This window comes from Bailinhaonella thermotolerans (assembly GCF_003594875.1).
GTDB classification, from domain to species: Bacteria; Actinomycetota; Actinomycetes; order Streptosporangiales; family Streptosporangiaceae; genus Bailinhaonella; species Bailinhaonella thermotolerans.
The window spans coordinates 337,374-395,044 of sequence record NZ_QZEY01000004.1; the positions used below are offsets into that span (position 1 = coordinate 337,374).

At 75.0% G+C, this 57,671-nt stretch carries 45 protein-coding genes, 2 tRNA genes and 1 pseudogene (2 of these 48 cut by a window edge); 13 read left to right on the forward strand and 35 right to left on the reverse strand.

Features of this window, described 5'->3' with window-relative positions; translation table 11 throughout:
- Positions 1-80, forward strand: the 3' portion of a protein-coding gene (locus D5H75_RS41520) for a serine/threonine-protein kinase (RefSeq protein WP_202638130.1). It extends 1,408 nt beyond the left edge of the window; only the last 80 of its 1,488 coding nucleotides appear in the window; its start codon lies off the left edge, out of view; its stop codon occupies positions 78-80.
- Positions 73-1,200 carry a hypothetical protein gene (locus D5H75_RS14045; protein ID WP_119926875.1) on the forward strand — a complete coding sequence of 376 codons (1,128 nt, stop codon included), beginning with the start codon at positions 73-75 and terminating at the stop codon, positions 1,198-1,200. The genes D5H75_RS41520 and D5H75_RS14045 overlap by 8 nt, the downstream gene beginning before the upstream one ends.
- Here D5H75_RS14045 and glgC read toward each other — a convergent pair.
- Entirely contained in the window at positions 1,197-2,432 is a 1,236-nt protein-coding gene (gene glgC, locus D5H75_RS14050; protein ID WP_119926876.1) for a glucose-1-phosphate adenylyltransferase, read from the reverse strand. The genes D5H75_RS14045 and glgC overlap by 4 nt on opposite strands.
- A 152-nt stretch (positions 2,433-2,584) precedes the next feature.
- On the opposite strand from glgC, the gene glgA reads away from it, so the two are divergent.
- A complete protein-coding gene (glgA, locus tag D5H75_RS14055; protein ID WP_119926877.1) occupies positions 2,585-3,760 on the forward strand; it encodes a glycogen synthase in 1,176 nt (391 codons plus the stop codon).
- Positions 3,761-3,841: 81 nt separating this feature from the next.
- Here glgA and D5H75_RS44600 read toward each other — a convergent pair.
- Together D5H75_RS44600 and D5H75_RS14065 are read right to left on the reverse strand one after the other, a co-directional pair.
- A pseudogene (locus D5H75_RS44600) lies at positions 3,842-4,324 on the reverse strand (DUF998 domain-containing protein); the annotation flags it as partial.
- Positions 4,325-4,458: 134 nt separating this feature from the next.
- Positions 4,459-5,994 (reverse strand): amidohydrolase, encoded by a 1,536-nt coding sequence (locus D5H75_RS14065; protein ID WP_119926878.1) that lies wholly within the window; start codon positions 5,992-5,994, stop codon positions 4,459-4,461.
- Between the two features lie 161 nt (positions 5,995-6,155).
- On the opposite strand from D5H75_RS14065, the gene D5H75_RS41525 reads away from it, so the two are divergent.
- Positions 6,156-6,311, forward strand: a complete 156-nt coding sequence (locus D5H75_RS41525; RefSeq protein WP_202638131.1) for a hypothetical protein — start codon at positions 6,156-6,158, stop codon at positions 6,309-6,311.
- Positions 6,312-6,548: 237 nt separating this feature from the next.
- On the opposite strand, the gene D5H75_RS14070 is transcribed toward D5H75_RS41525, so the two are convergent.
- Together D5H75_RS14070 and D5H75_RS14075 are read right to left on the reverse strand one after the other, a co-directional pair.
- Complete coding sequence (locus D5H75_RS14070) at positions 6,549-8,228, reverse strand: FAD-dependent oxidoreductase (protein WP_119926879.1); 1,680 nt, start codon at positions 8,226-8,228, stop codon at positions 6,549-6,551.
- Between the two features lie 557 nt (positions 8,229-8,785).
- On the reverse strand, positions 8,786-10,579 hold the full coding sequence (locus D5H75_RS14075; protein ID WP_277949938.1) for a tetratricopeptide repeat protein: 1,794 nt from the start codon (positions 10,577-10,579) through the stop codon (positions 8,786-8,788).
- Between the two features lie 437 nt (positions 10,580-11,016).
- Between D5H75_RS14075 and D5H75_RS14080 the strand changes: the two genes are divergently transcribed.
- Positions 11,017-11,760, forward strand: coding sequence for a DUF2306 domain-containing protein (locus tag D5H75_RS14080; protein WP_119926881.1), 744 nt, complete (start codon positions 11,017-11,019; stop codon positions 11,758-11,760).
- A 22-nt stretch (positions 11,761-11,782) separates the two neighbouring features.
- Here D5H75_RS14080 and D5H75_RS14085 read toward each other — a convergent pair.
- The 6 genes from D5H75_RS14085 to orn all read right to left on the reverse strand — a co-directional run bounded on the left by D5H75_RS14085 (position 11,783) and on the right by orn (position 16,282).
- A tRNA-Lys gene (locus D5H75_RS14085) sits at positions 11,783-11,856 on the reverse strand.
- 41 nt (positions 11,857-11,897) lie between these two features.
- Positions 11,898-12,758, reverse strand: coding sequence for an alpha/beta fold hydrolase (locus D5H75_RS14090; protein ID WP_119926882.1), 861 nt, complete (start codon positions 12,756-12,758; stop codon positions 11,898-11,900).
- A gap of 9 nt (positions 12,759-12,767) precedes the next feature.
- Positions 12,768-14,597 (reverse strand): AMP-binding protein, encoded by a 1,830-nt coding sequence (locus D5H75_RS14095; protein WP_119926883.1) that lies wholly within the window; start codon positions 14,595-14,597, stop codon positions 12,768-12,770.
- Positions 14,598-14,889: 292 nt separating this feature from the next.
- Positions 14,890-15,138 carry a helix-turn-helix domain-containing protein gene (locus D5H75_RS14100; RefSeq protein WP_119926884.1) on the reverse strand — a complete coding sequence of 83 codons (249 nt, stop codon included), beginning with the start codon at positions 15,136-15,138 and terminating at the stop codon, positions 14,890-14,892.
- A gap of 375 nt (positions 15,139-15,513) precedes the next feature.
- Positions 15,514-15,586: transfer RNA gene (locus D5H75_RS14105), tRNA-His, on the reverse strand.
- Positions 15,587-15,667: 81 nt separating this feature from the next.
- The gene (orn, locus tag D5H75_RS14110; protein ID WP_119926885.1) at positions 15,668-16,282 is read right to left on the reverse strand and encodes an oligoribonuclease; all 615 of its coding nucleotides are present in this window, start codon (positions 16,280-16,282) and stop codon (positions 15,668-15,670) included.
- 349 nt (positions 16,283-16,631) lie between these two features.
- Here orn and D5H75_RS14115 point away from each other — a divergent pair, with 349 nt between their 5' ends.
- Positions 16,632-18,620, forward strand: coding sequence for a hypothetical protein (locus D5H75_RS14115; protein ID WP_119926886.1), 1,989 nt, complete (start codon positions 16,632-16,634; stop codon positions 18,618-18,620).
- Positions 18,621-18,728: 108 nt separating this feature from the next.
- Here the strand turns inward: D5H75_RS14115 and D5H75_RS42995 are convergent, their stop codons facing one another.
- The 6 genes from D5H75_RS42995 to D5H75_RS14145 all read right to left on the reverse strand — a co-directional run bounded on the left by D5H75_RS42995 (position 18,729) and on the right by D5H75_RS14145 (position 27,909).
- The gene (locus tag D5H75_RS42995; RefSeq protein ID WP_242454225.1) at positions 18,729-20,009 is read right to left on the reverse strand and encodes a DUF2510 domain-containing protein; all 1,281 of its coding nucleotides are present in this window, start codon (positions 20,007-20,009) and stop codon (positions 18,729-18,731) included.
- A gap of 72 nt (positions 20,010-20,081) precedes the next feature.
- Positions 20,082-21,800, reverse strand: coding sequence for a hypothetical protein (locus D5H75_RS14125; RefSeq protein ID WP_119926887.1), 1,719 nt, complete (start codon positions 21,798-21,800; stop codon positions 20,082-20,084).
- Positions 21,800-23,821 carry a serine/threonine-protein kinase gene (locus tag D5H75_RS14130; RefSeq protein WP_202638132.1) on the reverse strand — a complete coding sequence of 674 codons (2,022 nt, stop codon included), beginning with the start codon at positions 23,819-23,821 and terminating at the stop codon, positions 21,800-21,802. The genes D5H75_RS14125 and D5H75_RS14130 overlap by 1 nt, the downstream gene beginning before the upstream one ends.
- A gap of 337 nt (positions 23,822-24,158) precedes the next feature.
- The gene (locus D5H75_RS14135; protein ID WP_119926889.1) at positions 24,159-25,541 is read right to left on the reverse strand and encodes a hypothetical protein; all 1,383 of its coding nucleotides are present in this window, start codon (positions 25,539-25,541) and stop codon (positions 24,159-24,161) included.
- Positions 25,538-27,058: a serine/threonine-protein kinase gene (locus tag D5H75_RS14140; RefSeq protein WP_119926890.1), complete on the reverse strand. Its 1,521-nt coding sequence runs from the start codon at positions 27,056-27,058 to the stop codon at positions 25,538-25,540. The genes D5H75_RS14135 and D5H75_RS14140 overlap by 4 nt, the downstream gene beginning before the upstream one ends.
- Positions 27,059-27,267: 209 nt before the next feature.
- Positions 27,268-27,909, reverse strand: coding sequence for a pyridoxamine 5'-phosphate oxidase family protein (locus D5H75_RS14145; protein ID WP_119926891.1), 642 nt, complete (start codon positions 27,907-27,909; stop codon positions 27,268-27,270).
- Positions 27,910-27,989: 80 nt separating this feature from the next.
- On the opposite strand from D5H75_RS14145, the gene pdxR reads away from it, so the two are divergent.
- On the forward strand, positions 27,990-29,408 hold the full coding sequence (gene pdxR, locus D5H75_RS14150; protein WP_119927121.1) for a MocR-like pyridoxine biosynthesis transcription factor PdxR: 1,419 nt from the start codon (positions 27,990-27,992) through the stop codon (positions 29,406-29,408).
- On the opposite strand, the gene D5H75_RS14155 is transcribed toward pdxR, so the two are convergent.
- On the reverse strand, positions 29,401-30,546 hold the full coding sequence (locus D5H75_RS14155) for a GNAT family N-acetyltransferase (protein ID WP_119926892.1): 1,146 nt from the start codon (positions 30,544-30,546) through the stop codon (positions 29,401-29,403). The two genes, pdxR and D5H75_RS14155, sit on opposite strands and share 8 nt — an antisense overlap.
- 194 nt (positions 30,547-30,740) lie before the next feature.
- On the opposite strand from D5H75_RS14155, the gene D5H75_RS14160 reads away from it, so the two are divergent.
- Entirely contained in the window at positions 30,741-31,655 is a 915-nt protein-coding gene (locus D5H75_RS14160; RefSeq protein WP_119926893.1) for a glycosyltransferase family 2 protein, read from the forward strand.
- 4 nt (positions 31,656-31,659) lie between these two features.
- On the opposite strand, the gene cydC is transcribed toward D5H75_RS14160, so the two are convergent.
- The 7 genes from cydC to D5H75_RS14200 all read right to left on the reverse strand — a co-directional run bounded on the left by cydC (position 31,660) and on the right by D5H75_RS14200 (position 40,271).
- Complete coding sequence (cydC, locus tag D5H75_RS14165; RefSeq protein WP_119926894.1) at positions 31,660-33,408, reverse strand: thiol reductant ABC exporter subunit CydC; 1,749 nt, start codon at positions 33,406-33,408, stop codon at positions 31,660-31,662.
- On the reverse strand, positions 33,405-34,988 hold the full coding sequence (gene cydD, locus D5H75_RS14170) for a thiol reductant ABC exporter subunit CydD (RefSeq protein WP_119927122.1): 1,584 nt from the start codon (positions 34,986-34,988) through the stop codon (positions 33,405-33,407). The genes cydC and cydD overlap by 4 nt, the downstream gene beginning before the upstream one ends.
- Before the next feature lie 383 nt (positions 34,989-35,371).
- Positions 35,372-36,142, reverse strand: a complete 771-nt coding sequence (locus D5H75_RS14175; RefSeq protein WP_119926895.1) for a cytochrome d ubiquinol oxidase subunit II — start codon at positions 36,140-36,142, stop codon at positions 35,372-35,374.
- Between the two features lie 38 nt (positions 36,143-36,180).
- The gene (locus D5H75_RS14180; protein ID WP_119926896.1) at positions 36,181-37,458 is read right to left on the reverse strand and encodes a cytochrome ubiquinol oxidase subunit I; all 1,278 of its coding nucleotides are present in this window, start codon (positions 37,456-37,458) and stop codon (positions 36,181-36,183) included.
- Positions 37,459-37,618: 160 nt separating this feature from the next.
- Complete coding sequence (locus D5H75_RS14185; protein WP_119927123.1) at positions 37,619-38,287, reverse strand: response regulator transcription factor; 669 nt, start codon at positions 38,285-38,287, stop codon at positions 37,619-37,621.
- A gap of 96 nt (positions 38,288-38,383) precedes the next feature.
- Positions 38,384-39,706, reverse strand: a complete 1,323-nt coding sequence (locus tag D5H75_RS43000) for a sensor histidine kinase (protein ID WP_242454228.1) — start codon at positions 39,704-39,706, stop codon at positions 38,384-38,386.
- A 19-nt stretch (positions 39,707-39,725) separates the two neighbouring features.
- Positions 39,726-40,271 carry a hypothetical protein gene (locus tag D5H75_RS14200; protein WP_202638133.1) on the reverse strand — a complete coding sequence of 182 codons (546 nt, stop codon included), beginning with the start codon at positions 40,269-40,271 and terminating at the stop codon, positions 39,726-39,728.
- 245 nt (positions 40,272-40,516) lie between these two features.
- Here D5H75_RS14200 and D5H75_RS14205 point away from each other — a divergent pair, with 245 nt between their 5' ends.
- From D5H75_RS14205 to D5H75_RS14215, 3 genes are all read left to right on the forward strand, one after another.
- On the forward strand, positions 40,517-41,548 hold the full coding sequence (locus tag D5H75_RS14205; RefSeq protein WP_119926898.1) for a phosphotransferase family protein: 1,032 nt from the start codon (positions 40,517-40,519) through the stop codon (positions 41,546-41,548).
- Complete coding sequence (locus D5H75_RS14210; protein ID WP_119926899.1) at positions 41,545-42,324, forward strand: SDR family oxidoreductase; 780 nt, start codon at positions 41,545-41,547, stop codon at positions 42,322-42,324. The genes D5H75_RS14205 and D5H75_RS14210 overlap by 4 nt, the downstream gene beginning before the upstream one ends.
- 68 nt (positions 42,325-42,392) lie before the next feature.
- Positions 42,393-43,769: a GH39 family glycosyl hydrolase gene (locus tag D5H75_RS14215; RefSeq protein ID WP_202638134.1), complete on the forward strand. Its 1,377-nt coding sequence runs from the start codon at positions 42,393-42,395 to the stop codon at positions 43,767-43,769.
- A 68-nt stretch (positions 43,770-43,837) separates the two neighbouring features.
- Here the strand turns inward: D5H75_RS14215 and D5H75_RS14220 are convergent, their stop codons facing one another.
- From D5H75_RS14220 to D5H75_RS14265, 10 genes are all read right to left on the reverse strand, one after another.
- Complete coding sequence (locus D5H75_RS14220) at positions 43,838-45,946, reverse strand: hypothetical protein (protein ID WP_119926901.1); 2,109 nt, start codon at positions 45,944-45,946, stop codon at positions 43,838-43,840.
- A gap of 8 nt (positions 45,947-45,954) precedes the next feature.
- Positions 45,955-47,259, reverse strand: coding sequence for a lipopolysaccharide biosynthesis protein (locus D5H75_RS14225; protein ID WP_119926902.1), 1,305 nt, complete (start codon positions 47,257-47,259; stop codon positions 45,955-45,957).
- Positions 47,256-48,047: a polysaccharide deacetylase family protein gene (locus D5H75_RS14230; protein WP_242454229.1), complete on the reverse strand. Its 792-nt coding sequence runs from the start codon at positions 48,045-48,047 to the stop codon at positions 47,256-47,258. Before D5H75_RS14230 ends, D5H75_RS14225 begins: the two co-directional genes overlap by 4 nt.
- Positions 48,044-48,967, reverse strand: a complete 924-nt coding sequence (locus D5H75_RS14235) for a glycosyltransferase family 2 protein (RefSeq protein WP_119926903.1) — start codon at positions 48,965-48,967, stop codon at positions 48,044-48,046. The genes D5H75_RS14230 and D5H75_RS14235 overlap by 4 nt, the downstream gene beginning before the upstream one ends.
- The gene (locus tag D5H75_RS14240; protein WP_119926904.1) at positions 48,964-49,824 is read right to left on the reverse strand and encodes a glycosyltransferase family 2 protein; all 861 of its coding nucleotides are present in this window, start codon (positions 49,822-49,824) and stop codon (positions 48,964-48,966) included. Before D5H75_RS14240 ends, D5H75_RS14235 begins: the two co-directional genes overlap by 4 nt.
- Before the next feature lie 126 nt (positions 49,825-49,950).
- The gene (locus tag D5H75_RS14245; RefSeq protein WP_119926905.1) at positions 49,951-51,045 is read right to left on the reverse strand and encodes a GNAT family N-acetyltransferase; all 1,095 of its coding nucleotides are present in this window, start codon (positions 51,043-51,045) and stop codon (positions 49,951-49,953) included.
- A complete protein-coding gene (locus D5H75_RS14250) occupies positions 51,042-51,425 on the reverse strand; it encodes a hypothetical protein (protein WP_147425145.1) in 384 nt (127 codons plus the stop codon). The genes D5H75_RS14245 and D5H75_RS14250 overlap by 4 nt, the downstream gene beginning before the upstream one ends.
- Before the next feature lie 148 nt (positions 51,426-51,573).
- On the reverse strand, positions 51,574-53,064 hold the full coding sequence (locus tag D5H75_RS44080; protein ID WP_119926907.1) for a hypothetical protein: 1,491 nt from the start codon (positions 53,062-53,064) through the stop codon (positions 51,574-51,576).
- A gap of 135 nt (positions 53,065-53,199) precedes the next feature.
- A complete protein-coding gene (locus D5H75_RS14260; RefSeq protein WP_242454230.1) occupies positions 53,200-55,107 on the reverse strand; it encodes a substrate-binding and VWA domain-containing protein in 1,908 nt (635 codons plus the stop codon).
- 187 nt (positions 55,108-55,294) lie between these two features.
- Positions 55,295-55,954 (reverse strand): cation diffusion facilitator family transporter, encoded by a 660-nt coding sequence (locus D5H75_RS14265; RefSeq protein WP_202638135.1) that lies wholly within the window; start codon positions 55,952-55,954, stop codon positions 55,295-55,297.
- Between the two features lie 129 nt (positions 55,955-56,083).
- Between D5H75_RS14265 and D5H75_RS14270 the strand changes: the two genes are divergently transcribed.
- Together D5H75_RS14270 and D5H75_RS14275 are read left to right on the forward strand one after the other, a co-directional pair.
- Positions 56,084-56,896, forward strand: a complete 813-nt coding sequence (locus D5H75_RS14270; RefSeq protein ID WP_202638136.1) for a DUF4184 family protein — start codon at positions 56,084-56,086, stop codon at positions 56,894-56,896.
- Positions 56,893-57,671, forward strand: partial view of a TrmH family RNA methyltransferase gene (locus D5H75_RS14275; protein ID WP_242454231.1) — the 5' portion only. It continues 34 nt past the right edge of the window; the window shows 779 of its 813 coding nt (coding positions 1-779); the start codon lies at positions 56,893-56,895; its stop codon lies off the right edge, out of view. Before D5H75_RS14270 ends, D5H75_RS14275 begins: the two co-directional genes overlap by 4 nt.

Consider the following 57,671-nt stretch of genomic DNA (forward strand, 5'->3'; position numbering starts at 1 on the left):
ACTTCATGAGCGCCGAGGCCCAGGCCCACCGCGCCGAGGAACGGAAGGCCGCGGCGGACGTGAGGAGGGCCTGTGGCTGAGGCCCACGTCGCGCTGCGCCGCGCCCGGCTGATCGCGCTGGCCACGGCGTCGGCGGTCTGCGGCGGGATGCTCCTGCACGCCGTGCTCGTCGGGACGCGCGCTCGTGGCGCCGGGCCGCCGTTCGCGGACGCTCTCGCGTTCCCCCTGCCCGCCCTCGACCGCCTCTCCCCGGCCAGGATTCTCTGGGTCCCGCTGGTGCTCGCCGCCGTCGCGGCGGTCCTGTACGCCGTGATCACCGGGACGCGGCGCGGCGTGCCGCCCCAGGGCGCGGGATACGCCGTCTTCCTGCTCGGCTGGGCCGGGGCGACCTTCGCCGCCGCCGTCGCGGCGCTCCCCTTCCACGCCGCCTCGGCGCCGTACTGGCCCGGCCCGGACCTGGCCGCCAGCGGCCTGGGCCGTCTGTTCTGGGTCCACGTGCCCGTCGCCGTGGCATGGGGCCTGCTCGCGGGGTGGATCGGCGGCCTGGCGGCGGCGATCGCCTACCGTCGTACGGCTCCCGCGCGGGCCCCCGGGCCCGGGACGGCCCGCACGGTGACTCCGGCGGCGGGCCGGGGATCGGTGCCGGGAGCGGGTGCGGGAGCGCCGCGCGGGACCGGGAGGGCGTGGCCGGCGGCCGGGGGCGCGGGCGGGATACTGGGCCTGATCATCCTGGCCGGCGGCCTGTTCGCCTTCGTCGAGCAGTCCCGCGGGGGTCCGGCCATCCTCGAGTTCCTGACCTTCCCCAACCCCCTCAGCGCGAACTGGGGGCTGCCGCCCAGCACCCGCCGCCCGTCCTGGGCGGGCCTGCTGGACCCGCTCGCCCTGGTCCTCCTCGCGGTCACGTCGGCGGGGCTGCTGACCCTGATCCTGTCCCCGGCCCTGCGCCGCCTGCGGAACCGCCGGGGCGCCGTGTTCCTGATCACCTGGGGCTGCGCCGTACTCGTGACCGGGCTGGCCGGGCTGATGCGCGGGCTCGCCATCAGGGTCGCCGAGCGGTTCGGGGAGGAGGTCCTGGTGGTCCCGGGCTTCCCGGACCTCGCCGACGGCGCGGTCCACGGTCTCCTGTACGGCTGGCTCGCGGCGGCGGCCGCGGCATTCCTCTGGACGCGCCGGCGGCCGCCGGGAGCGCACGCCCCCTAGGGCTCGATGGCCTGGTTCTTGCCGATCACCACGATGCCGTTGCGGGTGACGGTGAAGCGGCGTCGGTCGCGTTCGAGGTCCACGCCGATCTGGGCGCCCTCGGGGATGACGACGTTCTTGTCCACGATGGCCCGCCGTACGACCGCGCCCTTGCCCACGCGGACGCAGTCCATGAGGACCGAGTCGTGGACCTGGGAGCGCTCGTCGAGGACCACGTTGGGGCTGAGGACGGAGCGCTCGGACAGCCCGCCGGCCACGATGACGCCCGGCGAGACGAGGGAGTCGCGGGCCAGCCCCATCCGGTCGTCCTCGCTGAACACGAACTTGGCCGGGGGCAGCGGGTCGTGCCCGGTGTAGATGGGCCAGTCGGCGTTGTAGAGGTTGAAGATGGGCTCGACCGCGACCAGGTCCATGTGCGCCTCGTAGTAGGCGTCGAGGGTCCCGACGTCGCGCCAGTAGGCCCGGTCGCGGAACGTCGAGCCGGGCACCTCGTTGCGGGCGAAGTCGTACACCTGCGCCTGGCCGCTCTTGACCAGCATGGGGATGATGTCGCCGCCGAGGTCGTGCTTGCTGGCGGGGTTGCGCGCGTCCTCCCGGACCGCCTCGATCAGCGCACGCGTCTCGAAGACGTAGTTCCCCATCGACGCGTACACCTGGTCGGGGGAGTCCGCCAGCCCCACCGCGTCCTTCGGCTTCTCCCGGAACGCCGCGATCTGCCGCCCGTCCGGCCCCGTCTCCACGATCCCGAACTGGTCCGCCAGCGACAGCGGCTGCCGGATCGCCGCCACGGTCACCGCGGCCCCCGACTCCATGTGCTGCTCCACCATCTGGCGGGGGTCCATCCGGTAGATGTGGTCGGCGCCGAACACGATCACGTGGTCGGGGTCCTCGTCCTGGATCAGGTTGAGGTTCTGGAAGATCGCGTCGGCGGAACCCGCGAACCACCGCGGGCCGAGGCGCTGCTGCGCCGGCACCGGCGTCACGTAGTTCCCCAGCATCGCCGACATCCGCCAGGTCCGCGAGATGTGCCGGTCCAGGCTGTGGTTCTTGTACTGCGTGAGCACGACGATCCGCAGATACCCGCCGTTGGCCAGGTTCGACAGCACGAAGTCGATCAGCCGGTAGATCCCCCCGAACGGCACGGCGGGCTTGGCCCGGTCCGCCGTCAGCGGCATCAGCCGCTTCCCCTCGCCGCCGGCCAGCACCATCGCCAGAACCCGAGCCCTCGCCATACAAGCGACACTAACGCCCCAACCGATACGCAACCACCCACCCCTCCCGTCGAATCCGGCGGAGGAGGCCCGATCGTCCGGATCCGTACGGCCACCGGCGGACGGCCGCCGCGCCGTACGGCCTCCGGCGCGGGTGGTTAGGCTGCGTGGGTATGCGGGTTGATTTGCTGAGCCGGGAGTATCCGCCCGAGGTGTACGGCGGCGCCGGGGTGCACGTGGCGTACCTGGCCCGGGAGCTGCGGCGGCTGTGCGACGTGCGCGTGCGGTGCTTCGGGGCGGAACGGGACGAGGCGTCGGTCGCCGCCTACCGGAGCCCCCGGGAGCTCGCGGAGGCCAACGCGGCCCTGCAGGTGCTCGGCGTCGACCTGGAGATGGCGCAGGACTGCGCCGGGGCCGACGTGGTGCACAGCCACACCTGGTACGCCAACCTCGCCGGCCATCTGGCCTCGCTGCTGCACGGCGTCCCGCACGTCGCGACCGTGCACAGCCTGGAGCCGCTGCGCCCGTGGAAGGCCGAGCAGCTCGGCGGCGGCTACCGCGTCTCGTCGTGGGCGGAGCGCACCGCGCTGCTCGGCGCGGCGCGCGTGATCGCCGTCTCGGACGGGATGCGGCGCGACCTGCTCTCCGCCTACCCGGAGATCGACCCCGAGCGGGTGAGCGTGATCCACAACGGGATCGATCCCGAGGAGTACAAGCCCGCCGCCGAGACCTCGGCGCTGGACCGGCTCGGGGTGGACCCGGAGCGCCCCTCCGTCGTGTTCGTGGGCCGCGTGACCAGGCAGAAGGGCCTGCCGTACCTGCTGCGGGCCGCCCGGGACCTGCTTCCCGAGGCGCAGCTCGTGCTCTGCGCCGGCGCGCCGGACACCGCGGAGATCGCGGCGGAGGTGTCCGAGCTGGTCGCCGAGCTGCGCGCCACCCGCCAGGGCGTGGTGTGGCAGCCGGAGATGCTGCCCCGCGAGGACCTGGTCCAGGTGCTCTCGCACGCCACCGTGTTCGTCTGCCCCTCGGTGTACGAGCCGATGGGCATCGTGAACCTGGAGGCCATGGCGTGCGAGGCGCCCGTGGTGGCCACCGCGACGGGAGGCATCCCCGAGGTGGTGGCCGACGGCGAGACCGGGCTGCTGGTCCCGGTCGAGCAGGCCGCCGACGGCACCCCGCTGGACCCGGGCCGCTTCGCCGCCGACTTCGCCGAACGCGTGAACACGCTGCTGGGGGATCCGGAGCGCGCGCGGGAGATGGGCCGGGCCGGCCGCGTCCGCGCCGTGGAGCGCTTCTCCTGGAGCGAGATCGCCCGCCGCACCCGCGACCTCTACGCCGGCCTCGGCTAGCACCGGGCGCCGCGCCAGACCCGACGCCAGCATCGCCACCATGGCGATCTCGGCGAACAGCACGGCCCGCTGGGACAGTCCCTCGTGCGCCCACAGCAGCACGATCAGGCCGGTCGCCGAGCCGGAGGCGGTCCAGGTGACCCGGCGGGCCGTCTCCGCCCAGCCGGGCAGCGAGCGCAGGATCCGGGCCAGCAGCAGGCCGGCCAGCGGGAGCGCGATGAGCGCCGCCGCCGCGCCGTACCGGTGGATCAGCCCGCTCATCGAGGTCACCCCGGGCGCGTCGTCGGTGGGGTAGACCGCCGCGAGCACGAGCCCCAGCCCCGCGACGCCGAGCAGCAGCCGCGCCGGGCCGCTGCCGCGCACGTGGGCCAGCGCGACGATGAGCCCGGCCAGGCCCGCCGCCAGCGCGGTCATGCTCCCGCCGAGCAGCAGCGCGCCCTGGGGGACGAACGCGTAGGTGCTCATCAACCGGGTGAGCCCGCCGAACGCGGCGTGCAGCCAGCCCATCAGGACGAGCGCGAGAACGATGCCGGCGAGGGAGATCCGGGCCCAGTTGCGTGTCATGGGAGGAAATTACGGAGACATCATGATCCAATTCGTCGGGCTGAGCTCCGATATCTCCCTTGCTCCCAGGGAGGGGGGTCCCCTAGTACCTGAGGATGGGACCGAGACCCGGATGAGCTCCCGGGTACGACCGGTCAGCCCCTCTGGTAGGTCTGGACCCCGGCCAGGAAGGTGGCGTACACGCCGATCTCGGCGATGGAGTCCGGTTCCGCGGTGTACGGGTCCTCCTCCAGGACGACGAGGTCCGCGTACTTCCCGGGGATGAGGGAGCCGATCTCGTGATCGCTGAAGAGCTGCCAGGCCGGGTCGATCGTCTGCGCCCGCACCGCCTCGTCCACGCTCACCCGGTGCTCCGGCCCCAGCACCCGCCCGGATCCCAGCGCGCGCCGCGTGACCGCGGACTGGATGTTCCGCAGCGGCCGCGGCGGCGTCACCGGGGAGTCGTTGTGGAAGGAGATCCGCAGCCCCGCGTCCAGCGCCGACCGGGCGTCGCACCACCCCCCCGCCCGCGGGCCGAACAGCTCGTCCAGCATCACGTCGCCCCGGTAGTAGATCTCCGCGGGGAACAGGCTGCACGTCACGCCCAGCTCCGCCGCGCGGCCGTACTGCCCGGGCGTCATCGCGCCGCAGTGCTCGATCCGCAGCCGGTGGTCCGGGCGCGGGTGCATCCGCAGCGCCCAGTCGTACACGTCGAGCACGAGGTCCACGGCCGCGTCGCCGTACGCGTGGCACGCGACCTGCCATCCGGCGGGGAAGTGGCCGGCGAGCACCTCCCGCAGCTCCCCGGCGGTGGCGCTGGGCGGCGTCCGGCGCTCGAACCGCCGGCCCGCCTCGGAGTCCAGGTAGTCGAAGGTGAACGCCGCGTCCCCCGTCCACGGCCCGCCGTCCGCCCACGCCTTGATCCCGGTACGGCGGAGCATGGCGTCGCCCTCGCCCGGCCGCCCCGGCTCGCCCGGCGGGGCGTACGACCGCATGCGGACGCGCGCGCCGGGGGAGCGGGCCACGTCCTCCGCGACCGCCCACAGGTCCTGCGACAGCCCCAGGTCCGCGACCGTGGTGATGCCCGCCGCCGCCAGCGCCTGGTGCTCGCGCTCCAGCAGCCACGGCAGGTCCGCCGCGCTCTCCCTGATCAGCGGGGTGGTGATCGCGCGCAGCCCGGGCGCGCCGCGCATCACGCCCGGCCCCGGCAGCCCGGCCGCCCGCAGCGCCTCGCTGTTGGCGTACGCCAGCTCGACGGCCGCGTGCAGCACCACCACCGGGTTGTTGGGCGCCAGCTCGTCGAGGAAGTCCCTGGTCGGATCGGGCAGGCCGGGCTGCTGGAGCGGGTCCCAGCCGAAGAACACGCGCGGCGAGTGCGGCTCGGCCCGCTGGAGCACCTCGCGCATGCGCGCCAGCACCGCGTCCCCCGTCGGGTAGTCCATCGCCCGGACGTCGATCACGTCGGGCTGCCGCAGCAGCATGTCGCGCGTCGGATGCCCGTGCGCCTCCACGAACCCCGGCAGCGCCGTGCGGAACCCCAGGTCCACGACCGTGGCGTCCCCGGCGAGCCGCGTCACCTCGTCGTGGTCCCCGACGGCGGCGATGAGCCCCTCGGACGCCAGCAGGGCCTCCGCCCTCGGCCGCGCCGGGTCGTTGGTGACGAACGTCGCGTTGACGAACAGTACGTCCATGAGGGGTGCCTACCGCGAACACCCTGCGTGTAACGCGAGTGACGCCGGGGACGCGGCGTGTCCCCCGGGGCGGCGAATTCCCGGGAGCGCATGCCTGGCGGGGCATGGAATCCGCGCCCGGGGAACACCTAGGAGTACGAAGGAAGCACCGAGGAGGGCCAATGGCTTCCCTTATAGACCGCATTCGGCGATATGTCCGCAGTCCGGAGGGCCGGCGCAACATCGAGAAGGCCAAACGCGCCGCCCGCGACCCCCGCAACCAGGCCAGGCTCCGCGACCTCATGGGACGGCTGCGCGGCGGCCGCCGCCACCGCTGACGGCTCCACCGGCGGTTCTCGCCGGCGGCTCCGGCTCACGGCCGCCGCACGCCCGGAAGCCCCGCGCGCGACCGCGCGGGGCTTCCGGCGTTCCCCGTCGTCCGTGACTCCGCCGTCCTCCGTCGTCCTCCGTCGTCCTGGGTCGTCCTCCGTCGTCCTCGGTCGTTCTCGGTCGTCCTCGTCGTCCCCCGGCGTTCCGTGGTCTGCCCGTCGTCGCCGGGGAGACCGGGGGGCCGATCAGGTACGGCAGAGGGCCCGCTCCAGCACGTCCCCCATCGTGGCCGCCGGGTCCCCGGCGGGCCCGGGCGCGCGCCACGCGATGATCCCGTCCGGCCTGACCAGCGCCGCCCCCGCGGCGCCGACCCCGTGCCGGTTCGCCCACACCCCGTCCCGGTCCACGAGCCCGCCGTACGCCTCCGGAGCGCGGCACGCCGTGCCGTACGCCGGGGAGGTCCCGGGCGCCGTGCCGTACGCCGGGGAACCCGCGGGGGCGACCACGTGGACGGCGAGGGTGACGCCCAGCCGGTCCGCCACCGTCCGGCCGGCGTCGGCCCACGCGGCCCCGTCCGGGCCGCAGACCAGCGTGAGGCCCGCGCCGTACAGGTCGAGCGTGGAGATCGGGACACCGCCGCGCTCCAGCACGACGTGCGGCGCGCGGCTGCCCGGCCGGCCGGTCGGGACGCGCGGGTCCTCCAGGAGCGAGCCGTCGTCGCCGGGCTCGGTGAGGATCGCGGGGGAGTGGCAGCGGTACCCGAGGATCAGGGAGTAGACGTCCTCCACCGGTTCGGGCAGCTCGCCCCGCAGCTCGGGCGAGATCCGCACCCCGAAGTTGGCGAGCTGGTGGTCGGCGGTAAGGTTCGCGGCCGGGCGGCGCTCGGCGTCGTAGGCCGCCAGCAGCCCCGGTCCCGCCTCGCCGCGCAGGACCAGCGCCAGCCGCCACGCGATGTCGTACCCGTCGATGATCGCCGTGCTCCCGCCCATCCCGCCGGTCGGGGGCATCGTGTGCGCGGCGTCGCCGGTGAGGAAGACGCGGCCCTCGGCGTACCGCCCGGCCGTCAGGTGCGCGATCGTGAACGACCCCTGATCGACGATCTTCACCGGGAGGTCCGGCAGCCCGACCGCGACGCGGACCAGCTCCACCGCCCGCTCCTCCGGGTACGCCGGCCGGTCGCCGGGGCCGTACTGCACGCCCAGCAGGTGCCCGGCCGCGCCGATGCCGGTCACGATCGCGCCCTCCAGGACGGGGCTGTGGACGTACCAGATGACCGTCTCCCGCTCGCGGACGAGCCCGCCCAGGTCCGCCTCGAACAGGATCGAGCGCATCTGCCCCAGGTCGCCCCGCCCGCCGGTCGGCACGCCGAGCGCCCGCCGCACCCCGCTGCGGTGCCCGTCCGCGGCCACCAGGTAGTCCGCCCGAACCGTGCTCTCCCGCCCGGTCCGCAGGTCCCGCAGCACCGCCGTGACCCCGTCGGCGTCCTGCTCGAACCCGGTGAGCCTGGTGGAGAAGCGCAGGTCGGCGCCCGCCTCCTCGGCCATGCGGCGCAGCACCCGCTCGACCTCGGCCTGCGGGACCCCGGCCCCCGGCGAGGGCGTGATCGCGGCGAGGGCGGCCATCTCCGCCTCGTCGCTCTCCACCAGCACCGTCGGCTCCGGGTCGCTCAGGCTGGACCCCATCGCGATGCGCGTGTCGTCGGAGACCTCCGCCGACATCTCCATGATGGCCCGCTCCAGGCCGGGGGCCGCCCGCAGCAGCTCCATCGTCCGAGGGCCGATCCCGAACGCCTTGGGCTGCGCCGACGTCCCCTCGTGCCGCTCGGCGAGCAGCACCCGGACCCCGCGCAGGGCGAGGAAGAACGCCGTGGTCAGCCCGGCGTACCCACCTCCGCACACGATGACCGGCACCCGTTCGTCGCGCATGCGGCACCTCCTGTCGAGATATATCGCTTCTTGCCGGGAACGTACGCCGGGGGTCCGCGACGGTCAAGACATATCGCGTTTGGTCACGGACCTCGGCTCGCTGACCTTTACGTTTGTGGGTGTGTGATTACTTCGGAGCCCGGGTAGTTAACGTGCCGTAGCCGATCCATTACCCGAAAGGCTGGAGTGCGAGTGTCTAGCCATACCCTTCCGCACCCGCTCGGCCCGCCCCGCGCCCGTCCCGCGACGCCCCGCGGACGACCACCGCCCGTCCGCGTACCCGACCCGATTCCCATCCGCGATCACACGAGGAGTTGACCGCCCCTGGCCCATCGCCTGGTGACTCGCGGGCGGCTCCCGCAGCCGCCCGCCTCCCACCCCTGATCACCGGCCCCCGCGCCCCCCGCGGGGGCCGGTTCACGTCCCGACACCCCCTCCCCCCGCCGTACGGCCAAGCCCGGCTCACGGACGGCCGGGGCGGTGCGAGCCGTATGGGCCGCGGTCGCGCGTGACCGGGGGTTCGCGGGACGCCGTACGGCCGGCGGCGGGGGAGGGGGTCAGCGGCGGCGGAAGAGGCGGCGCCAGCGGGAGCGCGGGCGCTCCGGGGGCGGGGCAGGGGCGGGGGCGGCCAGGCGGCGCAGGTCGGGGTGCATGTCCGGGGTGGCGAGGACCAGGGCGCGCAGGGAGTCGAGGATGGTGACGGGGCGGGTGGTCGCGGCCTCGGCGGCGGCCATGAAGCGCCAGCCGACGAGTTCGGCGACGTCGCCGCGGGCCTCGGGGTTGACCCAGGCGGTGGCGACCAGGGCGGCGAGGGCGGCCTCGGTAATCCAGTCCTCGGGGCCGTACGCCAGGTCGATCAGCACGCGCCGGCGGTCGGACTCGGCCCAGGGCTGGTCCGGCCGGTGGTGCGCGATGCCGAAGCACGCCCACGCCTGGACCTGGCGCAGCCACTGCGGCCACACCTCGGGCCGGTCGAACGGGCACTCCGGCGGGTGCACGAGCACGCCGAGGAGGTCGTCGAGCGGCAGCGCCGACAGCCGCACGGCCTGGTCGTACGCCCCGGGCAGGTGACGCCAGGGCGACTCGGCCAGGGCGGCGACCGCCCGCGCCGCCTCCGGCGACGGCGGGGGCACGACGGGCACGGCGCGGGTCCCCTCGAAGTGCCAGACCCGCCGCCCCACCGACCTGACGGCGCCCTTCTCGAACACCTCGGGCACGGTCAGCCGCGCGTCGGGCGCGGGCACGTCCTGGATCTCGATGGAGTACCCCGGCAGCACCCGCGCGAACGCCAGCAGCGCGCTCGGCGGCTCGGGGGCGGACAGGAACGCCTCGCCCGTGGCGGGGGCGTCGCCCGCCTTCTCCAGCACCTGGTACAGCAGGTTGACCACCGCCTCCGACGCCGCCGGGGCCCGGCCCAGCCAGTCCCGGGGCGCGGAGTGCACCGCCAGCACCGAGTCGGCGTGCTCGTTCCCGGGGTGCTCGCGCAGGTAGTTCGCGAGCTCCACCAGGTGCCGCACGTCGCCGTCGCGCTCGAACCGCATCCCGCGCGCCGTCGGGAACGCCGACTCGTGCGCCGGGTCGCGCCGCAGCGCCCGCTCCACCCACGCGAGCCCGTCGTCGAGGCGTCCCGCCCGGTGCAGCAGTTCGCCGATGTCCGTGTGCAGGTAGAGGTTGCCCGGGTCGTGCTCCAGCGCCCGGACCAGCGCCCGCTCCGCCTCGGGCCACCGCTCCAGGTTCCGGTAGGCGTACCCGGCCGCGATCGCCGCCTGCATCGACGGCTCCAGCCGGTACGACCGCTCCGCCAGCCCCGCGGCCTCCCCGGGCTCGCCGGCCCGCCGTACCAGCATCGACCCGGCCCACAGCAGCATCGGGTGATCCGGATACAGCCGCACGGCGTGCCGCACGAGCTGCACATAGGGCGCCAGCGGCTCGCGCTCCCCCTCGGGCAGCGGGTCGGGCATCACGGCCGCCAGTGACCCGATCAGCGAGCAGAGGGTGTCCGGGTCGATGCGGGAGGCCAGCTCCGGGTCCAGCACCCAGGGCACATGCGCCCACCGCCCGCCCATCTCGTGCGCCTGCGCCGACACCAGCAGGTCCAGCGCCTCGGCGTGCTCCCCACGGGCCGCCAGCAGATGGGCCCGGGCCAGCACGGTGCCCAGGAAGACCGGCTCCTCCATGGGGAACAGCCCGGCCCCGCCGTCCGGCGCCCCCGACAACCGGGCCAGCAGCTCATGCGCCTCGGGCAACCCCGGCTCGAACACCAGCGCGGCGGCCACGTGCTCCGCCGCGTGGGTCACATCCCCGTCATCAAGCGCCAGCCGGGCGAGACTGACCTCCCCCTCAGCCTGCAACCGGGGATCATCCATCCCCTCCCGCCCATCAATCTCCACCCCAACCTCCCACAATCAGGCCAAACACCCTCCCACACAAACCTCCGCCAAGGCGACTCCCATACCAGCCCCGTCCAGATCCGCCCGGCGCTCCCCGGCCAGGGGTTTTCCGGGCGACGGCTCCCGGCGCGCGGGGAGAGCCGGGCGCGGTGCGGGTCCGCCGTCGTCAGCCCGGTGGGGGACGGGAGGTGTACGGCCATCGGCCCAGGTGAGGCCCGCCCCGCACGCGCGGCAGAGGCTTCTCGTGGGATCGCGGCCCGGCCGGTGTACGCCGATCCGCGTAGCCGGGGTCCCGCCTCAGGGCCGATGCCCGGGCGCGTCGCGGCGGCACATGATGAGCGACGTCAGGCATGCCGGGGTTCCTCACCCCGCCCTCACCGTCAGCCCTGGGATACGCGATGACCGACCATCGGAGCGGGAGCGCCGCCACCCATCGGAGCGGGACCGCCGTCACCACGCCGCCGCGAGCCCGCAGGGCCTGGCTGCTGCTCGTCGTCGCGGCGGCGTTCGGAGCCGTGCTCGCCGCCCCCTATCTCGGGCTCGACAGCGGGGACAGCCGGCTCGACGTGACGGGCCGCCCGCACTACTACCTGCTCGTCGCGCACATCTTCACGGCGCTGGTCGCGCTCGTCCTCGGCCCGTTCCAGTTCATCCCGGCGATCCGGGCGCGCCGGCGGGCGCACCGCGCGATCGGGCGCTGCTATCTCCTCGCGGGAGTGCTCCCCTCGGCGCTGACCGCCGTACCGGTGGCGCTGCTCTCGGGCCGCCTCGTCTCCCAGATCGGCCTGACGATCCCCGCCGTCCTGTGGCTGGTCACCGGCTGGCTCGCGGTCAGGGCCGCGCGCCGCCGCGACTTCGCGCGCCATCGGCGGTGGATGATGCGCAACTACGCGCTCACCTTCCTCGCCGTCACCTCGCGCGTCCTGGTGCCGCTCCTCCTGCTGGCCCAGGTGCCGTTCGGTGGCGCGGGCGCGGGCTCGATCGGCGACGACGTCCGGTCGGTGATCCCGATCGGGCAGGCGCTCGGATGGATCGTCAACCTCGCCGTCGTGGAACTCCTCATCAGGCGGCCCCGCTCGCGCCGAGCCCGCGACGCGGCCACGGAGCGCCCGGAAAGCGAGGAAACCCCAGTCCGGTCGTGACCGGCTGGGGTTTCCTCGTCGGTGCGCCGCCAGGGACTCGAACCCCGGACCCGCTGATTAAGAGTCAGCTGCTCTAACCAACTGAGCTAGCGGCGCATCTCGTGGGAAAAGTCTAGCAGGGGTCCGGGGTGCTTATGTCACGGTACGGCGGGGCGGGGGACGGCCCGGTCGAGCCAGGTGACGAGGGCGGTGAGGACCTCGTCGCGGTTGGTCTCGTGGAGCATCTCGTGGCGGCCGCCGGGGTAGAGGGCGGCGGTCAGGTGGATGAGGCCGGCCTTGCGGTAGCGGTCGAGGAGGGGGTCCAGGCCGGGGTGGAGGGGGTCCTGGTCGCCGGCCAGGACGTAGACGGGGAGGTCGGGGCGGACGCGGGAGAGCTCGGCGGGGTCGGCCAGGCGCGGGGCGTCGCGGAGGATCTCGGCGACCGCGGCCGGGGGGAGGGTGAAGCCGCAGGCGGGGTCGGCCGCGTAGGCGTCCACGCGGGACTCGTCGCGGGTGAGCCAGTCGTACGGCGTGCGCGCGGGGGCGAAGGCGGCGTTGAGGGCGGCCGGGTCGAACACGGACTCCGGGAGGAGGTCGAGGGCGGCCGTGCCGGAGAGCACGAGCGCGTCGAGCTCGTGGCTGTGGTCGAGCACGAGGTGCTGCGCCGCCCAGGAGCCCAGGCCGTGGCCGAGCAGGATGACCGGGTGCGGGGACTCGACGTCGCGGATGTGCCGCAGGATGGCGACCATGTCGCCGATCATCCGGCGCCAGCTTGACGGGCCGGGGTCGCCGAGCCGGCCGGGGGCGGCGCTGCGCCCGTGGCCCCGGTGGTCGTGGGCGTAGACGGTGTATCCGGCGGCGGTCAGGCGCGCCGCGACCTCGCGATACCGGCCGGAGTGCTCGCCGGCGCCGTGCGCGATGTGCACCGTCCCCCGCCGCGTGGCCGCGTCGGACGCCCACCGGTAGGCGTAGATCGCCTGCTCGTCCGGGGAGGGGAAGATGCAGGTGGTCTCGGTCACTGAGCGCTCCTACGGGTGATGGTCCTGCGCCTTCAGTTCCGGGAAGTCCTCTTCACGGAATTCCAGCGGACCGCGTTCCCCGCGCAGGCGGGCGTCCTCGGCCAGCGCCCGGAGCTCCACCCGGCGGATCTTCCCCGAGATCGTTTTGGGCAGGTCGGCGAACTCGATCACTCGAACCCGTTTGTACGGCGAGAGCGCGCTTCTCGCGTAAGCCAGGATAGACAGCGCCGTGTCGGCGCGTGGTTCGAATCCCGCAGCCAGAGTTATATATGCCTTCGGCCGCGCGAGCCGTACGGGATCGGGCTCGGGGACGACGGCGGCCTCGGCGACGGCCTCGTGCTCCAGCAGCACGCTCTCCAGTTCGAAGGGCGAGATGCGGTAGTCGGACGCCTTGAACACGTCGTCGGTGCGGCCCACGTAGGTGATGTACCCGTCCGCGTCCCGGGAGGCGACGTCGCCCGTGTGGTAATACCCGTCGCGCATGGCGTCCGCGGTGCGCTCGTCGTCGTCGCGGTATCCGGTCATGAGGCCGAGGGGTCGCCGTGACAGGTCGAGGCAGATCTCGCCGTCGTCGCCGGGCTCGCCGGTGACCGGGTCCACCAGGGTCACGGCGTACCCCGGGAGCGGGCGGCCCATGGAGCCCGGCCGTACCGGCTGGCCGGGGGTGTTGCCGATCTGGGCGGTGGTCTCGGTCTGGCCGTAGCCGTCGCGGACCGTGACGCCCCACGCGGCCTCGACCCGCTGGATGATCTCCGGGTTCAGCGGCTCCCCGGCGGCCACGGCGGTGCGCACCGGGCATTCGCCGAGGTCGGTCTGGACGAGCATGCGCCAGACCGTCGGCGGGGCGCAGAACGTGGTGACGCCGCAGCGGCGCAGCACCTCCAGCAGCCCGTCGGCGGAGAACCGCGTGTAGTTGTGCACGAGCGCGCACGCGCCGGCGTTCCAGGGCGCGAAGACGTTGCTCCAGGCGTGCTTGGCCCAGCCGGGGGAGGAGACGTTGAGGTGCACGTCGCCGGGGCGCAGCCCGATCCAGTACATCGTGGACAGGTGCCCCACCGGGTACGACGCGTACGTGTGCTCGACCAGCTTCGGCCGCGCGGTCGTGCCCGAGGTGAAGTACAGCAGCAGCGTGTCGCTCACCGGGGTCGCGCCGGTGGGCTCGAAGTGCGGCTCCACGTCGTACGCGTCGGTGTACGGCAGCCAGCCGTGCACCGGGCCCACGCTGATCTTGGTGAACGCGCCCGTGACCGACTGGAACTTGCCGGTGTCGGCCGCGCCGGTGATCACATGGGCGACCCGCCCGCGGTCCACGCGGTCCTGCAGGTCGGCGGGGGAGAGGAGGGTGGTCGCCGGGATCACCACCGCGCCCAGCTTCATGGCCGCGAGGATCGTCTCCCACAGTTCGACCTGGTTGCCCAGCATCAGCAGGACGCGCTCGCCGCGTTCCACGCCCTGCGCGCGCAGCCAGTTGGCCACCTGGTTCGACCGCAGCGACATCTCGCGGAAGGTGTACCGGGCGTCGGAGCCGTCCTCTTCCACGATCCACAGCGCGAGCCCGTCGGGGTCCTCGCGCGCCAGCACCCCGTCGAACCAGTCCAGCGCCCAGTTGAACTCGCCGAGCTCCGGCCACCGGAACCCCGCGCGCGCGGCGTCGTAGTCGTCGGCGTGCGCGAGCAGGAAGTCCCGCGCCGCGCGGAACCCGGCGACGCCGCCCCGGGCGGCCGGGGCCGCCGGATCAGGCCGGGACCCGGTGTCCTGCGGATGGTCCTGCCGGGGGTCCCGCTGTGAGTCCTGCCGGGGGTCCTGGTGGGAGTCCTTCTGGGGGTCACTGACAGCCATGTGAGGAATCCTGACACCTGACAGCACACCGCGTAAGGGGGTTCGCGCGATCCCGCCGTCTTCCGTCCGGGCACGGCTCCCGCCGCCGCCAGACGGGCGGGCGAGCGGGCGGGGAAGCGGGTACGGCGGCGCGGCGCCGCGGTCCGATGCGGGTACGGCGGGCGGGACCGGTGCCCAGCGGCCGGCCGGTACGGCGGGGCGGGCGGGCCCGGTACGGCGGGCGGATCCGGTACGGCGGGCGGGGCGCGGCGCCGGGGGTGAGGGCGGCGCGGGACGGGGGCGCGGGGGAGGGTCAGGGTAAGGGGTCCCTCCAGAGGGTGATGGCCGTCGCCCGGTTGTCCACGCCGAGCTTGGCGTAGATCCGGTTAACGTGGTTCTTGACGGTCTTCTCGCTGAGGAACAGTCGCCGCGCGATCTCTCCGTTGGAATGGCCCGCGGCGATGAGGTCCATCACCTCGGCCTCGCGACGGCTCAGCCCCAGGGCGGAGCGGGTCGTCGCGAGGTCGGACCCGGCTTCGTACGCGGCGTCGTCGACTCTCATCCGGCCTCCGTGGCACGACACGGTCGAACCGCGAGCCCCCCGCACTGCGGCGTAGCGGATGAGTGTGAGCATATCGGCCGATTTCCAATGATGCTCGGCTATGCGTGGGTCAATTGGGGGCCGGGGTACTCCCCATGCCCCGGCTGGCCTGCGGTGTCAACCGTACGGACTCGATACGGAAACGATCCGCGACGGGCCGCTCGCGCCCACCGGGGACCCGGGTGTCGCCACCGCTCGCCGGGAGCGGGAGGCCCGGCGTGCCCGGGCGGGCCGTTCCCGGGGCCGGGCCGGGGCGGGCCGTGCCCGAAGGCGTGGCGCCGGCCGTACGGGATGCGAAAGGCCCGGCCGCGCGGGGCGGCCGGGCCTTGCTGCCAGGGTGAGTGAAGGGACTTGAACCCTCGACATCCAGGACCACAACCTGGCGCTCTGCCAACTGAGCTACACCCACCATGTCCCCCGCGAGCGGGGTACGTAGGAAAGTGTAGCGGTCTCGGCGGCCTGTTCGCGCCGCCGTGTCAGGCGGATCGGGTCACGATCCCGCGACGCCCGCCGAACCCGCGACCTCCTCGGCCGTCCGGCGGGCGGTCAGGGAGTCGGGGCCGGGCTGCTCGACGAACACGGTCTGGCGGTAGTAGCGCAGCTCACGGATGCTCTCCAGGATGTCGGCGAGGGCGCGGTGCCCGCCGGTCTTGGCGGGGCTGGCGAAGTAGACCCGGGGGTACCACCGGCGCACCAGCTCCTTGACGCTGGACACGTCGATCATCCGGTAGTGCAGGTGGGCGTCCACGTTCGGCATGTCGCGGGCCAGGAACGCGCGGTCGGTCGAGATCGAGTTGCCGCACAGGGGGGCCTTCTTGGCCTCGGGGATGTGCCCGCGGATGTACTCCAGCACCCGCGCCTCGGCCTCGCCCAGCGTCACCCCGCCCGGCAGCGCCTCCAGCAGCCCGGAGGTGGTGTGCATGTCCCGCACCACCTTCGACATCTGGTCCAGGGACTCCGGCGGTGGCTTGATCACCACGTCGATCCCCGCGTCCAGCGGCCGCAGCTCCTCCGTGGTCACCACGCACGCCACCTCGATCAGCGCGTCCCGCGTCAGATCGAGTCCCGTCATCTCACAGTCGATCCAGACCAGCCGGTCGTTCACTCCATACCCTCTCACCTGCCGAAACTCCCTGTTGAGTCTCGCACAGTGCCCACGGACGGCAGAAGACGCCCAAACCGGTCGCAGCGGCTCGGGGCCTGGCCGTGCCGGGCACGTTGTCAGGCTACGCCGCCCGGCGGACCGCGAGACCCGCCGCCGGGACGAGGACGGCCCGAATCCGGCCAGGATCGGCCAGGATCCGGTCGGGATCCGCCCGGGATCCGCCCGGGGCCCGCGCGGAACGGGCGGTACGGTCGCGTTCCCGGGGCTCCGCCGAGGCGAGGATCGCCCGGACATGATCGGATACATCCGGCGTACCCCGCTGACCGGTACCCGGAGGGAAAGGGCGGACTTGGACATCTCTCTGCGCGTGGGCGACGGCCGGCTCGTGCTCGGCGCCGCGGACGGGGCGCCGACGCGCTTCGAGCACCCGGACGCGCCTGGCCACCCGTTCATCCTGGACGAGGCCACCGAGGACTGGCACACCGCGGAGCACCGCTGGGGGAGCGGCTTCCTGGCCGGGCCCGCCGGCGCGGGGCGGTGGAACCACCCGGTCTCGCTGTCGGTCACGCCGGAGAGCGTCACTGCGGTCCACGAGGTGCTGCCCGGCCTGCGGCTGGAGGCCGAACGGCGGGGCGGCGACGTCCTCACCGAGACGTACACGCTGGTCAACGAGACCGCCGCCGACGTGCGGATCGACGCCATGGGCGTCCAGGTCCCGATCCGCGACATCTACCCCGGCTCGGCCGAGAGCCTGCGCTCCGCCTGCCACGCGCACGTGTTCACGGGCGGGGCGTGGTCCTGGCTGCTCGCCCGGCCGATGTCGGGACGGCCGCCGATGCTCGGGCTCATCCTGCGCGAAGGCGAGCTGTGGGCCTACTCGGTCGAGTCCCGCAACCCCGGCTCCGGCTCCAACGTCCGCGGCCACCTGGTCCTCCAGCCGACCGACCACGCCCGCAACCCGGCCGCGTTCGGCGGCCAGCCGCGGATCACCGTCCCGGCCGGCGGGACCCACCGGCTCTCCTGGGAGATCGGCTGGTACGACGAGGTCCCGGCCTTCCTCGCCGCCACCCGGGCCCCGGCGCGGCTGCCGCGCCTGGCCGCCGAACTCGGCGAGGGCCTGCTGGTCGAGGGGGACGCCGGGGTCGCCGCCGAGGACGCCGACGCGGTCCCGGCCGAGGGCGGCGTCGAGCTGCGCGGCCGCCGCCACGGCGTCGTCCACGTGGACATCGGGAAGCGGTCACGCACCGCCGTGCTGTTCCACCTCCCGGCGCGGGAGCTGGTCGAGCGCCGCGTCGCCTACATCCTGCGCCACCAGCGGCCGCTGGAGCGCCCCGAGCCCGCCCGCCACGCCCTGGTGCCGGTGGACACCGCGACCGGGATCCGGCGGCTCACCAGCGGCTGGTCCGACTGGTCCGACGGGGCCGAGCGCCTGGGCATGGCCCAGCTCCTCCAGCTCGCCCGCATGCGCGGCTGGGGCGACGCCGCCGAGCTGGACGCGGCCCTCGCCGGATACGCCGCCTTCGCCCGGGCCCATCTCGTCGACGGCACCGGCGCGGTCCGGTGGGGCAGCGACACGGTGAACGTGAAGCCCCGCCTCTACAACTTCCCGTGGACGGCCCAGTTCTTCGCCGACCGGCACGTCCTCACCGGCGACCCCGCCGACCTGGAACTGGCCGCCCGCGTCCTGGAACGCGCCTACGAACTCGGCGCCGCGAGCCACCTGTCCATCGGCCAGGCCGAGGCCGTCGTCCACGTCGCCGGCCTGCTCGCCGCCGCGGGCCAGGCGGGCCGCGCCGCGTCCCTTCGCGAGTCCCTGTACGGCACCGCCCGCCACTTCGCCGCCGCCGGGGCGGACCTCCCCGCCCACGAGGTCAACTACGAGCAGTCCATGGTCGCCCCGCTCGTCTCCACCCTGGCCGTCGTGTACGGCGAGACGCGCGAGGCCGCCCTGCTCCCGCCGCTGGCGGAAGCCGTACGGTGGCTGCTGGCCTTCGGCGGACCCCAGCCCCACGTGCGGCTGCGCGACATCGGCATCCGCCACTGGGACGGCTTCTGGTTCGGCCAGAACCGCCTGTACGGCGACGTCTTCCCCCACCACTGGAGCGCGCTGACCGCGGTCGCCCTGACCCAGCTCCCCGCGGAACTGCGGACCCCCGAGACCGACGGGACGGCCGAGGCGATCTTCCGCGCCAACCTCGCCAACTACCGCGAGGACGGCTCGGCCACCTGCGCCTTCGTCATGCCCTCCACCGTGGACGGCGCCCCCGCCCACCGGGAGGACCCGCTGGCCAACGACCAGGACTGGTCGCTCGCCCTCTGGCTCCGCTCCCGCCCCTGACCCGACCGGGCGGCGCGAGCCGTACGGCGCGCCGCCCGCCCGTCCCGGCACACCGTGCGGCAGGCGGTACGGCACGCGCGCCGGGGCTCCTGCCCTACGCGCCGGGTGTCAGGTGACCTGGAGGGATTCGACGATCTTGGTGACGTTGCCGGTGTCGAGGTTGTCGGGGATGGAGACGTAGAGGACGCTGGGCCCCTGCGCGGTGTCCACGACGACGATGGCGCCCGCCTCGCGCTCCCACTTCCAGCCCTGGTCCTTGGCCTCGTCGAAGGTCATGAGGAACTTGACGATCCAGGCGTCGCGGCCCCCGACCTTGTGGGGGAGGTTGGCGGTGACGTCGAGCTGGTGGGGCGGGCTGTAGTACTCCTTGTCGAACCTGGCCATCAGGAGCGCGGCGACCTCGCGCAGGCTCTCCTTGCCCGCGTAGGGGATCGACGGGCCGAGCCTGCCGGAGTAGACGGTGCCGAGCCAGTCGTTCTTCCCGTTGAACCTCTCGTGCGCGACGGTGGCGTACCCGGCCGACCAGGTCTGGTAGCGGTCCACGAGGGTGCGGGGGTCCGGCACCTTCCACGGGTCGCCGAGGAAGGCGTACGACAGGCCCGAGACTCGGTCCACGATGCGGTCGCCCTGCGGTGGCGGGGGCTGCGGGAGGCCCGGGCTGGCGGGGGGCGCGGGCGCGGAGGACCGGGGCGCCGCGGAGCCGGTCGGGAACGCCTCGGGGGTGGAGGGCTCGCCGCCCCGCGTCATGACCACGACGAGGACGACCGCCACGATCACCGCCACCGCGCCCACGCCGCCCAGGATCCACGGCACGGCCTTGGTGCTCTTGTCCGCCGGGGGCACGGCACCCGCCGGGCCGAACGGCGCGGCCGGCCCCGCGGCCGGCCCGCCCCACGGGCCCTGCTGGGACGCGCCCCAGGGCCCGCCGGGCGCCTGTCCCCGCGCTCCCCAGCCGCCCTGCCCGGGCCCCTGACCCTGCCCGGGAAGCTGGCCCTGCCCTGGGAACTGTCCCGGGCCCTGCCCCGGGAGCTGTCCCTGGCCGGGCGCGGGGCCCTGCCCGTGAGCCGAGGGCGCCCACGGCTCCTGGCCGTACCCCTGGCCCTGGCTGTGGCCCTGGCCCGGGCCGCCTCCGGTGGCGGGGCCCTGGTCCAGGCTCGCCCGTCCCCACGCGCCCTGGTCCTGCGCCGGCCGCCCCCAGCCTTCCTGGCCCTGGTGGCTCGCCTGGCCCTGCGACCCGTCGTTCCACGGCTGCTGTGCGGGCGCGGCGGCGGGGGGCGCGGGCTGGTCCGGGCGCGTGGCGTCGGTCCACCGGGAGCCGTCCCACCAGCGCAGAAGGCCGGGGACGCCGTATGGGTCGGGATACCAGCCTTGCGGGGTCTGCGACGTCATTCGGCCAGATTAGGGGAGATCGACTGGGCCGGTGCAACCGTGGCGGCACGCGTCCCCGATCCCCGCGCCGGGTCAGCAGCGGTAGAAGAACCGGGCCTGCGCCTCGGCGGGTTTCGGGGTGAGGATCCGCAGCGTGGCGACCGCGTTCAGCTCACCCGTCCCCCGTACGGCCCAGCGCAGGTGGACGCGTACCGACCGCTGGCCGCCGCCCACGCTCTGCACCAGCTCGCCGGACCGCTGCCCGTCGTTCCTGAGCCACTGGTAGGTGATCTGGCCGGGCCGGCCGTTCGTGTGGATCACGCCCACGAGGTCGGTCGTGGAGTCGCAGCCGACCACGTCCCGGGGGCCCTGGACCGACACCCCGGTCACGGCCAGCTCCGGGCCCCGCGTGAGCCAGAACGCGACGCCCGCGGCGATCACCAGCGAGAGCGCGACCAGGAAGAACGCGACCTTCCTGCCCCGCCGCGCGGGCCGCCGGCGCGGAGCCGCCTGGTGCTCCCGCCCGGCCCGCCAGATCCGCGCCGCCGTCCAGTCGTCGGGGATCCCCGGCCCGAACCGCATGACGAGGTCGCGCTCGTCCTCCTCCGACCCGGCCCGCCGCTCCTCCCCGGCGGCGCGCGGCCGCTCCGCGGGCCGCTCCCGGTCCGGGTACGGCTCCGCGCGCCGCGACTGCTCCCCGTCCAGGAGCAGCGTCCGCGCCAGATCCCCCTGACCATCCCGCGAACCGCCGTCCCGGGAACCGCCATCCTGGGAACCGCCGTCCAGCGGAGCGCCGTGCCGGGCAGCGGCGTGCCGGGCCCCGCCGCTCCGGGAACCGCCCTCCCGCGAGCCGCTGTCCGGGAAACCGATGTCGGGGGAGCCGTTGTCCGGGGAGCCGTGGCCGCCGCCGCCTCCGCCGTGCGCCGCGCCCCGGGGCTCGCCGGTCCGGCCGCCGCTCCGCGGGCCCGCGGCATACGGCTCGGCGGCCTCCGCGCGGCCGTACTCCGGGCCGGTCGCGCCCTGGTCGTCCGCCGTGTCCGCCGTGTCCGCCACGGTGAGGATCTCGTCAGCCGACCCGGCGGGCGAGGCGGTCTGCCTCGCGGTGAACCACTCCGCCGCCTCCGCCAGGCCCGCCCGCTGCGGGAACCCGGAGGGGAGCGTCTCCCGCTCGCCCGCGAGCACGCCGCGCGCCGCCGTCAGGCCCCGCGCCTCGGCCGCCTCCGCGCACCGCCGGAACAGGTCCGCGCAGTCCGGGTCGTCGGCGGCCCACGCCGCCGCGAGCGTGCGTGTCATGGCCGCCCACCCCGCCACGTCCCCGGCCCGGCCGGGGATCACGTCGCGCACGGCCGCCGCCAGCCCCAGCTCGGCCAGCAGCGCGGTCCCGTCGGGGCCGATCACGACGTTCGCCGGCTGGACCGCGCCGTGGGCGAGCCCGGCCGCGTGCACGGCGATCAGGGTCTGCGCGACGTCGTCGAGCACCGTGGCGGCGTGCCCGGCGTCGAACAGCAGCTCGCCCGCCTCGTCCGCGGCCAGCAGGTCCGTCAGCGCGGGCGCGGCGGGCCCGGCGGTCAGCAGCCAGACCTGGTCCCGCGTGGACACCAGGTCGGCGATCGGGAGCAGCCCGGGCAGGCCCAGGTCCCGGTCCTCGGCCACGGCCTCCACCAGGCGGTCCAGCGCGCCCTCGGCCGCGAGCCTGGACATGTCGAAGCGCAGCGCCCCGGCCGCGTTCCCGCCGGGGGCCGTCACGATCTCCCAGACGCCCAGCTCGGAGGCGCGGGAGTGGCCGGTGAGGCGGTATCCGGCGACGCCCATCAGCCGTTCCCGTCACGAGGGCAGCGGGCGGCGGGGCGCCGGGCCGAGGCGGTCCGATCCCCGGCCGTGACCCGTACGCCCCAGTACCCGCCGCAGGGCCGTCTGGGCAGGGTCGCCTCGAAGGTTCGGCGGTAGGCGGTGGAGCCGGTCAATCTCACCGAAGTAGTGTGCACCGTCGCGGCGCGCTTGCCCAGAGTGAACACCACCGAAAGGGGGACCGGGCCCGGCCCCGAGGTCTCGACCAGGACGCGCGCCCGCGCCGAGGTCCCCGGTCCCAGCCGCATCCCGGCGATCGCGACCTTCGTGACCTCCGGTTCCGGGCATGGCGGGGCGACCGCCCGGGCCTCCCGCGCCACCCCGCCCGCGACGACCCGCACCCCCCACGGCCGCCCGCACACGTCCCCCGGATAGGCGTGGGAGAACACCCGGACGTACTCGGTCCCGCCGGACAGCGCCGTGGTGACCGTCCGGACGGCCGTGCCCTCCGCCCCGGCCGTGAACGTCACCGCCAGCGGCAGCGCCTCGCGCCCGGGCGCGGTCACGGTGACGGCCACTTTCCCCGTGGCCCCGTCCATCCGCATCTCCCCGAACCCGACCCGGGCCGCCCGCACCGCGCCGCCGCCCGTCCCGCCAGGCCCGCCCGATCCGCCGGCTCCGCCCGGCCCGCCGGACCCGGAAGGCGCGGAAGGCGCGGAAGGCGCGGGATCCTCCGGAGCCGGGGGAGCCGCCCGGGGCCCCGGCGGCGGAGAGGGCGCGGCGTCTCCGATCACGGGAGCCCCCGGCGTGCCCGCGGGTGCCGCGGCGGGCACGCGCCCTTGCACGGTGGACGTCACCGCCACGCTCACCCCGCCGGAGCCCCACCCGCTCCGCGCCAGATGGACCCCCGCGACGCCCACCGCGCCCGCCATCGCCATCCCCGCCACCGTCACCAGCGCGTCCCGCACCCGCGCCGCCGCCCGGCCACCGTCCCCCCGGTCACCGTCCCCCAGGCCACCGTCCCTCCGGCCCGTCCCGGCCTCGCCCGGCTCGGCCGCGCAGCCCCCCGGCGCGGGGGCGGCGGGCACGAGGGGCGGGACGCCGCGGACGGGGACATCGCCGAGGGGGAGGCCGCTGAGGGGGAGGTCGCGGCCGGGGACGGCCCGGCGGAGCAGCTCCGACAGGTCGCCGCGGCCCCGGGCCCGCCAGCGCTCGCCGTACGCCGCCGCGGCCGCGGCCTCCACGCGGCCCGCCAGGTCGGCGGCGGAGGGCCGTTCGGCCGGGTCCTTGGCCAGCCCGGCCTCGACGAGGGGGCGCAGCGGGGCGGGCACGGCGGCGAGGGGGACCGGGGCGGACTCGTGCAGCCGGCGCAGCTCCGCGAGCGACCCCGCGCGGTACGGCGGGACGCCCGTCAGGCAGGCGTGGAAGACGGCGGTCGCGGCGTAGACGTCCGCCGCCGCGCTCCCGGCGTAGAGGCCGGCGGCCGCGTCGCCGTACAGGTCGGCGGCCGAGCCCACGCCGGCGGCCCACCGCTCAGGGGCGAGGTACGGCGGCGCGCCCGCCACCCCGATCCGCGCGTCGGGCACCGCGAGCCCGGTGTCGGCGAGCTTGACCTCCCCGTCGGCGCGGACGAGCACGTTCCCCGGCCGGCAGTCCCGGTGCGGCACGCCCAGCGCGTGCGCCGCCGCCAGCCCGCGCAGCACCCGTTCCCACACCACGAGCGCCGCCTCCGGCCCGGCGGCCTCCCCGCCCGCGAGCAGCCGGCGCAGCGGGGCCCCGTCCACGGCCTCGGTGACCAGGGCGGCCCCCGCCAGCGCCTCGGCGTACTCGTACACCCGCACGACCTCGGGCACGTCGAGCCCGGCCAGCAGCCGCGCCTCGTCCCTGAACCGGGCCAGGAACTCCTCCCCGCGCCGCGCGCCGCCGAGATACCGCACGACGACGGGCACCCCCGTCCCCCGGTGCACCGCCAGCACGACGCGCCCGCCGCCCCCCGCCGCGAGCTCGCGCACCTCGTCGTAGCCGGACACCGCCCAGGAGCCCATGCCGCCTCCCTGCCGACCCCACGACCTGTCACGGCATCCTTCGCCCGCCCCCTTGCAACCCCCTTGCCGCCCGCTTGCAGCCCCTTCCCCGGGCCCGTCGCGCCCTGCCCGCCCGGAGTCCCGCCCGGAGTCCCGCCCGCCGGACGCCTCCGCGGACATCCGCCTGGTCCTTCCGTACGGCCCGCGCCCTCCCCGGCCTCAGGGCCGGCGCCGGAAGCCCCCGGCGCGTGCCTCCGGAGGGCCGCACAGGCGGGGCGGGCGCGCCGGTCCGCGGGCGGCCGCACCGGAACCCGGGCGCGGGCCATCCGCCGGACGAACGCCGAAGCGTGCGACCGGCTCAGCGGCAGCGGTACGTGAAGGTGGCCTCGGCCTCGCGGACGGGGGCGGGGGACAGGACGCGGAGGGTGGCGGTGGGCCGGATCTCGCCCTCGCCCTTGATCGTCCAGTGGAAGGTGACCTCGGCGGTCCGCTGGGCCGGGGTGACCGTCTCCTCGAACTCGCCCGCGGACTCCCCGTCCTTGAACCAGGCGTACCGGATGCGCCCGGCCGCGCCGTTCGTCGTGATGACGCCGGTCAGGGTGGCGCGCGAGTCGCATCCGAGCGCGCCGCGCGGGGCCTGGACCGCGACGGACTCGACCGCCAGGGCGGGGCCGCGCGTGAACCACAGCACCGCGGCGACGGCGGCGGTCACGATGAAGACGCCGGCGCCGAAGACCGGCGCGCGCCGGCGCGTGCGCTTGCGCGCCCGCGTCGCGGTGTTCTCCTCGCGCCAGATCCGGGCGGCCATCGTCTCGACCCCCGGGCCGAACCGCATCTCGCCCCGCTCGCCCAGGGCGCCGGCATGCCCCGGTCCCCCGCCCTCGCCCCCGCCGCCCTCCATCCGGTACGGCGTCCCGCCCGCCTCCGCCCCGCCGTACGGCGGAGACGGGGTGTGCGCCGGGCCGGGGGCCGGGTGGTCACCGGGGAACTGGAGGAGCGTCGTCGTCTCGACCGGCTCGTTCCCGCCCGCGGCGGCGCCCGGGGGCGGCATCGAGCGGCGGGCGGCCCCGGCCAGGGCGGCGCGGCGCAGGAAGTCGCGGGGGAAGACGTTCCGCCCGGTCACCAGCGCCTCGGCGGCGGCGGCCAGCCCCGCCGACTCGGCGGTGGCCGCGGCGTGCTCCAGCAGGTCCGTCGCGGCGGCCGTGCCGCGCCAGGAGACGGCCAGCAGCCGGGTCAGGGCGGCCCAGGCCCGGGCGTCCAGGTCGGGGCGGGGCGGCACGCCGCGTATCGCCGCCAGCAGGCCGGCCTCGGCCAGGAGCGCGCGCCCGTCGGCGTCGATCACCACCGAGTCGGCGTCGAGCGCCCCGTGCGCCGAGCCCGCCGCGTGCAGCGCGAGCAGGGCGGAGGCCGTCTCGTGCAGGACGGTGGCCGCGTTGCCGAGGTCGAGCGTGCGGTCGCCGAGCAGCGTGCCGGCGGTGGGGGCGGGCGGCCGGGTGGTCAGCAGCCACACCTGGGGCCCGGACCTGACCAGGTCGGCGACCGGGAGCAGGCCGGGGAGGGCGCGCTCACGGGCGGCGCCGATCGCGACGACGAGGCGGTTGAGGGCTTCCGGCGCGGTGAGCAGGCGCATGTCGAAGCGCAGGGCCCCGGCGGGCGCCCCGCCGGGCCCCGCCGTGGTCTCCCAGACTCCCAGGTCGCCGGGCCTGGCCTGTCCCGTCAGCCGGTGTCCGGCGACGTTCACTTCTGCCGGTGGCCGCTGGGCGAGCCGCCGCCGGTGGGCGAGTGGCTCGTGTCAGGCGTGTTGCTCTGCCCCGGCTCACCGGGGTCCGTGTCGTCCGGCGTGGGCCGCGGCGGGTTCTGCGGCAGCGTCGGGCGCGGATGCGGGGTGAGGGTCTCCTCCTCCGTCGGCTCCGGGTCGGGCGAGGAGGGCGGCGGCGGAGGCGGCGGCTGCTCCGGCCGCTGCGTGCGGGACCCGGACGGCGAGGGGCGCGGCCGGTTCCGCGGCGGGTTGTTGTACGCCGGGGGGTCCTGCGGCGCGGGGGTGGCCGAGTCGGTGGGCTCGGGCTCCTCGGTGGTCTCCGTGGGCGTCGGCGTCGGCTCCGCGGTCACGTCGGGCAGCGAGCCGGGCGCGCTCGCGGTGGCCGAGGGGCTCGCCGGCCCGCCGGAGGCGCGCAGCTCGGGGCGGGCGGCCCCGGACAGCACGAAGATCGCCGCGCCGCCGATCACCACCACCCCGGCGACGCCGGACGCGATGAGCTGCTTGCGCCCCCGCGCCCGCATCCGCCCGCGCGAGACGGCGGCGTGGGCGCGGGTCTGCTCGGCGGCGTGCGCGCGCGTCGGCTCGCCGAGGTCGGTCTCGGCCACCGCCGTGCCGCCCGCGGGCTGCTGCGCGGCCAGCGGGAACAGCAGCGCGAGCAGCCCGGCCAGCTCAGCCAGCCGCCGCCGTCCGCGCTCCTCCCAGTCGTCCCCGTAGGCGGCCGAGGCCACCTCCTCCAGCTCCGTGACGAACGCGGCGGCGGTCGCGGGCCGGTCCAGCGGGTCCTTGGCCAGGCCGCGCGTGATCAGCGGCCGCACGGCCTCGGGGACCTCGTCGGCCGGGATCGGCGCGGCCTGGTGCTGGTACATGAGCGCGGCCAGGTTCGGCGCGCGGTACGGCCGCTGCCCGGTCAGGCACTCGAAGAACACGGTGGTGGCGGCGTAGACGTCCGTCGTCGGACCGGCCGGCATGCCCGTCCACTGCTCCGGGGCCATGTACGGGGGGGTGCCCGCGGTGACCTCGCTCGTGCCGTCGCGCACGGCGATGCCGAAGTCCACGAGCTTGCTGGCCCCGTCGCCCTGCACGATCACGTTCTCGGGCTTGTAGTCGCGGTGGACGATGCCCTGCCGGTGCGCCTCGTCCAGGCCCAGCAGCGAGCCCTTCAGCACGGTCAGCGCCGCCTCGGGGCCGGTCGGGCCCTCGGACCGCAGCAGGGTGCGCAGCGAGACGCCGTCCACCAGCTCCATGACGATGGCCGCGCCGGAGACCGTCTCGATGTACTCGTACAGCCGGGCGACGTGCGGGTCGCGCAGTTCCACGAGCAGCCGGGCCTCCGCGCGGAACCGGGACAGGAAGTCGAGGTCGCCGCGGAGCTCGTCGGACAGGTACTTGATGGCGACGTCCACGCCGGACGCCTCGTGCCGGGCCAGCACGACGCGTCCCGAGGCGCCTTCCCCCAGTTCGCGGACGTGGGTGTACCCGTCCACCTGCCACGTGTTCATACGCTCTCCTCCCCAGGCGGTGAGCCGGGCGGAAAACGGCCCTACTCACAACGTGCGTGAGCCCCTCCCCAGAGCCTCGGCGGATCACGTTAGCGGGTAGGAATGATCATTGTTAAGCAAATGACGGTATTTGTTATGTCGGACGCGGAAAGCGGATCTTCTGAAACGCCGCGTCAAATGTCCGGCTTCAATCCCGTCAAAGACGCGGCTCACGCCCGCCCGGCGATATGCGGGGGGACCTGCGCGGCGTGCTCCAGCAGCGGATCGGGCTCCGGCGCACCCCACCTGGTCACCAGCGGCAGCACGCCCGACCACACCGGCAGCGCGTAGTCCTCGGGCTCGTCCTCCGGCGGCCCCTGGCGCACCTTGACCGACGCCTCGTCGAGCGGCAGCGCCAGCAGCGCCGTCGCCGCCAGCTCCTTGCGGTTCGGCCGCCGCGCGTAGTCCCACTGCCCCGGCGCGAGCTGCTCGGTCAGCGCCCGGAGCCCCGCGAGCTTCTCCTCGGGGTCCTCGACGAGCCGCGCCGTGCCGTACACCATCGCCGAGCGGTAGTTCACCGAGTGGTTGAACACCGACCGCGCCAGCACCATCCCGTCCAGGTGGGTCACCGTCACGCACACCGAGCCGCCCGCCGCCGCCCGCAGGGAGCGCGCCCCCGTCGAGCCGTGCACGTAGAGCGTCTCGCCGACGCGGCCGTACCCCGTCGGCACGACCATGGGGCACCCGTCCACGATCACGCCCAGATGGCAGACCAGCCCGGCGTCGAGCACGGCGTGCAACTCCGCGCGGTCGAACACCGCGCGCTGCTTCTCCCGCCCGAGGCGCGTGCGGGGGGTGGGTGAGAGCGTCATGAGCCCCGAAGGTAGCGCCGAGTGGCCATGGATAGCATGGCCACTCCAGCCCTGTCGGAGAGAGCCACTTGGAGGAACGGGTGCCGCGCGCCCAGATCGAGCTGCCCATCGTGCTCGACCGGTCCGGGCCGCTCACCGCGCAGGTCACCGAGCAGCTCCGGGCGGCGATGCGGGCCGGCACCCTGCCCGCGGGGGAGCGCCTGCCCTCCACCCGGGGACTGGCGTCCGCGCTGGGCGTCAGCCGTACCGTCGTCACGGACGCCTACCAGCAGTTGTACGCCGAGGGGTGGCTGGAGGGGCGCCACGGCTCGGGCACGTACGTCGCCTCGGCCGGGCTGCCCGCGGCCCCCGCGCCCGGCCCGCCGCCCGGGGAGTGGCGGGACGACCGCGACGACAGCGGGCTGATCAACCTCAAGCCCGGCCGCCCCTGGGTGGGCGACGTGGACCGGGCCGCGTGGCGGCGGGCGTGGCGGCTCGCCGCGGACCTGCCGCCGGACGACGACCCCGACCCCTACGGCCTGCCGGGGCTGCGCGCCGCGCTCGCCGAGCACGTGCGGCGGGCCCGGGGTGTGCTCGCCGGTCCCGGGAACGTGCTGGTCACCCGGGGCACGGCCAACGGGCTCGACCTGATCGCCGCCGCGCTCGTGCGGCCGGGCGACCGGGTGGGCGTGGAGGAGCCCGGATACGCCACCGCCCGCGTGATCTTCGCGGCGCGCGGGGCCGAGGTCGTGCCCTGCCCGGTGGACGCGCGGGGCGTGCTGGTGGACGGGCTGCCGGACGACCTCACCCTGCTCTACACGACCCCCGCGCACCAGTACCCCCTCGGCGGGCGGCTGCCGATCCCGCGCCGCAAGCGCCTGCTGGAGTGGGCCCGCCGCACCGGGGCGCTGGTGGTGGAGGACGACTACGACGCCGAGTTCCGCTACGACGTGGCCCCGCTGCCCGCGCTCTACGGCCTCGACCCCGGCGCGGTGATCCTGGTCGGGACCCTGTCCAAGTCGCTCGCGCCCGACCTGGGCATCGGCTGGCTGGTGGCCGACCCCGCGCTGCTGCGGCGCGTCGCCCGCCGCCGCGACGAACTCGGCGACCGTACGGCGGGCCAGCCCCAGGAGGCCACGCGCGTGCTGCTGGAACGCGGCGACCTGGACCGCCACCTGCGGCGGATGCGGCTGGAGTACGCCCGGCGGCGGGCCGCGGTGGTCGAGGCGATCCCCGAGGCGCGCGGCGACACGGCCGGGCTGCACGTCTTCGTCGAGCTGCCGGCGGCGGCCGTGCCGTACGTCCTCGCCGAGGCGCGGGCGCGCGGGGTGCTGCTGGACACGCTGGAGCGCCACCACGCGGCCGGGCAGCGGGTGCACGGGCTCGTGCTGGGGTACGGCTCGGCGTCGCTGGCCGAGGTGCGGCGGGGCTGCGCGATCCTGCGCGAGGTCCTCGACGGGCTGGACCGGGAGCGCGCCGCCCCCGCCCGGGCGGCCGCACCGGCGCGGGCGGTCAGATGATGCCGCCGAGCCAGGTGGGCGCCTCGGCGGCGGGGAGCCCGGCGAGGACGAGGGCGGCCCGGTCGCGCACGCTCGTGCGGAACCGGCCGTACCCCCGCAGCACGCGGTCGGCGTGCTCGCGCAGCCGCGGGTTGGCCAGGGTGACGATGCGGGCCCGCCGCACCGGCGTTCGAACGATCCAATGGACGAGCGCGCGCGGGGTGGCGCGGGCGACGCGGCCCTCGGCCACGGTCAGCTCGCCGTTCTTGAGGCTGTCCTTGTAGCGCTTGTCGCCGCGCCCCATGTCGATCTGGAGCAGCCCGGCGGCGGCGGCGTCCCCGGCCATCTCCAGGTGCTGGACGAGCCCGGGGGAGTGGCGGCCGAACCCGGGGTCGTACGCCGGGAACCAGTGGGCCATGACCGTCTCGGTGCGCAGCCCGAAGTGCCCCGCGACCGGCACGTCCCCGGCGTACAGCACGCTGAGGGAGCCGCTGAAGGTCTCGGTCTTGGTCGCGTGCAGCCGTTCGACCAGCTCGACGATCCAGGGCCGGGCGAAGCGGTCGGTGCGGCCGGTGCGGCGGTACTGGGCGGACTTCCAGCCCAGCAGCGTGCGCAGCGCCCCGGTGTCGGCGGACTCGAAGTCGTGGTGGACCGGCCCGGCCTCGCGCGAGAGCCGCCGGCGCTTGGCGGTGACGCCCCGGTAGGTGCTGCCGCGCCGGATGTGCTCGCGGTAGGCCTCGAAGCCGCCGCTCAGGTCCATGATGGGCGAGGCGTGGAGGCTGGTGGCGTGCCGGCCGAGGACGGTCTGGTCCTCGGCCAGGTGGTCGAACTCCCAGACGTCCAGGCGGCAGGCCCGCAGCAGCGCGCGCGGGTCCAGCTCCAGGCCGGGCGCGTGCACCATGCCCTGCTGGTCGGTCAGGCCCGCCCCGACCGGCCTGCCCACCCCCAGCGCGTGCCGCTGGTACGGCAGGAAGCCGGCGATCCGCGGCCCGTCCTCGACGACCGCCACGCGCACGTCGGCGCGCAGCTCGCCCACGATGAGCGTGAACTCCGGGGACAGGAAGGGGTTGGGGAGCAGGCGGCCGGACCGCTGCAGGTCCCGCCAGCGCTGGAGCTCGGATTCGCCGAGGTCGCGGGGGTGCACCGAGGTGATCTTCATACCAGCTTCCGATTCGCCGCTTCGATCCGGGAAACGTGTTCGGTGAGCGTCCGGTTCGGTGTCATCTTCACCCGCCTTCCTGAGCGTTCCCTGACAGAAACCGTCACGCGGTCCCCGGAGACGGCGACGCGTCCCTGGTCGGGGCGGGACGGCGGAGTTACGATCAGGTGCCTCACGGGGAACGGAGGCGGGCCATGGGGCCGACCGTCGGAGTCGTGATCTGCACTCGCGGCGACCGCCCCCGGTTGCTGCGCGCCGCCCTCGACGGCGTCCTCGGCCAGGACTATCCCGGCCATATCACCGTAACCGTCGTCTTCGACCGCTGCCCGCCGGATGAGGCACTGCGCCTGGACCGGCCCGGCCGCCGCGTCCTGGTCACGGGCAACTCCCGGGCGGCCAACGTCGCGGGCGCCCGCAACAGCGGCGTCCTCGCCCTGCCGGACACGGACCTGATCGCGTTCTGCGACGACGACGACGAGTGGCTCCCGGGCAAGCTGGCCGCCCAGGTCGCCGCGCTGGAGCCCGGCGACGTGCTGGCCGCCTGCGGGATGGTCCTGGCCTACTCAGGCTGGGCCGTGGACCGGGTCCTCGCCGCCCGCCGGATCGAGCTGGCCGACCTCCTGGTCTCCCGCGTCGCCGAGGCGCACCCGTCGTCGTTCCTGGCCCGCCGTACGGACCTGGTCGAACGCGTGGGGCTGTTCGCCGAGGACATCCCCGGCGGCTACGGCGAGGACTACGACCTCCTCCTGCGCGCCGCCAAGGCCGCGCCCATCCGGTACGTCCCGATCGTGGGCGTGCGCGTCCGCGTCCACGGGCGCTCGTCCCACTTCACCGGCCGCTGGCCGACCATCGCCGCCGCCCACGAGTGGCTGCTGGACGCCCACCCGGAGTTCGCCCGCACCCGCCGCGGCCGTGCCCGGCTGACCGGCCAGATCGCCCTGGCGCACGCCGCCTCCGCCCGGCGGGCCCCGGCGCTGCGCTGGTCCTGGCGCACCCTGCGGACCTGGCCGCTGGAGCCCCGCGTCTACGCCGCCCTGGCCATCGCCGCCCGCCTGATCACCGTCGAACGGCTGATCCGCCTCCTGGAGGCGCGCGGCGTCGGGACCTGACCGCTCAGGCGGCGGCCGGGGAGGACACCAGCCGCTCGGTGTCCCACAGGTCCCGGTACGGGCCGGGGATCCCGGTCAGCCCGGCGTGGGTGCCGCGCTGCACGATCCGGCCCTCGTCCATCACGATGATCTCGTCCACCGCGTCGAGCCCGGTCAGCCGGTGGGTGACGAGGACCGTCGCCCGGCCCCTGCGGGCCGCGAGGACGCCCGCGAGGACCCGGTCGGCCAGGGCGTGGTCGAGGGCCTCGGTCGGCTCGTCCAGGACGAGGACGCCGGGGTCCGCGAGCAGGGCGCGGGTGAGCAGGAGCCGCTGCCGCTGCCCGCCCGACATGGGCCGGCCGCCCTCGCCCACCTCGGTGTCCCACCCCTCGGGGAGCGACTCGACCCACTCCAGGAGGCGGGTGCGCCGGGCCGCCTCGCGCAGCTCGTCCTCCGTCGCCGCCGGGCGGGCCAGCAGGAGGTTGGCCCGGATCGAGGTGTGGAACACGTGCGCGTCCTGGGTGAGGCCGCGCACGCCGGGCGGCACCAGCGCCGTCCCGGACGTCGGCGGGAGCAGCCCGGCGAGCACCCCGAGCAGCGTGCTCTTGCCCGCGCCGCTCGCCCCGACCACGGCCAGCGACCGGTCCGGCTCCACCCGCAGGGACACCCCGTCCAGCGCGGCCGGCCCGTCCGGGGCGTACCGCACGGTCACGTCCCGCAACTCCAGCTCCGCCGCGTCCGGGCCCGCCGCCCGGGCGGGGGCCGGGGCCTGCGGGGCGTCCTCCAGCAGCGCGGCGAGGCGTCGCGCGGCCGGGCGCAGCTCGGTCAGCCGCTGCGCGGCGTCGGCCAGCGGCAGCACCGGCTCGAACGCGGCCAGGGTGGTCAGCGCGAGCACCGCCACCAGGACCTCGTCGGCCCCCGCGGCGATCGCGACCCCCGCGACCCCCACGGCGGTGAGGCCCTGGACCAGCACGCCCGCGCCGAACGCGATCGACGAGACCCGGCCGGCCAGCCCCTCCAGCCGGGCCAGCCGCGCGGTCTCCGCCTCGGCGCGCTCCAGCACCCGCGCGGTCGCCCCGAAGGCGGCCAGGTCGAACCGCCCGTCCAGCAGGTCCAGGCTCCGCGCCGCCAGGGCGTCCCTGGCCTCGGCGACGCGCGCCCCGAGCCGCCGGGCCGCGAGCGCCGCGCACGCGGGCACGGCCAGCCCCGCGACCAGCAGCCCGGCCGCCGCGACCAGCCCCGCGGCGGGCAGCAGCACCAGCGCGAGCCCGGCCGCGACCACCGCCACGGCCACCGCGCTCGTGATCGGCAGCAGGCACCGCAGCAGCAGGTCCTGCAGGCTGTCCACGTCGGCCACCATGTGGCCCAGCGCGTCCGCGTCCCGCCGCGCCCCGCCCTTCCCGGGGGTACGGCGCCGCGCCGGGCCCTCTCCGCCCGGCGCCCCGGCGGCCACGGGGCGCCCGGGGGCGGGGACGGCGGCGCGGGCGAGGGAGTCGTAGACGCGGCCGCGCAGCTCGGCGAGGGCGCGCAGGGTCGCGTCGTGCCCGGCGAGGCGGTCGGCGTAGCGCAGGACGCCGCGGAAGACGGCGAACGCGCGGACGGCGACGATGGCCAGGCTGAGGGCGGCCAGCGGGGGCTGCTGCGAGGCGCGGGCGATGAGCCAGGCGGCGGAGGCCATCAGGGCGACGGCGCACAGCTCGGCGGTCACCCCGGCGAGACCGGCGGCGATGAGCCGGGCGAGGTGCGGGCGGACGACGCTGAGCACGCGCCTCATACGGCGGCCTCCCTGGGGACGTCTTCGAGCCGGCCGTCGCGCAGCCGCACCACCCGGTCGGCGGCGGCGAGCAGGGCCGGGCGGTGGGCGACCAGGATCGCGGTGCGGCCCTCCAGCAGTTCGATCGCGGCCTCGGTGACGGCCGCCTCGCTGGCCAGGTCCAGCCGCGCGGTGGGCTCGTCGAGCAGCACGATCGGGGCGTCGCTGAGGTAGGCGCGGGCGAGCGCGACCCGCTGCCGCTGCCCCGCCGACAGCCCGGCCCCGCGCTCGCCGAGCGGCGTGTCGTAGCCCTCGGGCAGCGCCTGGACGAACTCCTCGGCGTGGGCCGCGCGGGCGGCCCGCCGTACCAGCTCCGGATCGGCCGAGGGGTCGCCGAGCCGGATGTTGTCGGTCACGGAGGCGGCGAACAGGTGCGGGGCCTGCGGCACCCACGCCAGCCGCCGCCGCCACTCCGCCAGGTCGAAGGAGGCCAGGTCCGCGCCGTCCACGAGCACGCGCCCGGAGTCGGGCCGGACGAACCCCAGCAGCAGGTGCAGCAGCGTGGACTTGCCCGCCCCGCTCGGGCCGATCACCGCGATCCGCTCCCCGGCGCGCACCGTGAGCGACACCCCGTCGAGCGCCGGCCGGTCGGCCCCGGGGAACCGCACCGTCACGTCCTCCAGCCGGATCTCCGCCGGGCGGGCGGGGGGCGCGGCGGGCCCGGAGACGGCCGCGGCCGACCGGTCCGCGTCGAGGATCCCGAAGATCTGCTCCGCCGCCGCCAGGCCCTCCGCGCCGGCGTGGAAGCGGGTGCCCAGGGCGCGCAGCGGCAGGTACGCCTCGGGGGTGAGCAGCAGCACGACCAGCGCCACCTGGAGCCCCAGCCCGCCGCCGAGCAGCCGCAGCCCCACAGGCACCGCCACGAGCGCCACCGACAGCGAGCAGACCAGCTCCAGCACCAGCGCGGACAGGAAGGCCACCCGCAGCGCCGACATCGTCGCGCGCCGGTGGTCGTGGGCCATCGTCCGCACCACGCCCGACTGGTGCTCGGTACGGCCGAAGGCCCGCAGCGTGGACAGTCCCGCCAGCACGTCGCGGAAGTGCCCGCCGAGCCGGTTCATCCGCTCCCACTGGGTGCGGGTGGCGTCGCGGGTGTGCAGGCCCACCAGCGCGCCGAAGATCGGCACGAGCGGCAGCGTGACCACGATGATCAGCGCGGACGACCAGTCGGCGAACCCGAGCCGCAGGATCACGATCGGGGGCACCAGCGCCGCCGTCATCATCTGCGGGAGGTAGCCGGACAGGTAGGGGTCGAGGGCGTCCAGCCCCTTCGTCGCCAGCGTCACGAACCCGCCGCCGGACCGCTGGTCGTACGACCGCGCGAGCAGGCCGCGCCGCAGCTCCGCCTTGGCCTTGACCGTGGACCGCCGCGCCAGCGCCCCGGAGCCCCAGGCCAGCGCCGCCCGCCCGGCCACGGCCAGGGCCAGCCACGGCAGCGGCCCCGCGTCCAGACCGGCGATCGCCCGCGCCAGCAGGTCCGCCTGCGCCACGATCAGCCCGGCCTGCGCCAGCGCCAGCACCGCGAACACCCGCACCGGCATCAGCCCGAGCAGCCGCTTCCGCAGCGCCCGCTGCGCCCGCGCGTCGGACGCCCCGCCCGCCGCGCCGGTCGCGGCGCCGTCCGTGCGGGTCGCGGCGCCGTCCCCGACGCCGGTCGCGGCGCCGTCCGTGCCGGTCGCGGTGCCGGTCGCGGTGCCGTCGGCCGTGTCGCCTGCCGTGCCGTGTGCCGTGCCGGTGCCGCCCTCTCCGGCCGGCGCTCCGGCCGATCCGCCGCCCGGCGCTCCTCCGGGCGCCTCCCCGGTCGGGGCGCCGGGGGAGGCCGCGTGATCAGGCCCGCCCGGATCGGGAACGCCGGAGCCGGGGGCGGCGGGGTCCGGGACGGCGGTCGCCGCGCCCGGGGCGGGGGTCCGGGGAGAGGGCGTTTTCACAGGTAGCTGGGACCTTCCACGCGGTGGCGGAATATCCACCATACCCACGCCTGGGCCCCCACCAGGAACGGCAGGATGATCAGCACCGCGGGGACGAGGAAGGCGAGCGTGCCCGCGTCCGCGACGGTGTCCGCGAGCGGCAGCCGCAGCCCCGCCAGCACCCCGAGCACGGCGAGCGCGGCCGAGGTCAGCCCGAACGTGGCGCCCTCGCCGGACGGGCCGGAGAGCGTCCGCGCTCGCTCCCGCGCCGGGCCCCGCAGCCGCAGCGCCGCGAAGGCCAGGCCGTGCACCGCGAACACCGCGGCGATCACCACCGCGAACACGGCCCGCACGGGCGTCGGCCCGGCGACGTCCCCCGCGAGGACGCCCGCCAGGATCCAGCCCCAGGTCAGCGCGAGCGTCCAGCTCCCGGCCACGATCGCGCCGTCCCAGAACACGCGCCAGCTCCGCCGGTCCACCCGGCCGCGCGACCACAGCCCCATGTCGCGCGCGATCCAGCCCAGCAGCAGGACCACCACCGCCGGTCCCAGCCCGCTCAGCAGATCCCCCTCCAGGTCCGGGAACATCCCGGCGAGCAGCCCCACCACGGCCACCAGCCACACCTCGTTGCCGAGGAAGAACGGCGCGATGGCGGCGATCACGACCCGCCGCTCGGCGTCGGCGCGGCCGAGCACGGGCAGCGTCATGCCGACGCCGATGTCGGACCCGGCGAGCAGGAGGTACCCGAGCACGAAGAACCCGAGCAACCCGATCGCGATCATCTCCATGGGTGAGGCCTTTCCACTGACACAGACGAGCGGGGGGATCAGAACGTGACGGCGGCCGGGGCGGGCCGCTCGTCCGGCGCGGTGGGGGCGCCCAGCGCCACGCCCTCCGGGCCGCGCCGGGCCTGCCGGGCGAGCAGCCAGTAGTTGAGCACCACCAGCGCCGCGAACACCACGCCGAAGGCGGTGATCGACAGCCGCATCGTGCCCGGGGACAGGTCCGAGACGGCGTCCCTGACCAGGAGCAGCTCGTTGACCGCCCACGGCTGGCGGCCCACCTCGCGGTACACCCAGCCGCTGATCATCGAGACGAACGGCAGCGGTATCGCGAGCATGAGGAGCCAGTGCCAGACCCGCAGCCGCGACACGACCCGCCGGAAGGACATCAGCAGCACGCTCAGCCCGCTGATCAGCATCATCACGGCCCACGCCGCCATCATCAGCGTCGCGGCCCCGTCCACCAGGGCCGCGGGCGGCAGGTAGTCGCCGGGGCCGAACCGCGCGACCAGGTCGGCCTGGACCCGGGCCACCTCCTCGGCGGACCCGCCGAAGGCCGCCGACTTGAACGCCTGCTCGCTCTGGCCGGGGATGTCGAACTGCATCCCGCCGAGGGTCACCGTGAACATCAGCGCGGGCAGCGACACGCCCACCCCGATCCGCAGCGACCGGCGGAACCCCTCGGAGTCGGCGTGCCCGCGCCTGAGGTGGTACGCGCTGACGCCGGCCATGAAGAAGGACGCGGTGACGAGCGCGCCGCCGAGGATGTGGAAGAAGGCCAGGATGGAGTTGGGGTTGGCCAGGACCGCCCCGACGTCGGTGAGCACGAGGCTCTTCCCGTCCAGCCGGTACCCGACCGGGTTCTGCAGGAAGCCGTTCGACACCATGATCCAGTACGCCGAGGCGTACGCCGTGAGCGTGACGATCCAGATCAGCGTCAGGTGGGCCCACCGGTTCAGCCGGTTCCAGCCGAAGATCCACAGGCCGAGGAACGTGGACTCGATGAAGAACGCCACCAGCGTCTCCATCGCCAGCGCCGACCCGAACACGTTCCCGGCGAAGTGGGTCAGGCCGCTCCAGTTCAGCCCGATCTGGAGCTCCATCACCAGCCCGGTCACGATGCCCACGGCGTAGTTGATGACGTAGAGCTGACCCCAGAACCGCGTCATCCGCGCGTGGACCGGGTTGCGGGTCAGCGTGGCCCACGTCTGCACGCACGCGACGAGCGTCGCCAGCCCCAGCGTGAGGGCCACGAAAAGGAAGTGGGTGCCCGCCGTCAGCGCGAACTGCCACCGCGCGAGCTCAAGGGTCTCTCCGTTCACGCTCACAGGGTCGCGGTACGGCTGCCGCCGCCGCGTCGTGCGGGGGAATGCTTCCGCCGTACGCCCCGGGGAGTGCGCCGGTGCGCCCGCCTACTCCGCGCGGAGCAGCCTCACGGGCGCGCGCTACACCCGGCCCGCGCCCGGGCGCCCGCCGGGCCGCTCACTGGGTGAGCCATCCGGGGGTGACCAGGCCCGACTCGTACGCGAGGACGACGAGCTGGGCCCGGTCGCGCACGCGCAGCTTCGTCATGATCCGGCTGACGTGGGTCTTGGCGGTCGCCGGGCTCAGCACGAGCCGCTCGGCGATCTCGTCGTTGGACAGCCCCGCCCCGACCAGCGCCATCACCTCGCGCTCCCGCTCGGTGAGCGCGTTGAACTCCGGCCCCGGCTCGGCCCGGGGCACCCGCCCGGCGAACTCCGAGATCAGCCGGCGGGTGACCGAGGGCGCGAGCAGGGCGTCGCCCCGCGCCACCACCCGCACGCCGTGGATCAGCTCCATCGGCTCGGTGTCCTTGACCAGGAATCCGCTCGCGCCCGCCCGCAGCGCGCCGTACACGTAGTCGTCGAGGTCGAAGGTGGTCAGGATGATCACCTTCACGCCGTCCAGCCGCGTGTCGGAGACGATCCGCCGCGTGGCCTCCAGCCCGTCCAGCTTGGGCATGCGGATGTCCATCAGCACCACGTCGGGACGCAGCTCGTGCGTCAGCCGCACGGCCTCCTCGCCGTCGGGCGCCTCGGCGATCACGCTGAGGTCGTCCTCTCCGTCGAGGATCGACCGGAACCCGGCGCGGACCAGCGTCTGGTCGTCGGCGAGCAGGATTTCGATCACGAATCCACCCTTCTGTACCTTCCCGGTCATTGTCCACCGCGCGATGCCCGCGGCGCGATTCCCGGACGCGTGCCATCCGGGTGCGGCCGCCTCCGCTCAGGCGATGGGCAGGCGGGCGGTGACGCGGAAGCCGCCCTCCTCGCGTGGCCCGGCCAGCAGGTCGCCGCCGAGGGCCGTGGCGCGCTCGCGCATGCCGCGCACGCCGTTCCCCCCGCCGGAGCCCCCGTCAGACCTCGCGTCGGACCGTGCCTCGGACCGTGCCTCGGACCGTGCCTCGGACCTCGCGTCGGACCTCGCGTCGGACCGTGCCCCGGACGGGGTCCGGTCCCGCTGGTCCCGCGTCCCGGGCCGCGTCCCGGAGGCCGGCTCGTCCCGGGTCTCCAGCGTCCGGGAGCCGTCGCCGCCCTCGTCGTCGATCTGCAGCCGCACCTCGCGGTCGCCGTACACGATCCGGACCGTGGCGGAGGGGGCGCCGGAGTGCCGGGTGACGTTGGTCAGCGCCTCCTGGACGATGCGGAAGGCCGCGAGGTCCACCTCGGGCGGCATCGGGCGCGGCTCGCCCTCGATGAGGGTGCGCACCTCCAGCCCCGCCCCGCGGGCGCCGCCCACCAGCTCGTCGAGGCGGCCGAGGCTGGGCGCGGGCGCGGTGGGCGCCTCCTCGTCCACCTGCCGCAGGACGCCCAGGGTGGCCCGAAGCTCGCGCAGGGTCTCCTTGCTGGTGCGCTTGATCGCGGCGAGCGCCGCCTCGGCCTGCGCGGGATCGGCCTTGATCCGATGCAGCGCGGCCCCGGCCTGCACGTTGATGAGCGAGATGTTGTGCCCGAGGACATCGTGCAGCTCACGGGCGATGCGCAGCCGCTCCTCGGTCGCGCGGCGGCGCGCCTCCTCCTCGCGGGTGCGCTCGGCCTCGGCGGCGCGGCGTTCGACCTCGTCCAGGTAGGCGCGGCGGCTGCGGCCGATCGCGCCCAGCGCCACCACGGCCAGGATCCAGCCGCCGACCATGACGAACTCGCTGTCGTCCACGTGCCGCTCGGCGGAGGTCGCCTCGCCGTACACCGCGATGACCAGCGTGAGCGCCGCGCACACCAGGGCGGCGGCGAGCCTGCCCTCGCGCGCGGCCGTGTAGAGCGCCACGGCGAACGTGACCATGACGAACGAGTCCAGCGACGTGGTCGGGTAGTGCACCAGCGTCAGCACCATGGTGACGATCAGGACCGTCACCGGGAAGCGCCGGCGCAGCGCCAGCGAGCCGCAGGCCACGGTGATCAGGAGGCCCTGCCACGGCCAGAGCAGGCCGAGCCGGTCGCGCCCGAAGAAGATCACCGTGCCGAAGACGGCCGCCGCGACCGCGAGGGCGATCAGGGCGTCGGCCGCCAGGCCATGCGGCCGCCAGGCCCGCAGGCGCCGTACGTATTCCACGCCCGAAGGATAGATCCCCTCAGACCGGCGTCGGCAGCAGCATCGGCTCGCGGACCTCCTCGCGCGGGCGCGGCACCTCGACCACCGGGGTCTGCGGCCCGGTGATGCGGCGGATGTCGATCGCGCCCGGGTCGGCCTGGTCCGTGCCCGGCACCTGCGAGTGCCCGAAGTGCCCGCCGCGCGCCCACAGCCGGCGGCTGCGGTCGCAGCCGAGCGAGTGCGGGTGGGGGAGGGGCGGCCCGGCCGGCCAGCGCCGTGGCACCCTCCAGGAGTCGAGCCAGGTCAAGATGGCGTCGAGTCCCGCCATCGGCCCGTCCGTGAACGGCTCGCGCACCGAACCCAGGACGCGGATCTGCAGGCAGACCCGGCCCTCCCGGTTGATCCGCTCGCCGCGGTCCGCCGCGGTGAGGCCGCACGCCGCCCTGGTCGCGGGCAGCGTCTGCACGATCTCGCCGTTCAGCGGGTTCCACACGAGGTGGGCGGGAATTCCGCGCTGGTTCAGCCGCTGGGCGGCCGACCGCGCCGTGACGGAAAGCGGGTCCACCGGCCAGATCAGCCACACCACGCGGGGGGCTCCTCCGTTCATCGGTCCGCCGTCCACGGGGGCCGGAACACGTCCGGCGCCCTGCAACCAGGCCTGGGCCACGGTCTCCCCCAATGGAGTTTGTCGTCCGTTGGGCTTTCCATCGCCGTTTGTACCCAACCTGTGCAGTGCTCGACACCTGGCACTCGCGACGATTGTTGTGTCTCTTTCGTGACGGGTGTCCGCCCGTAGCGCGCACTAGCCGAGTCGCGTTCTAATTGGGCACCATGGACGTTCCCGGTGTGGACCAGCGGCGACTCTCCGCGTGGATGAGCGCGAACACCCCCGATCTCGAAGCCCCGGAGCGCGTCTCGCTCATCTCCGGCGGCAAGTCCAACCTCACCTACCGGCTCGACACCCCCGGCCGCGCGCTCGTGCTGCGCCGCCCGCCGCTCGGCCACGTCCTGCCCACCGCGCACGACATGCGCCGCGAGTGGCGCGTGATCTCGGCGCTGCACGGCACCGCGGTGCCCGTGCCCGAGCCGGTGGCGTTCTGCGGCGACGAGGACGTGCTCGGCGCGCCCTTCTACCTCATGGCGTACGTCGAGGGCACGGCCATCGTGGACGAGAAGGACGCCGGGGACCTGTCGCCGGAGCGGACCAGGGAGCTGTCCACGCACCTGGCCGAGGTGCTGGCGGCGATCCACGCGGTGGACTACGAGGCGGCCGGGCTCGGCGACCTCGGCCGGCCCGAGGGGTACCTGGCGCGCCAGCTCCGCCGGTGGGGCCGGCAGTGGGAGCGCTCGAAGACCGCCGACCTGCCCGAGTACGACCGGCTGGCCCGCCGTCTCGCCGACCGGCTGGAGAGCCTGCCGCCCGGCGGGGCCGCGCTCGTGCACGGGGACTACCGGCTGGACAACGCCCTCGTCCGGGGCACGCGCATCGCCGTCGTCGTGGACTGGGAGATGTCCACGCTCGGCGACCCCCTCGCCGACCTCGGGCTCACCGTGACGTACTGGCAGGACCCCGACGACCCGGGCGGCGTCGCGCTGGCCCGGGGGATCACCGCCAGGCCCGGGTTCCTGACCGTGCCGGAGTTCGTCGCCGCGTACGCGCGGGCCTCCGGGCAGGACCTGCGCGACCTGGACTTCTACATCGCGTTCGGAAACTTCAAGCTCGCGGTGATCGCCGAGGGTATTCACGCCCGGCACCTGGGGGGTAAGACGGTGGGTGAGGGCTTCGACCGCGTGGGCGAGGCCGTGCCCGTACTGATCGCGAGGGCCCACCGGGTCCTGGACGCAGCGTCAGGAGGACGATGAGCGCCGTCGCACTGGTGACCGGGGCCGCGGGAGGGATCGGCGCGGCGGTCGTGCGCAGACTGTCGAACGGCGGCGCGCGCTGCGTGCTGGTGGACCGCGACGAGGACGGCGTGGCCCGGCTCGCCAAGGAGGTGGACGGCGCGCCCCTGGCGGCCGACCTCACCGACCCCGCGGCCTCCGAGGCCGCCGTGCGGCTGGCCCGCGACCGGTTCGGCCGCCTGGACCTGGTCCACCTCAACGCGGGCGCGACCACCTCGGCCCCCGACCCGGCGGCGCTCGACCTGGCCGAGTACCGCGCCGTCGTCGGCGTGAACATGGACGCCGTCTTCTACGGCGTGCGCGCCGCCCTGCCCGCCCTGCGCTCGACCGGCGGCGGCGCGATCGTGATCACCGCGAGCCTGGCCGGCCTGGTCGGCTACGCCGCCGACCCCGTCTACACGATGACCAAGCACGCCGTGGTCGGCCTCGTGCGCGCGCTCGCCCCCGGGCTCGCCGCCGAGGGCGTACGGCTGAGCGCGGTGTGCCCCGGGTTCACCGACACGCCCATGGTCGCCGCCAGCCGCGAGGTCTTCGCCGCCGCCGGCTTCCCCCTGCTCACCCCCGACGACGTGGCCGCCGCCGTCGAGGCCGCGTTCTACACCGAGGACCTGGGCGAACTCGTGGTCGTCCAGCCCGGCCGCCCGCCCCTGGCGTACCGCACCCCGGGCGTGCCGGGGCCGCGCGGCGAGAACGCGGAGGGCCGCCGGCCGCCCGAACTGGGCGGGACGCGGGGTTAGGCACCGTTCAGCGAACCTTAAGGTCATTCGCCGTCTGACCGGGGAGGCGCCGGGTTACCGTGGCAAGGGTGAGCCAGAGACCGGCCCAGCGACCAGCACGGCACGCCCGGCCGCGCCGGAGCTGGCCCTGGCTTCTCATGTGCGCGATCGCGATCGTGGCCGTGCTGACCGCCGCCGCCTTCGTGTACGTCGGGGACGGCGCCGGCGGCACCGAGGGGGACCCCGGGGGCCCCGCGCCGCCGCCGCCCAGCCTCGCCGGGCCGCCCGAGGAGCGGCGGTGGCCCGTCTGGGGCGTGACCCACACGCAGTACAGCGCCGACGGCAACCGGCCGCGCGCCGACGGCCCCGCCCGTGAGCTCCTGTCGGCGCAGCCGCTCGTGCAGAACCAGCACATCATGGGCTGGGGCGCGCTCAACCCCGAGCCCAGCCCGGGACGGCACGACTTCAAGGTGCTCGACCAGCGGCTCAAGCTCATGGCCGACACCGGCGCCACCCCGGTGATCACGCTGTGCTGCGCGCCGGACTGGATGAAGGGCGGCAGGTCAGGGCGCACCGACTGGTCCAAGCTGGAGGTCGCGCCGCTGCGCCGCCACTTCGGCGACTTCGCCCGCCTGGCCGCCACCGTCGCCCGGCGCTACCCCCACGTCAGGCACTACCTCGTCTGGAACGAGTTCAAGGGGTTCTGGAACGACGAGGAGCGCCGCTGGGACTACGAGGGCTACACCGAGCTGTACAACCGGGTCTACACCGCGCTCAAGGAGGTGGACCCGAAGATCCAGGTGGGCGGGCCGTACATCCCCATGGACAGCTCCGTCACCGGCGACCGGTCCAAGGTGAGCGGGCCGTGGGGGTCGGTGGACCCGCGCGTGGTGGACGCGATCGAGTACTGGCACCGGCACAAGAAGGGCGCCGACTTCGTCGCCGTGGACGGCTCCTCGGTGAGCGAGGACCGCGGCGCGGTGCCCTCGGACTTCGGCGCGGTCGCCAAGTTCGGGGCGATCACGCGGTGGCTGCGCGAGCTGACCGACCTGCCCGTCTGGTGGGCCGAGTGGTACGTCGAGCCGACCGGCGCGGGCTGGTCCGAGGCGCGCAGGACCGCCGTGCACGCCGCCGCCATGATGGAGATGGCCGCCGGCGGCGTGCGGGCGGCGCCGTACTGGAACCCGCAGACCGCGGACGGCGACTCCTGCCACGGCTGCGTCTGGCGGCCGGACACGGGCGAGCCCATGCCCATGGCCGCCCTCCTGCGCGAGTTCGCCCGCTGGTTCCCCGACGGCACGCGCCTGGACGACGTGGAGGTCTCCTCCCGCGACGTCCGCGCCCTGGCCCAGCCCCGCCGCCTCGTCGTCGTCAACACCAGGGACGCCGAGACCCGCGCGACCGTGGACGGCCGCGACCTCACCCTCGCCCCCTACGAGATCCGCTGGCTCCCCCGCACCACCTGAACCCGGCGCCGGCGGGGGCCAGACGGGGGGCAGACGGGGATCATCAGACGAGGATCATCAGGCGGGGATCAGAGGAGGCCGCCGATCGTCAGGAAGCGCTCGACGACGACGGCGATGGCGGCGGCGAAGAGGACCGCGGCGAGGACGACCACGCGGCGGCGCACGGGGCGGGCGAGCACGCGGCGGACCTCGATCGCGCCCAGGACCAGGACGAGGAGCGCGAGGGCGGTCAGGCCGTACGGCGTCCAGCGCGTGGTGGGGGTGGTGACGGAGTTGTCCGGGGGCGGAGGGACCGGGCCCGGGGGCGGCCGGCGCATCGTGTAGATCGCGGCGTCGCGGTTCTCGAACGCGACGGCGAGCTCGGGGGACGCGGACAGGACGGCGCGGATGTCGCGGCCCCAGGTGGGCGCGTAGCCGTGGGCGAGCTCCAGGTACGCCTCCTGGCTGCGCGTCGTCAGCAGGTAGGAGTTGGGGCCCAGCTCGCGCAGCCGCTCCACGAGCGGGGCGATCTGGCTCGGATCGCGCGGGGCCTGGAAGGGGCGGTAGTCCACGAGCTCGATGTCGCGGGAGCGGATGGGGATGCTCGCCGCCTCCTCGCCCGCGACCGGCGAGAGCACCGCGACGCGGGCGCTGGGCAGGTCGTTCGCGTAGATGAACTCCAGCGCCGCGGCCTCGTCATCGGTGACCAGCTCGAACTTCTCGTTGCCGTACCGGGCCACGAAGAACGCCAGCGTCAGCGCCGACACGCACGCGAGCGCCAGGCCGACCGCCACCGGGTTCCGCCGCGGCCGCCCCGCGCGGGGCGCGGCCCCGGGCGTGCCGGGGAAGAACGCATACGCGGCGAGCAGGCAGGCCCCGGGCAGCGCGAACAGGTACACCCGCAGCCCGATCTCGCCGCCGTAGCTCTGGAGCGCGACCGCGATCGCCGGCACGCACATGAGCACCAGGGCCGTCCGGTCGAGCACGCGCCGCCGCAGCCGCCGGACCAGGCCCGCGAACGCCAGCAGCGCGACGGCCGCGCAGATGCCCAGCCGGATCCGCAGCACGGTCACGTGCTCGGGGCTGCTCCCCGCGATGCGCCCCCCGGTGCTCTCCGCCAGGGTCCGGCCGAGCCGCCCGATCCCGCCGAACAGCGTGTCCAGGTGCCCGGACCAGAACGGCGTGGCGGCGTACGACACCCAGGCGACCACGATCACGCCGAGCAGGAACGGCAGCGCCAGGCTCAGCGTGGTCCGCCGCACCAGGATCAGCCCGGTCAGCGCCCCCAGCATCATGAACGGCGTGATCTGGTGGGAGACCGTCGCCGTGACGAACACCGCGACCAGCAGCGCGAGCAGGAGCACCCGCTCCCGGGCCGGGACGGGCGCCGGCTCCAGCTCCCCGGGCGTCATCCGCTGCCCCCTGCGCCCTCCCGTCAGCCGCGCGAACCAGGCGACGACGATCGCCGCGAACGCCAGGTACAGCAGGTACGTCAGGCCCTGCGGCGAGAAGTAGTCCTGCCCGACCCACTGGGCCACCACGAACAGCAGCGCCGCCAGCCACTTCGCCCGGGGGTCCGCCCGCATCACGCGCAGCAGCAGGAGCAGCGGCACCAGGTAGAGCAGGTTGGACACCAGCGGCGTCCACGTCAGGATCGGCCCCAGGTCCTCGACCCCGAGCGCGCGGGTCACGAACGCCGCCGCCGCGAAGAACCCCGGCCAGCTGAAACGGGCATCGAAGCCGGGCAGCGCCTCCCCGGTGCGCCCGATGTAGTCCACGAACCCGCCGATCAGCCACGCCGTCGGGAACCGCGGGTGCCGCTCGACCAGCGCCGCCGCGCCGTGCAGGCAGATCGTGATCGCCACCAGCTCGGAGAGCAGCAGCGCCCGCCGGTGCCGCCGCTGCGCGAGCGTCACGAAGAACGCCCCCACCAGCATGAACAACCCGATGAACGCGGCGGCGGGGAGCGCGCTGATCAGCCCGAGCCCGCCGATGCGGTAGAGGTCCACCCCGGCGTACGGCCCGGCCTTGAGCAGCAGCGCCTCGACGTAGAGCACGAAGCCCTCGGCGGCGATCACCGGCGGCAGCCAGAACGCCATCTGCCGCCGCAGCCGGGGAGTGCCGTACAGGGTGGCGGGCGGGCGCGGGGTCACGGCCGCGATCGTCGCCGTCTCCTCGTCCGCTCCGCCGCGGGTCATACCACTCATCATGCGGCCTGGGCGCCCTCCCCGGGGAGCCCCGATCTCGCCGGGGGGCGCAGCGTCCCCCGCAGCCCCGGGAACACCACCAGCGCCACGGCGGCCTGGCTCACGAGCAGCGCCACCCCCGCCCCGGTGATGCCCGCGACCGGCAGCAGCGCCAGCGTCGAGCCGATCACGAGCACGCTCATCAGCGCCTGGACCAGCCAGATCCGCCGCGCCCTGCTCTGCGCCCGCAGCGCCCCGAGGTACAGCTCGACCAGCGCCCTGGGCAGCGTGGCCAGTGCCATCAGCCGCAGCAGCGCGCTCGCGTTGTCGGTGTACGCCGTGCCGTACACGCTCAGGACGAACGGGGCGAACAGGGCGAGCACCGCGACCACCGGCAGGAGGATCGCCATGATCCGGGTCAGCGCGCGGCGCAGGTTGGCCGCCAGCGTGGTCCGGTCGAAGGCGCCCTCCACGGTCAGCGAGGTGGCCATGTTCAGCGAGAGCATGTCGAGCATGCCGCACAGCACGACGACGCTGTTGTAGTAGGCGTACGTCTCGGACGGGATGCGCGTGGCGACGATCACCGGGAGCAGGTAGACGATCGCCAGGTTGAACATGGTGCCCAGGTAGTCCCCGGCGAGGAACCGCCCGACGCGGCGCGCCGGGGGCGGCGGGACCCCGGCGGTCTCCCGGACGTGCCGGGGCACCAGGCGCGTGAAGATCAGCAGGTTCACCGGCACCAGCGCGACCGCCGTGGGGATCACCCAGGACAGGAAGACGCCGTCGCGGGGCGCGGCCGACGCCAGCGCCACCAGCAGCGCGATCTTGGCCAGGCCGAACGCGACGCTGCCGACCGGCACCCAGTACGCCCGCCGCAGCCCGGCCAGCACCACGTCCTGGAGCGTGAACACGCACCACACCACCGCGGCCGCGAGGAACCACGCCGGGTCGATCCCCGAGTAGCTCGGCCCCCACATCGGCAGCGTCAGCAGGAACCCGATCGTCAGCAGCACGGCCGCCGCGGACCCCGCCAGGTAGATCGCCCAGATGAACCGGCCGGTCGCGCGGCCGCTCTCGGGGATGAACCGGACCAGCGAGCCCACGAACCCGAACGAGGTGAGCCCGGCCAGCAGCCGCATCGCCGCGATCAGCGCCGCGCCCCGCCCGGCGTCCTCCGGGCTGTAGAGCCGCGCCATCAGCACCCAGTACGCCAGCCCGAGGACGGCCGTGATCCCGGTGCCGGCCATCAGGGAGTACGCGTTCCGCAGCAGCGGCCGGCCGAGGTCGCCGGGCAGGGCTGCGGTTCTGCGGCGGGGGAGGATCATACGCGCCCCAGCGCGCGGCGCACGCCGTACCGGGTGCGGCGGACGACCGCGTAGCCCTTGGTCAGGACGCGCTCGCGCAGGTAGATCAGCGGGATCCCGGAGCCCGCGACGACCCGCGCGAACGCGGCGTTCGAGGTGGCGCGGCCGACCGTGAGCCGGGGCAGCGCGAGCACGTCGTCCAGGTCGCCGACCAGGCGGTTGGCCACCGCGCAGGCGGACCAGTACCCCGCCCGGCGGGCCTCGCGGCGGACCCGGCGGCTGGAGTAGCCGTACGGGTAGGCCATGCTCGCGACCGGCCGGTCCAGGCCGTCCTCCAGCAGGCCCCGGCAGCGCCGCAGCTCGTCCCGCAGGTCCCCGTCAGCGAGCTGGTCGAGCTGGGGGTGGCTGTGGCTGTGCCCCCCGATCTCGATCCCGGCCGCGGCCAGTTCCCGCGTCTGCCCCCAGGTCAGCATCGTCCCCGGCGCCCGCCGGCCCCGGTCGCCGACCCAGCCGGTCGTGACGTACACGGTCGCGGTCAGGCCGAGCCGGTCCAGCACGGGCAGCGCGTGCTCGTGGACGTCGGCGAACCCGTCGTCGAAGGTGATCACGACCGGGTCCGGCGGCAGCGCGCCCCCGGTGCCGTGCAGCGCCGCCACCAGCCGGGACACGGTCACCGCGTGGTGCCCCCGCTCGCGCAGCAGCTCCATCTGCCGGGCGAACCGCGCGGGCCCCACGGCCAGGGGCGCGATCTCCGGCGACGGGTCGTCCGTCACCGCGTGGTACATCAGGATCGGCACGGGAGGGATCACGGCACCCTCCGGCGCATCGCCCCCGCGGCGTACCCCGCGGCGGTCAGGCCGAGCCCGACCACGATCGCGCCGGCCCGGGACGCGCCCGCCGGGCGTCCCCGCGCGAGGTCGCGGAGCCCGGCCGCGACCCCCCGGGGCAGCGCCCGCAGCGCGTGCGCCCGCTCGCTGGACAGCCCGTCGCGCCCGCCCACGCTCGCCGTGACCAGCGCCTTCGACAGCCCCTCGGCGTAGCAGCGGGACCGGAAGTAGGCGAAGCGCGCCCGCGCGGCCGGGACCTTGTGCCAGATCACCGCGCGGTCGTCGAACAGCAGCACCGACTCCGGGGACCGCTGCCGCAGCCGGATGCAGAACTCGGTCTCCTCGCACCCCAGCGGCCGCCGGTCGCGGCCCCGCCCGATGTGGCTCGCGAACCCGCCCGCCACCTCGAACGCCTCGCGGCGGAAGGAGGCGTTGCCGCCCATCAGGTTCCGCACCGGGGCGCGCCCCTCCGGCATGCCCCGGTACGTGCAGCCCACCACCCAGTCGAACTCCTCGGGGAACCACGCGGGCCGCTCCCCGGGCCACAGCGGGCGCGTCAGCCCGCCGACCCCCGCGACCCGCGGCCCGTCGTACCCGGCGGCCAGGTGCGCCAGCCAGCCGGGCTCGGCGACCGCGTCGTCGTCGAGGAAGGCCACCACGTCCCCGCGCGCCGCCGCGACCCCGGTGTTCTTGCCCCCGGACAGCCCGCGCGCCCCGGCGTTCTCGATCACCACGCAGTCCGCGAGCGACTCCTTGAGCCGCCGGTGGAGCCCCGGGTTGTGGTCCACCACCACGATGATCTCGTACGGCTCGCGCCGCTGCCGCCGCACCGAGTCCACGGCGGCGTGCACGTCGTCCCAGCGCTCATCGGTGTAGGCGCAGATGACGGTGCTGATCCTCACGCCGCCCCCTGGTCGGCGGCGGGGGAGCGGGCGGGAGCCGTACGGCCGGAGGGCCGGCGCTGGCGCTCGCGGAAGATGACCTTCAGGATGCGCCAGCCGTCGCGGAACGCGCGCAGGTTGCTGGTGCCGTGGATGCGGCTCCGCTCGTGGCTGGGGATCTCCTGGATGCGCAGGCCCGCGAGCGCGGCGCGGATGTTCATCAGCGTCTCGATCTCGAAGCCGGGGCAGTCCAGGTCCAGCACGTCCAGGTGACGCGCCCAGAAGGCGTTGTAGCCGTAGCACAGGTCGGTGAAGCGGGTCCCGAACAGCCGGTTCACGATCATGTGCAGGACGCGGTTGCCGAGACGGCGCACGAACGTGATGTCGTCGCTGCCGCCGCCGTTGGCGAACCGGGAGCCCTTGGCGTAGTCGGCGCCCGCGACGAGCGCGCTGACGAACGCCACGATCTCCCCGCCGTCGGTGGACCCGTCGGCGTCGATCATCACGATGATGTCGGACGTGCACGCCTGGAACCCGGCCACGAGGGCGTCGCCCTTGCCCCGGCCGGACTGCACCACGATCCGCAGGTCCGGGCGGAGCCGCTGGGCCACGGCCACGGTCTCGTCGGTGGAACGGCCGTCCACCAGGACCACCTCGTGGATCCAGGACGGCAGCGTGGCGAACACGTGGGGCAGGTTCTGCGCCTCGTTCAGCGCGGGGATCACCACGCTCACGCTCGGCGCGATGGCCAGCGCCGGCGTCACGGGCACGAAACCGCGGGGGCCGGGGACGGCCTCGGAGCCGTTCGCCGCGGCGTACGCCGCCTGCGGGCCATGCGGAATCGGTATGAGATGTCTGTCGTTGCGTGAGGGGCTCATGGGTTGGGTCCTTCCGGACGGGCCTGGAAGCTCCTGGTAAACGGCTTATGGCCCGGTTCGCGAGGGCACCGCGTCCGGGTGAGTGCGCGACTGGCGCTGGGGACGAGCCGAAGAGGTATACGTATGTCAGCCGAAGCCGGTTCTGCGCGCGGCGACCGTCGTCCGCAGCCTGCCGTACGTCTTGAGGACGCGGTCGGCCCGGCGGTACAGGCCCGGGTTGGCGAGGACGAGGTCCCGCACGCGGTGCGCCGGGGCGCTCCCCACCCAGTGCAGGCCGGCCGAGAGCGACGAGCGCGCCACCCGTCCCTCGGCCACGAGCCGCTCGCCGTTCTTCAGCCAGTCCTTGTACCGCTTGCCGCCGATGACGCCCATCTCGACGTGGCGCACGCCGGCCGCCGCGGCGGCCTCGGCCATCCGCAGATGGTGGAGCATGCCCGGGGAGTACCGGGAGAAGCCCGGGTCGTACGCGGGGAACCACCCCACGACCGTGTTCCCGAGCCGCAGCGCCACGTCCCCGGCGACCGGGCGGCCCCCGGCGTACAGCGTGGTCACGACGGTGAGGCCGGAGGCGTGGAGGTCCTCCACGAGCCCGGTGATCCACGGCTGGGCGAACCGGTCGAAGCGGCCGGTCCTGCGGTACTGGTCGGACTTCCACGCCATGAGCCGCCGGAGCGCCTCGTGGTCGGTCGCCGCCCAGGTGAACGTGAGCTCCCCGTGGTCCCGCGCCAGCTTGCGCCGCTTGTACATCGCCGTCCGGTAGAAGGCGGGGGAGCGCCCGCGCAGCCCGGCCAGGTAGGCGTCGAACCCCTCGCCGAGGTCCATGTACGCCGAGGGGATCAGGCGGGCGGCGTGCGCGGCGAACGGCCGCTGGTCGGCGGGCACCCGGTCGAACCGCCACACCTGCACCCGGCACGGCCGCAGCAGGTCCCGGGCGTCCAGGTCCAGCCCGGGGGCGTACACCATGCCCTGGAAGTCGGTCAGGCCCATCCCGGCGGGCCGGCCGACGCCGAGCGGGCGGCGTTCGTAGGGGAAGAAACCGGCGACGCCGGTCGCGTCCTCGATGACCGCGACCCGCACGTCGTCGCGGTGGCGGCCCAGGGCCAGCGTGAACTCCGGGGCCAGCAGCGGATTGGCGGCGGTGGGCGCGGCCCGTTGCAGGGCCCGCCACCGGTCGAGCTCGGCGTCGCCGAGGTCCCCCGGTCGTACGACGTGGACTTTCACCTTTCCGGTCCCCCTTTGGACGGTTCGGCCGGTTCCGGTCGCGGGAGCGCCAGGCGGAGCAGGAGAAGCCCTCCGCTGACCACGGCCACCGCGGCAACCCCGTTACGCGGCGACCAGGCCCCCATCATCAGCATGAGCTGCGCGACCAGGATGTTCACGACGATCGCCGAGGTCAGCCCCACCACGACCCGCGATAGAACGGTCCAACCAGGCAGGAGTCCCGCGGCCGCCGCACCCGGGGCGGCGGCGAGGAACACCAGCGTCAGGAGCGGACGCGCCGCGGTCTCGAATCCCGCCAGGGTGAGCACGGCGCCCGCGCCGCCCGCCACGAGCACCGCTGCGTAGAGCGCGTGCCGGGGGCGGGTCAGGAGGTGCGTCATCCCGGGCTCCAGGGTCAAGGAGCGAAGATGGTGAATCGTCGCACTTCATATGAACAATGGCGTCAATAGCCAGTCAATGCCGACGTTTGTCGGGCCGCCGGGGTTTACCTGATCGCGACAGTGGGACCGATGTGTTAGGGAAGCCGGGTCAGGGGAGCGTCGGATCGTCGTCCCCGTTCTGCTCCGCCTCCGGACCGGTCCAGGAGACCGCGCAGGTCCGGTCGCCCGCCGGCGAGGTGATCGAGACCGTCACCGAGCGCGTCTCCGAGGCCTCCGCGAACCGCACCGTGATCGCGCCCGCGCGCGAGGGGGTCGCCGTGCCCGAGACGGGCTCGACCGTGACGCCCTCCGCCGGGGAGTACGCCGCCTTCCAGCGCACCGTCCCGTTCCGCGCGGTCAGCCCGATCGTCCCCGTGCTCACCGCGCCCAGCGAGCCCGGGCACGACACCGAGAGCGAGACCCGCCGAACCGGAGGGGGCGTGCGCGACGCGGCCCGGGAGGTCGGCGGGGTGCGGACGGCGCCGCGGCCCGGCGGCGTGGGACGGGCGGTCGGCCCGGCCGGAGGGCGCTTGCGCGCGGCCGGGGGCGTGACGCTCGGGCTCGGGGGCGGCGCGGGTTCACCTGCGACCGGAAGGTCGGTCGTCTCCACCTCCACTCCGGGCAGGGCGCTGGCGGCCGGCGGCAGCGCGGCGCGGAACCTCTCGTCCGGGCGGCGCTCGCCCCCGGTCAGCACGATCAGCACGCCCATCACCACGAGCAGGCAGGCCACCGCCGCGATCATCGGCACCGAACCGGCCCGCACCTTCTTGCGCGCCCGCCGGTCGATCGGCTGCGGGAACCCGTTCTTGCCGAACAGCGCCGCCCGGTCGGCGATCGCCACCCGCGTGTGCGCCAGCTCCGGGTCGGACGCGGTGTCCAGCAGCAGCCGCCGCAGCGACAGCGGCACCAGCGGCGCGGGCAGCAGCCGGAGGAGCCCCTCGGCCGACACCTCGCGGCGGCGGATCTCCTCGCACGTCGAGCAGGACTCGATGTGGCGGGCCAGCCGCTTGCGCGACATCGGCGTCAGCGGGCCCGCCCAGCCCTCGGTCATCGCCGCGAGGTCCGGGCACTGAGACCGCGCCGCCCGCGCGAGCACCACGGGCGCCGCCGCGGCCTCCAGCGCCCGGCCGCCCCGGGACAGCAGGTGCTTGGACGGCGCCCCGATCACGAGGTTCACCTCGGCCGGGCTCAGGCCGTGCCGGTGCACCAGGTCGAGCACCTCGCGCTCGCGCCGGCTGAGCCCCCGCAGCAGCTCGCGCACCTCCCGCTGCTCGGGCGTGGCGTCGTCGCCGGGCTCGGGAGCGCGCGGCTGGAGCAGGCACAGGTTCCGCGTGAGCGCGTACAGCCACGCCCGCAGCCGTGAGTCGTCCCGCAGCACGCCGATGTGCTCCCGCGCGGCGATGAGCGCGTCGTGCACGGCGACCGCCCCGGTCTCCCGGTCGCCCACGTGCGAGCAGGCGTAGTCGTACAGCCGCTCGGCGTACGCGTCGAACACGGCGGCCAGGCCGCCGGGGTCGGCGCCGCGCAGGATCTCGGCCAGCCGGGCGTCACCGGCGTCGCGGCCGGTGTCGTGATGGGGCGCGTGAGTCGGTTCGGGCACGGGACCTCCCCGAGAGGAAGGGGCCGGGAGAGCCGGGGTTCACCCGGCCGATCGGCCCCACGTCGGTAGGACGCCCCATTGGCTCCGTAGGTTCACCTTGTCGGGAAAGCCGGTCTTGTTCTACTTGTGAGGGGATCAGTTCCCGGGGGTCTGGCTCGCGTTCTGGCCCGAGTTCTGCCCGGAGTTCTGGCCCGAGTTCTGCCCGGAGTTCTGCCCGGAGTTCTGGCCGGAGGTCCCGGCGGGCTTGCCGGCGCCCGGCTTGGGGCAGTTCGGCAGGCACAGGCGGCGCGCGATGCCCTCCAGGAAGAACTTCCGCACCTCCAGAATGTCCCGGGCGATGAACGTCTGGCCCTGGGTGGCCGCGGTGATCTCCTCCAGCCGCTTCTTGCCCTTCACCGCGTCCGGCCCGAACGCGATGATCATGATGTTGACCGGCTGGGTCTTGTCGAACTCCTCCTTGAGCTGCGAGACCAGCTCGGCGTGCGAGATGCCGCCGTCCGGGTCGTCGTTGCCCAGGCCGTCGGTCAGCACCAGGATCGAGTTCACCTTGTCCGGCTGGTAGCCGGCCTTCATCTGCTTGTAGGCCGCGCTGAGCGTGTCGTTCAGGCCGGTGTCGCCGGTGCGCTTGGCGCGCATCGCGTCCAGCCTGGACTCCAGGGCCTGCCGCCGCGTGACGCCGTTCAGCTTCCCGCCCAGCGGGCCCATCGGGATGAGCTGCCGCCAGTCCACGCCCTTGCCCTGCATGTGCGTGGAGAACTCCCACACGCCCAGGTCGGTCTTGTCCGGGAAGAGCCGCAGGCCCTCCTTGGCGGTCTCGGTGATCGCCTTCATGCGGGTAACGCCCATGCCCGGCACCGGCTCGGCCATCGTGCCCGACACGTCGAGCAGGGCCAGCATGCGCGTGCCCAGGGTCAGCCGGCTCCACGCCTGCGAGATCCTGCCCACCGTCGCCGCGTCGGGCTGCTCCATGCCCTTCGGCGTCTCCGGCCGGACGCCGTTCTTGGCGGTGGCCTCGGGCCCGGCCTTGCCGTCCAGGCCCCGGAAGCCCGCGCCCTTGATCAGGGTCTGCAGCTCCTTGCCCTGCAGCTCCTTGAGGAACACGTCCGCGGCCTTCTTCTTCAGCGTGTCCTTGGCCGTCACGACGTACGGATAATCCAGGTTGATCGTGCCCTCGACCGGATACATCGCCACGGCCGGGTCCGTCGGGTTCTCCTTGTTGAACGTCAGCACGGCCTGCTCGGAGGCGATGCCGACCGGCACCCGCCCGCCGGCCCGGCCGAAGCTGGCGAACATGGCGTCGGCGTTGGGCGAGAGGTTCTGGGAGAGCTGCTTGAGGACGCCGACGAGCTGTTCCTGCCCGTTGGGCTCCTTGTTCAGGATGGCGGCTCCGGCCACCACGGCGCCGAGCCCCGAGGCGTTGCGGGACGGGTCGGGCGTGAGAACCCGGATCCGCTGGGCGACCTCCTGGTTGGTCACCATCGCGGCCTTCATCAGGCTCTCCCAGCTCGGCTTGCCGAGCTGGGACTGGAGCTGCTGCGCGGCGGAGCGGGGCACCGCGATCACGACGGGGGACTGCGCGACGGGGAAGTGGGCCTTCTTGAGCTTGGTCAGGCTCCGGGGATTCGACACCATCCGGGACACCCACAGCGTGGAGTCCGGGATCCACACGTCGGTGCTCACCTTGCTCGCGCCCGCCGTGCCGGACAGGCCGTTCATCACGCGCGACGGCTCGCCCTTGACCACGACGGCCTCGACGCAGCGGTTGTCGACGTCCTTGCGGCTCTGGTTGAACTTGTCGGCCGCCTTCGTCAGCACGGGCTGGATGTCGGGCGCGGCCACGACCTTCAGCGGGAGCGGCTCGCCGCCGCATCCTCCGGTGCCGTTGCCATCGACGATCACCCACGCCGCGATGCCGAGCAGCACCGCGAGGGCGACGGCCCCGGCCAGTGGCACGAGCACCCTCGCCCGCCCGCCCGCGCGGGACGGGCTGTCGTCATAGGGGAGGTGACTCTCGATCTCGTCCGTGCGATGACGTCCGCCCACTGTGCCCTCTTACTTACTTATCGACCTGCTGGCTCCGGCCTCACCGTTCTGGCGCGCAGCCTATCCGGATGAATCGCGCAATGTTTGGAAACTGTACTGGTATCCCCAAGAGGGTCAAAAGCCAGCCAAGCTGGTGATACGTCGAAAAGTCGTGGTACTCGTGGGTAGCGTGGGATGAGCGATCGCGCTAATGCGCGCAGGGCGCGCCACGCCAGGCGAGCACCCCCTCGCGCACCGCGATCGCCGCCAGCGCCAGCGCCACGAGCGGGTCCACCCACCACGCGCCGAAGATCGAATTGGCCGCCAGCCCGGCCAGGACCCCGGCCGCGAGATAGGCGCACAGCAGGTTCTGCGTCCCCTCGCCCGCGGTCGCCGGAGAGCCCAGCCGCGCCCCCAGCCGCCGCTTCCACACGCCGGCCACCGGCATGACCACCAGGCTCGCCACCGTGATCGCGATCCCGAGCGCGGTGTGCCCGGGCCGGTGCCCCGCGGCCAGGTCCGCCGCCACGTGCGCGACGAGGTACGGCGCCAGCAGCCAGAAGCTCACCGCGACCGCCTTCTGCGCGTGCGCCTCGGCCGTGTGCGAGTGCGTCCGCTCCCCGGTGAACCGCCAGATCACGATCACGCTGGCCAGCCCCTCGACCAGCGACGACGCCGCCCACCCGATGAGCGCCACCGAGTCGGCGCGCACCCCGGCGGCCAGCCCGAGGCCCCCTTCGGCCGTCAGCCAGGCCAGCGTCGCCCACGACAGGCGGCGGGCGGCCGCGGCGTTCCGCGACCACGTCTCGTCGCGGTTCGATGACCCTCCGTGTCCGTCCGTGTGCGCACGCGCCCGCTGATCCGCCATCTGATCCCCTGCCTGCTCGCGACCGACGGTCCCGCGCCGCGGCTCGCGCTCCCGCGTCACCTCGGGGACCATGGGAAGCGTAATCAGCACGGGCCCCTCGGGCGTCTCCTATCGACGGAAGGAGCCCGCGTGCCGTTCACCCTCGCCCATCCCGCGGCCGTCATCCCCTTCGCGCGCGGGCCCCTCGTGGCGGGGGCCCTCGTGGCGGGATCGGTCGTGCCCGACCTGCCGTACTTCGTCGATCGCGACGATCTGCGGTACCTCACCCACAGCGCGGCGGGGTCCCTGACGTACGACGTGGTCCTGGGCCTGGCCCTGCTCGCGGTGTTCCGGGTCGCCCTGCGCCGCCCGCTCCTCGACCTGCTCCCGCCCGCCGCGCGCGCCCGCGTGCCCGCCCCCCGTGACGCGGTCTCGGCTTTGCGGGGCCCCCGGGGGCGGTCGCTCGCGCGGGCGGCGGCGCGGGTGTGGTGGGTGTACGCCTCGCTGGCGCTCGGGGCGGTGACGCACGTGGTCTGGGACGGGGTGACGCACGGGGACGGGATGGAGTTCGCCGAGCTGGAGACCCCGCGGACGAGCGCGGTCTTCCAGGTGCTCCAGCACGGGTCGAGCCTGCTCGGCCTGGCCGCCGTGGGCTGGTGGGCCCTGCGCCGCCTGCGCCGGACGCCGCCCCGGGAGGTCCCGCCCGTCCTGCCGGCGGCCCTGCGCTGGAGCGTTCTCACCGCGTTCGCGCTGGCCGGGCTCGCGGGCGCGCTGTACGGCGCGCTCGCGGGGTTCGGGTACGTCGCCGACGGGCAGCGCCTGGAGGACGCCGCCGTGGTCGCGATCGACGCCGCGGCCGTGGCCGCCCTGGCGTACTGCGCCGCGTGGTGGGGGTGGCGCCTCGCCCGCGGCCGCCGGCGGGAGCGGGTTGCGGCGGGAGCGAGTAGATTCAGTTCTCCGTGACGCCCAACGTGACCCATGTGACCTCGGCCGATGACCCCCGGCTCGCCGACTTCGCCCGCCTGCGCGAGGTCGAGCTGCGCAAGAGCCTGGAGGCGGAGCACGGCCTGTTCATCGCCGAGGGCGAGAAGGTCATCCGCCGCGCCCTGGCCACCGGCTACCCGCCGCGCGCCCTCATGCTCACCGAACGCCGCCTGCCCGCCTTCGCCGACCTGGACGTCCCCAAGTACGTCGTGCCCGAGGAGGTCGCCGAGGCCGTCACCGGCTTCGCCGTCCACCGCGGCGCCCTGGCCTCCATGTCCCGCCTCCCCCTCCCCGCGGTCCCCGCCCTCCTCGCCCCCGCCCGCCGCATCCTGATCCTCGAAGACCTTGTAGATCATGGAAACGTGGGCGCCATATTCAGATGCGCGGCCGCTCTCGGCGTCGACGCGGTCATCCTGTCCCCGCGCTGCGCCGACCCTCTCTACAGGAGAGCGGTCAAGGTCTCCATGGGCGCCGTCTTCGCGATCCCGTACGCCCGGATGACCAACTGGTACGCCGGGCTGGAGGAGGTCAGGGAGGCCGGGTTCACGCTGCTCGCGCTCACGCCGAACCGGGCGGCGGAGCCGATCGACGCGGTGGGGATGGGGGAGCGGGCCGCGCTGATGCTCGGCTCCGAGGGGGACGGGCTGTCCTCGCGGTGGTTGCGGGAGGCCGACCGGGCGGTGCGCATCCCGATGAGCGAGCGGGCCATGGCGATGGGGGTGGACTCGCTCAACGTGGTCGCGGCGGCGGCCAT

What these genes read in the sequence shown, in the direction of transcription:
- D5H75_RS14070 (WP_119926879.1), bottom strand. Translation starts at nt 8,228, where the DNA reads ATGCGCGACGAACGGGTGCCGGTCATCGTGTGCGGAGGTGGGTACGCC.
- D5H75_RS14130 (WP_202638132.1), bottom strand. Translation starts at nt 23,821, where the DNA reads ATGGGCTCCTGGGCGGTGTCCGGCTACGACGAGGTGCGCGAGCTCGCG.
- glgC (WP_119926876.1), bottom strand. Translation starts at nt 2,432, where the DNA reads ATGGCGAGGGCTCGGGTTCTGGCGATGGTGCTGGCCGGCGGCGAGGGG.
- D5H75_RS14265 (WP_202638135.1), bottom strand. Translation starts at nt 55,954, where the DNA reads ATGGCGGATCAGCGGGCGCGTGCGCACACGGACGGACACGGAGGGTCA.
- D5H75_RS14240 (WP_119926904.1), bottom strand. Translation starts at nt 49,824, where the DNA reads ATGAGCCCCTCACGCAACGACAGACATCTCATACCGATTCCGCATGGC.
- D5H75_RS14225 (WP_119926902.1), bottom strand. Translation starts at nt 47,259, where the DNA reads ATGATCCTCCCCCGCCGCAGAACCGCAGCCCTGCCCGGCGACCTCGGC.
- D5H75_RS41525 (WP_202638131.1), top strand. Translation starts at nt 6,156, where the DNA reads ATGGCTTCCCTTATAGACCGCATTCGGCGATATGTCCGCAGTCCGGAG.
- glgA (WP_119926877.1), top strand. Translation starts at nt 2,585, where the DNA reads ATGCGGGTTGATTTGCTGAGCCGGGAGTATCCGCCCGAGGTGTACGGC.
- D5H75_RS14210 (WP_119926899.1), top strand. Translation starts at nt 41,545, where the DNA reads ATGAGCGCCGTCGCACTGGTGACCGGGGCCGCGGGAGGGATCGGCGCG.
- D5H75_RS14220 (WP_119926901.1), bottom strand. Translation starts at nt 45,946, where the DNA reads ATGACCCGCGGCGGAGCGGACGAGGAGACGGCGACGATCGCGGCCGTG.
- D5H75_RS14145 (WP_119926891.1), bottom strand. Translation starts at nt 27,909, where the DNA reads ATGACGCTCTCACCCACCCCCCGCACGCGCCTCGGGCGGGAGAAGCAG.
- D5H75_RS42995 (WP_242454225.1), bottom strand. Translation starts at nt 20,009, where the DNA reads ATGACGTCGCAGACCCCGCAAGGCTGGTATCCCGACCCATACGGCGTC.
- D5H75_RS14175 (WP_119926895.1), bottom strand. Translation starts at nt 36,142, where the DNA reads ATGGAGATGATCGCGATCGGGTTGCTCGGGTTCTTCGTGCTCGGGTAC.
- D5H75_RS14155 (WP_119926892.1), bottom strand. Translation starts at nt 30,546, where the DNA reads ATGAAGATCACCTCGGTGCACCCCCGCGACCTCGGCGAATCCGAGCTC.
- D5H75_RS14100 (WP_119926884.1), bottom strand. Translation starts at nt 15,138, where the DNA reads ATGAGAGTCGACGACGCCGCGTACGAAGCCGGGTCCGACCTCGCGACG.
- cydC (WP_119926894.1), bottom strand. Translation starts at nt 33,408, where the DNA reads ATGAGGCGCGTGCTCAGCGTCGTCCGCCCGCACCTCGCCCGGCTCATC.
- D5H75_RS14125 (WP_119926887.1), bottom strand. Translation starts at nt 21,800, where the DNA reads ATGGGCGTCGCCGGATACCGCCTCACCGGCCACTCCCGCGCCTCCGAG.
- D5H75_RS14205 (WP_119926898.1), top strand. Translation starts at nt 40,517, where the DNA reads ATGGACGTTCCCGGTGTGGACCAGCGGCGACTCTCCGCGTGGATGAGC.
- cydD (WP_119927122.1), bottom strand. Translation starts at nt 34,988, where the DNA reads ATGCCGGTGCGGGTGTTCGCGGTGCTGGCGCTGGCGCAGGCCGGGCTG.
- D5H75_RS14140 (WP_119926890.1), bottom strand. Translation starts at nt 27,058, where the DNA reads ATGAACACGTGGCAGGTGGACGGGTACACCCACGTCCGCGAACTGGGG.
- D5H75_RS14065 (WP_119926878.1), bottom strand. Translation starts at nt 5,994, where the DNA reads ATGGACGTACTGTTCGTCAACGCGACGTTCGTCACCAACGACCCGGCG.
- D5H75_RS14250 (WP_147425145.1), bottom strand. Translation starts at nt 51,425, where the DNA reads ATGACGCACCTCCTGACCCGCCCCCGGCACGCGCTCTACGCAGCGGTG.
- D5H75_RS14160 (WP_119926893.1), top strand. Translation starts at nt 30,741, where the DNA reads ATGGGGCCGACCGTCGGAGTCGTGATCTGCACTCGCGGCGACCGCCCC.
- D5H75_RS14080 (WP_119926881.1), top strand. Translation starts at nt 11,017, where the DNA reads ATGACCGACCATCGGAGCGGGAGCGCCGCCACCCATCGGAGCGGGACC.
- D5H75_RS14095 (WP_119926883.1), bottom strand. Translation starts at nt 14,597, where the DNA reads ATGGCTGTCAGTGACCCCCAGAAGGACTCCCACCAGGACCCCCGGCAG.